This is a genomic window from Aquimarina sp. 2-A2 (genome assembly GCF_045505135.1).
Taxonomy (GTDB): Bacteria; Bacteroidota; Bacteroidia; order Flavobacteriales; family Flavobacteriaceae; genus Aquimarina; species Aquimarina intermedia.
This window is the reverse complement of sequence record NZ_JBJKFI010000002.1, coordinates 230685-288355: the sequence shown is the minus strand read 5'-3', so window position 1 is coordinate 288355 and position 57671 is coordinate 230685. Positions and strand designations below refer to the sequence as shown.

Below are 57671 nucleotides of genomic sequence, written 5' to 3'. Positions count from 1 at the left end.
AATCCTAGCTCTTTTGCTTTATCGGCACTCATTACTATTACCGCACCGGCCCCATCATTTATTGTCGAAGCATTGGCAGCAGTTACCGTACCATCTTTAGAAAAAGCCGGACGTAAAGATGGGATCTTATCCATTTTTACATTTTTAAATTCTTCATCTTGCGACACCATTACAGGCTCTCCTCTTCGTTGCGGAACCGCTACAGGAACTACTTCATTATCAAATTTACCTTCTTCCCAAGCCTTTGCAGAACGCTTATAAGATTCAATAGCAAAAGCATCCTGATCCTCTCTGGAAAACTCATATTCCTTAGCGCATAAATCTGCACAAACTCCCATTGCATTATGATCATATGCATCAACTAAACCGTCTTTTTGCATGCCATCTTCCAGTGTTTGAGGGCCGAATTTATGTCCATTTCTCAAGCGTACATAATGAGGAATCAAGCTCATGTTCTCCATACCACCTGCTACAATAATATCTGCATCACCCAGCGCAATAGATTGTGCAGCTTGCATCACCGCTTTCATACCACTTGCACAAACTTTGTTAATGGTAGTACAAGGAACCTCAAATCCAATACCGGCAGCAATGGCGGCTTGTCTTGCAGGAGCTTGACCATTACCAGCTTGTACAACGTTACCCATGATAACTTCCTGTACCATTTCAGGTTTAAGATTAATTTTGTCCAAAGCACCTTTGATTGCAGTAGCACCTAATTGAACAGCAGGTACCGTCGACAGGCTTCCCATAAAACTTCCAATCGGCGTACGTGCAGCCGATACTATTACAACTTCTTTACTCATTATATAGATTTTAAAATGTGTGTATTGTTATTTTGCGAATTTAAGGATTTTTGTAGGATTTGCATAAGGAAGTTACCAACAGTCTCATGCTATCAGTACTCTCATAATTTTTAGTACTTTTGATTAAATAAATGAATCCGCTCTAGTGAAAAATTTTTTGAATCAGCTTTATAAAAATCAGTCATATATTTATAAAGCGCTATTATTTATCTGTGCTTCTTTTTTAATTGTATACATATTTCCTAAAGGAGGCGTGTTTAAGTACGAATTCACCAAAGGAAAGCCGTGGCAATACGATAACTTATATGCACCTTTTGATTTTGCTATAGCAAAAACACCTGAAGAAGTAGAGGCTGATAAGGCAAAAATCGCGGAGAATAGCATTCCCTACTTTGAGTATGATACCGTAATTGCTAATAGAGCTAAACAGGCATTTTCAGAGACTTTTGCTTCCAACCTTAAGGTATTGGATTTAAGTAGTTCTGGGGATCAGGCTAGACTTTTTGGACGTATCCTACTAAATGATATTTATCGTTACGGTGTTTTAGAAGAACGTTATGCATACGATGAAAAAAGACAGATATATTTAAATAAAGGTAATCAGGCGGAGGCAGTTTCTTACGGACAACTACTTACATCGGACCAACTTACGAGTTTGATAAACTCTAGAATAGACAATAGTGAATACGCAAAATTCAAAAATGGATTTATAGCGTTGTTCTATGATTTAGTTAGCCCAAATGTTCGACTGAACAGAGAATTAACAGAAAGTAGCTTACAAAATGAGATAGATAAAGTACTTACTACCCGGGGTAGTGTATCCAAAAATAGTAGGATAATTGCCAAGGGCGAAGTGGTCGAGGGTATCAAACTACAAATGTTGATATCGCTCAAATCCGAATATGAATCTCAAGTCTGGAGTGATAAAAATTTCTACTGGATTGTTGTTGGCTATAGTGTCTTAGTTTCTCTTGCATTGTTGATGCTTCTATTATTTTTGAGAAAGTACAGAAAAGATATTTTTGATAATAATGCGCAAGTAACGTTTATTATATTTAATGTACTTATAATGGTTATTGTAACTACCTTGGTTGTAAAATATAAAGCTAATTACATTTATATTGTACCGCTAAGTATATTGCCATTAGTTTTAAAAGCCTTTTTTGATTCTAGAGTAGGTCTTTTTACGCATGTTATTACTGTTTTGATCCTGGGTTTTGTGGTTCCTAATAGTTATGAGTATACTTTTTTGCAGATTATTGCAGGTATTGTGACTATTCTGACGATCTCCGAATCTTTTAGACGAGCTAATTTATTTTTGTCAGTTGGACAAATTACGACGAACTATATCTTAGCGTATATTGCGTTTCATCTGATTCATGAAGGTAACGTAAACACAATCGATTGGACTACAGTTCTGTTCTTTGTTCTTGGTGGATTGGCAACGCTTATGGTACATCCTCTAATTTACGCTTATGAGAAAATATTCGGATTAGTTTCTGATGTTTCATTATTAGAGCTCAGTGATACCAATTCTAAATTACTAAAGGAACTTTCTGATAAGGCACCGGGTACTTTTCATCATTCCTTAAATGTGGCTAATATAGCGGAAGCTGCTGCTAATGAGATTGGTGCGAACTCTATGTTAGTTAGAGTAGGAGCTTTATATCATGATATTGGTAAAATGGCAAATCCGACATATTTTACGGAGAATCAATCGGCTTCCGGAAATGCACATGATGTATTATCTGCAAAAGAAAGTGCCAAAATTATTATAGACCATGTAATTAGAGGGGTAGAAATTGCAAAGCGAAATAAATTACCCGATCGAATCATTGATTTTATTCGAACGCACCATGGTACGAGTACGGTTTATTATTTCTATAGTAAAGAAAAAGAAGTAAACGACAATGTTCTGATTCAGGATTTTCAATATCCGGGACCTAAGCCTTTTTCTAAAGAAACTGCCATCTTAATGATGAGTGATAGTGTCGAAGCAGCTTCAAAGAGTTTAAAAAATCCTACCAGTAGTCTAATCGATACTTTTGTCGAAAAAATTATCAATAAGCAAATGGCCGAGGGTCAATTTTTAAATTCCAATATAACCTTTAAAGAAATACAACAGGTTAAAAAGGTTTTTAAACGAAAATTAACAAATATCTATCATTTGAGAATCGAGTATCCCGAATAAAAAGGAACGTGCGTCAAAAGTAAAAGGTACCACTAAAGCTTATAAATACTTTTTATCCATCCAAAAAGTTCCGAAGGGAATTAGCGAACAAATAAGAACAATTCCTAAAGTTTTACTATTCCAGTTTTTAGCGGATCTTACTAAAACTGCCAGAGCTACATAGGCTACAAATAGGATACCATGTGCCATACCCACAGTTTTGTTAGCTTCTGGCATGTCCATTAAATATTTAAGTGGCATGGTAATAAAAAGAATCAGTAGAAATGAAATTCCTTCCAGGTAACTAACAATTTTGAACGTGTTGATCATGTATTTGTAATTTTTTTAAAGGAGACTAAAAATTGCAATTGCGTAGAGATAAAATCGTACAAAACGAAGCAAACCAAAAAGTAAATACCCGATAAAGGAATATTTTATCATTCCAGCAGCGATACTTGTCATTGAAAAAGGGATAGGAAGTAAAGCACCAACTATAATTAAAAAACCACCCCATTTACGTGTGTTTTTAATATGTTTAGCCATCTTAATTTCTAAATAATCATGCATAGCCGGAATTTTGGTAATTGATTTACCAATGAAATAAGAAATGATACCACCAATGTAAGAGAGCAGTGCCAATATAGATAGATATACTATAGGGGTGGTTGCTTTGTCACTCCAGGCAATAAAAATTTCTGGAGGTACAAGTCCTAAAAAGGACTCTGAAGCAAAAAATACAGCGAAAACCACATAATCTGAATAATTCTCAGTTACATATAATAGTACATCGTTTACATTTATTACAAAGTAATTTACGAACAAAAGAGCAGCTATAAAAAGAAGGATAGGGGGTAAGGCCTTCTTCATACTCAATCCTAAAAACTTATAAAACCCTGTATAGCTATAGTATTGGTGAAGCAGCTGTAGTTTGCTCTTTTTTTCAGATCTGGTATTACTCTTCATATTCTTTTTCTGATCGTTTTTCAATGGTGCAAAAATAAGTTTTATACATGTTTTATGAGGTATAAATACAGCTATTTTTTAAGCAAAATCTAATAAATTAATCTAAAAAAAAGTTAATCTTTTCTTTTTGTATGAATAACGGTAAAAACTAAAATTAATTTGATTTTTTTATACAAAAAACCCTAACTAAAAGATAGCTAGGGTACATGTGTTTAAGATATTGAAGTCTTAAGCGTTCAGTGCGTCTCTATACTCTTTAAGATCAGCCACATTCATTTTATTTGTTAAGTCTTTAAATAAGGAGACCATATACGAAAGACTCTCAACAGGATCCAACGCTTCTTCTGAGCCTGTAGTATCTGTTTGCTCCTTATCCTCTCCATCTCCTTCTTCTTCGATAGGTTCATCTTCAGGAATTGGAATAAGGAAGCTATCATTCTCTTCTATATGCTCATAAGCATAACGCAAGACCTTTACTGCTAAAGGGATTTGTTCCTCAATTGCATAGGTACGCAATTCCTTTAAATCCTCAATTAATGTATTAGTAATGATACCTGAACGATTTAAATCTGCTAAGATTTTATCGATTAATTGCAATGCCTTTTTATTTTCCAAAGAAGTTGATTTATAATGATGGTTAAAAATTCTGCTGCAAATTTACTCCTAATTACCTTTTTTATAAAATGTTTTTAGGATTTATTTCGAAATAAGGATTTTGAAATAAATCCAATTTCTCTCAATTACCAAAATCCTGGTATTCGCTTACGGCTTATCTATCGCGGGAAGTGCCGGTATTCCTGCTAAAGTTTGAGGTTTAACCGTAGCGATTTATCTACTGAACTTAGTATCTTTGAGAAGTATTCCAATTACAATTTTTCCCTTACTTTTTTTGTTTTCCCCTTAAACTTACCTCCCTTGAATACAGGAGGTAAGTTCTTCATTTTTTATACTTTAATAACTGTTTTTTGAAGCATCCTACTCCTAATAAGTCTATACCACCAGTGATGATTTAGATTCATCATTGTTTTTTGGGAAGACAAATAAACTTTAACAATTGCCTGAACTACCTGTATTATAAATAGTTAAGAGATTTTTGCTTCTTTTTTTAATGGCAAATAATAATAAAAGGAATAGTTATTGATTATTTTGAATTGTAAAAAAAAATTGTACATTGTAATATTATCTAATGTTTACTAAATTTGCCCTTTAGCAAGCAAAATTAGATCCCAAATTTAAAATAAAATGAATTTAAACTGTAAAAACGGAATTTTACTACTACTTATCTTCACCTTTCAGTTTTCCTTTGCGCAATCTGAATATGAACTTAGAGAATCAGATATGATTAATGTTCAAAAGGATATTGTAGGTAAATTGACAGGACACTTACCTATAAAGGGTAAGAAGAAAATAGAAAGCAGATCCAAAACAAGTGAACGCAAAATCGTTGCGGATTATCTAGAGGATTTATTAAAAGAAATTGACTTAAAGCCTAAAAAGAATTCCTACAATGTGCAGGATAAAAAAGGAAAGCAATATTCTGGAACTAATGTATATGCCGTAATACCCTCAACAACACCCTCAGAGGAATATGTTGTCTTAGCTTCGCATTATGATACTGCAGAAGACTCCCCGGGTGCAATTCATAATGCTACTGGTTTAGCATTAACTCATTATGTGGCATCCCAGTTGGTAAAGTTACCAACACGCAGTAAGAATTTTATAATAGCCTATTTTGATCAACAAGAAACCAATATGATCGGATGCCGTATGTTTGCCAAAAAGATGAAGGATGATAAGGTCAATATTCATTCTATGCATCGTGTAGATTATATGGGTTGGGATCTTGATGAAGACAGAGCAATTGAATTGCTGTCTTCAAATATTAGTCTTGAATCTTTATACCGAATGGAATCACCGGTACCTGTTTTTAAAAGACTGGTATCCACCCCAGAAAGTCGTATTTTTTCGACATTGGGCTTCGAAACAATAACCGTAACATCAGAGCTTAAGAATGCTGATAACTCTCCATATGTTCATCAAGCGTCAGATACTTATACTACTGTGAATTTTAAATATTTAGCATCAACTACTGATATTGTTTTAAATGTTTTAAAAGTCCTTTCCAGATAATTAATACAAATTAAAGCTTATCAATACGTATTTTTAAAGCCTTTCTTATTTGCTGAGAAAGGCTTTTAAGTTTTTATAATCTTTGATCAAAATACTGTTTTTCTTTTTTTGCATTATATCTTTAATTTGATCGGGTAGTGGCAGTGTGATACCGAGTTCCTTTTCTACTGTTGATCTAAATTTGATAGGATGTGCTGTTTCTAAAAATACTCCAATTTCATTAGGTTGTAGGCCATGTTTTTTCAATCCCAAATACCCAACAGCTCCATGTGGATCTGCAATGTAGTTGGCAGTTTTGTACAATTCCTGAATTGCAGAATTTGTTTCTTTATCGTTAAAGCTATATGAACTGAATTCGGATTTTAATGCTGCATCATCATTTTTGAATAAGTGTTGAATCCTGATAAAGTTGCTGGGATTGCCTACATCCATGGCGTTCGATAGTGTTGCAACAGATGGTCTAGGGCTATAAATTCCTGTACTCAGATATCTTGGAATAATATCGTTGCTATTTGTTGAGGCTACAAAATGACTAATGGGCAAACCTAATTTTTTTGCTACAATTCCTGCACAAATATTTCCAAAGTTGCCACTTGGAACTGAAAATACCAGTTCCTTTTTGAGAGACTTTAACTGTTTATAAGCAATGAAATAATAAAAGGTTTGTGGTAACCAACGGGCTATGTTGATAGAATTAGCAGAGGTTAGATTACGTTTAGATTTTAGTTCTTCATCCAAAAATGCGGTTTTGACCATTTCTTGACAATCATCAAAAGTACCTTGTACTTCTAACGCAGTGATATTATGCTCTAGAGTAGTTAGTTGCTTCTCTTGTACATCACTCACTTTGTTTTGTGGGTATAAAATAATTACCTCTACGTTATCTGTCTTGAAAAAACCTTTAGCTACTGCACCACCCGTATCCCCTGAAGTTGCTACGAGCACCGTCGTTTTACGTCCGGTGTTTTTATTGAAATACTCCAAACATTTAGCCATAAATCTGGCGCCAACATCCTTGAATGCCATGGTAGGACCATGAAAGAGTTCGAGAGAGCTGATAGATTCATCAATAGGTACTACCGGGAAATCAAAGTCTAACACTTCGTCCAAAATTTGTAGTAAGTGATTTTTAGGAATACTAGTACCCATGAATTGCTCAATGACCATATACGCAATTTGGGTAGCGCTCATTTGTTCTATTTCGTTATAGAATGATGCTGGTAATTTTTCTATTTTTTCAGGAAAATAAAGTCCTCGGTCCGGAGCTATTCCTGAAACTACTGCTTCCTCAAATGAAACACGGTGTTTCTTATTATTCAAACTATAATAGTACATGTATTGTAATTTTTTAGTTGTGAGAATTATTTGTTTCTTAATCGATTCTTCGTATACCTGTACTATTGATATTTGAAATATAGATATCAAAATCAATTTCGGCATTTCTATACACTTCATGCATGGCCTTAGCAACCTCATTAGCAGTTTCTATACCTTGGCTTAGTGCGAAAATAGATGGACCAGAACCCGAAATCCCACATCCTAAAGCTCCTTGTGCTAAAGCTGCTTTTTTAACCTGCTCAAATTTCGGTATTAGAATTGAACGAAGTGGTTCTATGATTACGTCTTCTAGACTTCTACCAATTAATTGATAATCATTTAAACACAGCCCTGCTACCAAACCTCCTACATTTCCCCATTGTGTAATTGCGTCTGTAAGGGTCACGTTTTGTTTTAGCACAGCGCGAGCATCTGATGTTTTTACTTCGATTTGCGGATGCACCACAATAGCAATTAAATCTTCAGGATATGGTAGTTTAACGATATCAAGTGGAGTGTAGCTCCGTATCAATGTGAATCCCCCTAAAAGTGCAGGGGCTACATTATCAGCATGAGCATTACCACTAGCTAGTTTTTCTCCCTGCATAGCAAACCTAATTAAATCATGTGGCGCAAATGGCTTGTTCAGAAGTTCATTTACTGCCCAAACGGCTCCGGCGCTACTCGCCGCACTACTACCAATACCACTACCAGCTTTAATGTTTTTGAGAATTGTTATTGTCACTTGTATTTCCTGATCTAATTCGTCTAGAAGTGCTTGTACTGCCACTCCGGCAACATTGAGGTGTGCCTCTTTGGGTAAATCAGCACCTTCTATTTTTGTGATAAAAACACCAGTACCCGGTTCTATGGCAATGGTCATCTCATCACCGATAGTGTCTAGACAACATCCAATGACATCAAATCCACAAGATAAATTAGCAATGGTTCCAGGACTAAAAATTTTGATTTTTTTCATAACCGTCCAAATTAAATTCTACCAATTCTAATGATATCGGCAAAGATTCCTGATGCTGTCACTGCAGCACCTGCGCCGGCACCTTTGACAAGTAATGGATTCTCGGGATAGCGATCAGTATAGAACAAAACGATGTTGTCGCTACCTTCAAGATTGTAAAAATCATGGTTCACAGGAATTTCCTGTAATCCAACTTTTGCTTGTCCGTTATCCAATTGCGCAACATATTTTAATTTGCAATTAGCAGCCTTTGCATGGTCAAGCTTATTTTTGAAATGGTGTTCTTCTAGTTTTAGACATGAGTAAAATGCATCAACGGTTTCACTGTCTAAACAGTTTTGAGGTAAAAAAGAATCATTGATGATATCTTCTAACTCCAGCTCTAAACCACTTTCTCTGGCCAGAATCAATATTTTTCTCGCTACATCAATACCACTAAGATCGATTTTTGGATCCGGTTCAGTAAAACCTTCTTCCTGAGCACGTTTTACAATTGCGTGAAAGGGTGTTTCTCCATTGTAATTATTGAAGACAAAGTTGAGGCTCCCAGAGAGTACTGCTTGTATTTTGTGAACCCTGTCTCCTGAAGCAATCAAATTATTTAGCGTATCAATAATTGGTAAACCTGCTCCCACATTCGTCTCATATAAAAACGAAGCGTTATATTTTTTGGCGATATTTTTTAGGTGTTTATATTGCTGTAAAGAAGCGGAACAGGCTATTTTATTACAGGTAACCACCGATATACTTTGATTAAGATACTGGGGATACATGGATGCAATGTCTGGATCCGCTGTATTATCAATAAATATGGAGTTACGAAGATTAAGATGTTTGGCAGTTTCAAAGAAGTTATCCGGATTTGCCGGAACCCCTGCAGCTAAATGTTCTTTCCAAGTTTCTATTGAAATCCCATGCTCATCGAAACACATTGTCCTTGAGTTTGAAATTCCTACAATCTTTAACTTTAAATGGAGTTCTTTCTTGAGGTATTCTTTTTGTTTTTCTAACTGACCTAATAATTTAGCACCTACATTACCAACACCTGTAACGAAAAGGTTGAGCTGTTTGGTTTTTACCTCAAAGAAACGTTCGTGTAAGGTGTTCAAGGCTTTTTTGACATCATTTCTTTCAATGACCACCGATATGTTTTTTTCTGAGGCTCCTTGTGCGATGGCGCGTATGTTTACATTATTCTTGCCCAACGTACTAAACATCTTACCACTTAGTCCTTGATGTTTGTACATATTATCTCCGACCAATGCTACAATGGCCAGATCCTTTTCTACCAGAGTGGGTTTAAGAATTTTCTTTTCAATTTCGAATTCAAAAACTTCATCCAATGCTTTTTTTGCTTTTCCCGCATCATCTTCATGGATTGCTAAACAAATCGAATGCTCTGAGGAGGCTTGGGTGATCAAAACCACATTGACATTTTCTTGGTATAACTTTTCGAACAAGCGCTTAGAAAACCCCGGAATACCGACCATACCACTACCTTCTACCGAGACTATAGTAATGTGATCTATGTGCGTTATTCCCGTGACAGAATAGGTGTGCCCGTCTACGTTTTCAGTAATTAGGGTACCTTTTGCTTCCGGGTGGAAGGTGTTTTTTATTCTGATTGGAATTTTCTTTTCTAATACCGGCTGAATGGTAGGAGGGTAGATCACCTTGGCGCCAAAATGCGAAAGCTCCATTGCTTCTTGATACGTAATATGAGGAATGGCTTTTGCTTGCTTGACAATACGTGGATTGGCTGAAAACATACCACTAACATCAGTCCATATCAGAAGCTCATCCGCATTGAGAGCTGCTGCAAGTATAGCAGCCGTGTAATCAGAACCTCCACGACCCAGGGTGGTAGGGTGACCTGTTATCGTATTGGCAATAAATCCTGGAAAGAGAGCGATCTTTTCTTTTCGCTCTTGCTCATAATCCAGTAATTTTTTATAGGTAACCGGATAAATAACGGACACAGATTTTTCTGCATCACAAATGATAAAATCTCGTGAATTTTTCAGACTAACGCTTGCTCCGGCATTTTTGAGAACTTCATAAAGTATATGAGATGATAAAATTTCTCCATAACCCGTAACTAATGATAAGGTTCTTGGCGAAAGCTCGTTCAAGAGAAATACACCTTCACACAAGGATTCGATTGCATTAAAATGAATCTTTAACTGACTTATAATTCCGCTCTGATTCGTCACCGGAATCAGTTTTTTTACGATGTCAAAATGCAGCGTTTCAAGTTGGTTTATAATATTTTTATAGGCTGAGTCATTAGTCTCTGCCAGATAGCCAGCACGTACGAGAAGATCTGTTACGCCACCTAATGCAGAAATCACTACATAAATGTCTTGTTGCTCGGCATATTCTTTAATTATTTTAATAGTCTGAGTGATTGCCTCTGCGTTTTTTACAGAAGACCCTCCAAATTTGAGTACTTTCATACATCAATTTTTTTTTGTGAAATAAAATTATTTGATTTAGTTTTTAGAAAAAACTATAAAAGGTGCGGATACTATATAGAAACATAACCCCAAAGGGTAATTGTAGTAAAAATAAACATACCGCCAATATTGCCAATCACCGGAGAAGGTGATAACAAACTTTTGGAAAAGAAAACCGATAGGTTAGCGGTACTGAACATAGGATTATTATATCTTTATATTTCAAATGTATTCATTATAAATCAAAAAACTTAAAATCTAATAAAACTTATAGAATATTTGTCAATTAGATATATTTTATAAGCTTTTATTGTTAAATTCATATAAATTAGATGAAAATTCTTTCAGCAGAACAATTGCAAAAGGCAGATCAGGCTACTTTACGATCTCAAAATATAAACTCTTTAGAACTAATGGAGCGTGCGGCAACGCAAATTTTTAATAGCATTCATGCAAAATTGAAGGGGGCCGATGTTTTATTTCATATTTTTTGTGGTATAGGTAATAATGGTGGCGATGGTTTGGTACTTTCCAGATTATTACTGGAACACGGTTATAAAGTGAAGACTTATATAGTCAACTTTACTGATAAAAGGTCAGATGATTTTTTAAAGAATTATGATCGATTAATTGCATTAAACACCACATGGCCAACCCAACTGAAATCCGAGACTGATTTTCCGCAGTTATCTGAAAAAGATATAGTAGTTGATGCAATTTTTGGAATAGGGCTTAATCGTCCGTTGGTTTCATGGGTAGCAAAGTTAATCCAGCACATTAATGCAAGCGATGCTTTTGTGTTGTCCATAGATATTCCTTCAGGTTTGTATGCGGATAGAGCACCGGATACTTCTGACGGTGTAATAAAGGCTTCTACAACGTTTACCTTTCAAACACCAAAACTTGCTTTCTTTCTTCCGGAAACCGCGGTGTACAGTCGTGATTTTGAGGTATTGGATATCGGACTGGACCAACATTTTATAAATGAGAGCAATGGTGTAGCTGAGCTTATCAGCAAAAATATGATACGATCCATGTATCAACCACGAGAGAAATTTGCTCATAAAGGAACCTACGGACACTGTCTTTTGATTGGCGGCAGCTACGGTAAAATCGGAAGTATGATAATAGCAACAGAGGCTGCTATGCGAGTAGGTGCGGGATTAGCAACATCCTATATTCCAGATTGTGGTTATACAGCATTGCAAACCGCAGTACCTACGGCCATGGTAGTGACAGACGATAATGATAATTATATTGAAGCGATAGATTATGATGTAGAACCAAATGCGATTGGCATTGGAATGGGAATGGGGACAAATAAGAAAACTATACTGGCATTCGAAAATTTCTTAAAAAAGATAGAAATTCCAATTGTTTTGGATGCAGATGCATTGAATAGCATGGCTCAACATGGAGACTTATCCAAACATATCCCTTCGGGTTCCATCCTAACCCCACATCCAAAGGAGCTAGAACGACTCGTTGGCTCTTGGAAAGATGATTTTGAAAAAATCAAAAAAGCCAAGGAGTACTCCAAACGATATCAATGTATCTTAGTTATAAAAGGAGCCTATACTTTAATTGTGAACGACGATACGTTGTATATCAATACAACAGGAAATCCCGGAATGGCGACAGGTGGTACGGGAGATGCGCTTACCGGAATTATTACAGGTTTATTAGCTCAAGAATATAATCCGCTACACGCCACATTAATGGGGGTTTATTTGCATGGACTTTCCGGGGATTTGGCTATTCAAACTACAGGGTATCAAGGTCTATTAGCTACAGATGTAGTGCAGTATATAGGTAAATCATTTTTAAATTTATTTGAAATTAAAACACCTGCACAAACTGAGAATTCTTAAAAATTAAATTTGTTCATTTGTACAATGAAATTCGTTTTTCATAGTTATATTAGATTGAACAAAATAATTAAAGAAAGCAATATGATGATAAAGAGAAAAATGCTGGCCTGTATCCTTACAGGTGGGTTATTACTTACAGGATGTTCAAAAGATGATGGTCCTGCGACAGAAGTTTTAAGTATTCAAACTATTGGACTGGAACGCTTAACAGGTGGTACGTCCTATCAAGGATGGCTAGTAGTTAATGGTGAGGCAAAACCAACAGAACGTTTTACGGATCCAACGAATACGGTCAACTTATCTGTACTAGCTTCAGACCTAGATGATGCAACAGAGTTTTTATTGTCTATAGAACCGGTTAATGATAATGATCCTGAGCCTTCTGGAGCCTTTATATTAAAAGGAAAATTCAACGGAACTTCTGCTTCTTTAGATTTTAAACCGGTTGTAGAGGATGGTTTATCCAATACTTCAGGGCAGTTTGTATTGCATACACCCACGGATGAAGCTTCTGACAATGATGAATTTGGTGTTTGGTTTCGTAATGGAGGCAGTGCAAGTTTAACGTTGCCAGCATTGGGCAAAGGATGGAAATATGAAGGATGGGTTGATTTTGATGGTAAAAAAGTATCCACAGGAACATTTACCAAAGTTAATGCTATCGATGACGCTAATTTTTTCAAAGGATCAGGCGGTACCATTCCTCCGTACCCGGGCGAAGATTTTTTAATCATTCCAAGCCAAATTCCGTTAACAGGAGTTACTTTTCCTGCTGATGTAAGGGGTAAAGAAGTATTTATTACAATAGAACCTTTTGAAGATCGAGATCCGGCACCATTTTTTATAAAACCGTTAACTGCTACTGCAGGCATCACAACCGGGCTGAATAATCCTGTAGATATGATTTCGGATAATGCAATGCCTTCAGGTAGAGCAACACGTCCGAATTTTTAAAAATAAAATTCTAATAATTAAAACCTCAATCGTTAGCTCGATTGAGGTTTTTTATTTGTGAGGATTATCTTCTTGGATGATATGTATTCATAATATCGGTTAGCATACTGCGATCCATATGCATATAAATTTCTGTAGTGGTGATGCTCTCGTGTCCTAACATTAGTTGTATAGCACGTAGATCGGCTCCATTTTCTAAGAGGTGGGTTGCAAAAGAATGTCTAAAGGTGTGCGGACTCACATTTTTTTGTAGACCACTTAATTTTACCAATTGTTTTATTATGGTAAAGATCATCGCTCTAGTAAGTTGTTTTCCTCTTCGGTTAAGAAACAAAGTGTCTTCATATCCAGCTTGTATCGACATATGATTTCGTACCTGCGTACGATATATTTCAATATACTTTTCTGTAGTATGACTTATAGGAACAAAGCGTTGCTTGTCACCCTTACCGGTTACACTGATAAAACCTTCTTTAAAAAATAAATTAGAAAGACGTAGCTCTATAAGTTCACTAACACGTAACCCACAACCGTATAAAGTTTCTATAATAGCTCGATTGCGCTCTCCCAACTCCGTAGAAAGATCAATAGCTGCAATTAAGGTATCTATTTCATTAACAGAAAGTGTATCCGGTAATTTTCTTCCAATTTTAGGTGCTTCAAGTAATTCTGTTGGGTTGGTAGTTCGGTACTTTTCAAATACCAAATAGTTGAAAAAGGACTTGAGTCCCGAAATTACTCTTGATTGCGATCTTGGATTCAGTTCTTGCGCTATTTCATAAATAAATTGCTGTATGATTTCTTTTGAAATGGAAACAGGTGAAGCGCTAATATTATTAGCATTTAAAAATTTTATCAGCTTCTTTAGATCAAGCACATAACTGGACACAGAATTTTGCGAGAGTCCCCGCTCAATTTTGAGATAATGTGTATAATCGGTAATTGCATGATCCCAGTTCATAAATGGTTCATTTAGTACAAATTTAAGTAGAGAATATTAGGAAAAAGAGATTAAACATAGTATTTTGATATTTTAAGATAGTATTAACTTTTTATTTATTTTTACGTAGTTTATCGAATTAAATCATACATTTGACGAAACTTTTAAACTTTAAAATTTTTATTATGTTAAAAAAATCTCTCATGGTTGCATTTGCAACGGTAATGTTATCCAATTTAAGTGCTCAAGAAGAAGCTGTAAGATTTGGAGCTAAAGCAGGTCTTAATATTGCATCTATCACTGGTGATTTCACTGATGAGCTTAGTTCTAAGATAGGATTTACTTTAGGTGGGGTTGTAGAAATTCCTGTAAGTGATAAATTTGCTTTTCAACCAGAAGTTTTATTTTCTACACAAGGAGCTAAGTATGAGGATAGTGATGTAGGATTTAGTGATGAGTCAACTGTCAAACTTTCGTATATTAATATACCAATGATGGCAAAATTTTATGTAGCTGAAGGATTAAGTTTACAAGCTGGTCCTCAACTTGGAATTTTAGTTTCAGCAAAAGATGAGGGAGAGTATACAGAACAGAATGTTACTGTAGAATATGATACAGATATTAAAGATGATTTATCGACTGTTGATTTTGGTTTAAACTTTGGTTTAGGGTATCAATTAGAAGGAGGTCTTTTCTTTGATGGTCGTTATAACTTAGGTTTATCAAACATTAACGATTTCGAAGGTTCTGATGAGGTAAATCAAAAAAATTCTGTAATTCAGTTTGCTGTTGGATATAAATTCTAACAACTTTGAAGTAATATAGATTTATAAAGCACCCGTACGGGTGCTTTATTATTTTTAAGTTATACTTAAAAATTTAAATACCTTTGTGAGAGCTACAAAATAAAATAAACCATGAAAATATTGATCCTCAACGGTCCTAATCTTAACATGCTTGGCAAACGGGAGCCTACTATATATGGTCATCAAACGTTTGAAACATTTTTCACCAAATTACAGTTTGATTTTAAAGATGTCGAACTAGCATACCAACAATCCAATATAGAAGGAGAGCTTATTTCTCATATTCAAAATGCAGATGAAGTATTTGACGGGATCGTATTGAATGCCGGAGCCTATACACATACGTCTATTGGAATAGGAGATGCTATAAAATCGGTTTCTGTTCCAGTGGTAGAAGTGCATATTTCTAATACTTTTAGTAGAGAAAAATTTAGACATACTTCGTTTATCTCTCCCAACGCTAAAGGTGTCATTGTAGGGTTTGGTCTCAAAAGTTATGTGTTAGGAATTCATAGCTTGTTGGAGTAATGAGAAAAACGTATTTCAATTGGAGTAGTGGTAAGGATTCAAGCTTAGCACTGTACTATATGTTACAACAATCGGATGTTGAAATAACCCGATTGATAACTACAGTTAATAAGGACTATGAGCGTGTGTCAATGCATGGATTGAGAGAGACTTTACTTGATCAACAGGCACAAAGTTTAGGGATACCTCTAGAAAAGATATACCTGCCTGCCACAGTATCTATGGAAGCGTATACTCAAATTTTTAAGCATAAAGTGGAGAATTTAAAAGAAGCAGGATTCACGCATTGTGTTTTTGGCGATATTTTTTTGGAAGATCTCAGAAAATACCGCGAAAAACAACTTTCTACACTTAATATTCAAGCTTTATTCCCCTTATGGAAAAAAAACACAAAAGAACTTATTAAAAGTTTTATAGATCTTGGGTTTAAAGCCATAACGGTTTGTGTAAATGCAAAATTTTTGGATGCCTCGTTTTGTGGGAGGGTAATTGATCATGAATTTATCGATGATTTACCTCTAGAAGTAGATCCGTGTGGTGAAAACGGTGAATTTCACACCTTCGTTTTTGACGGTCCCATTTTTAATAATCCTATAGAGTTTACTATAGGTGACATAATCAAAAGAGACTATAAACCGACGACAAAAAAAGAGGATAATTGTTATAAAGATGAAGATGAGGTATCTTGGGATACTTCTTTTTGGTTTTGCGATTTACTACCTAAATAATACATTTTATAATTTATTGAAAAGCCCAAACCATAAATCTATGGAATTGTGTACCTTTAAGCTATGTTGTAAAATTAAAATCTATGATTCTTCCGCTCACATTATCTGAAAATGATCCAGACGAAGCTCAGCATGTTTTTATCGATTTTCTAAAAAACGAGCCGGTAACAGTTTTATTAGTCTTAGGAAGTAGTGATATCGCTATTAGAGCTGTTGAAAAATGTACGGTTTTAATTAATTCATCAGATATTTTTTATAAAGGAGTTCGTGTGGTGCATGCACCTAATATATCTTTAATAAAAGATATTCTTTTTAGTTTAAAAATAAATCCAAGACTTAAACCATTGGAATCAGAGGGGTTGAATGCTTTGGTCATGATCTCAATCACGAATGTTTTTGATAATGTTGCTGATTATGTTGCAGTGTCCAAATTGGATAATCGTTCGGTGTATTATATTGACCGACTCATATTTAGAGCAATGGCATACGATAAAGATTTAACAGCCTTATGACGCGTCGCTTCTTTTTTACATATAGCTCTTGTTTTTTGATCTTTGTTTCGACTACGCTTTATTCGCAACAAGTGGAGTCCGTTTTGCGAGTTATTGAGGTAGATCGTGACGGTAAGTATCGGACAGCTCAAAATGAAATTCGGGAATCATATGTCAACAACAAAGTATCTGATATTAACAGTACACTCCAAATTCAAATTGCTATAGATGACTTACTGGATAAAGTAAAAGGATTAACTTTCCAAGGACTGCCTTCTGATATAGTAAGTAAAATAAACAAGCTCTCTATAGCTTTGGAAGAGCGAAACAAAGTACTGTCTCAATTCAAAATTCTCCTGGAGGAATATGACTATAGAAAATTCAAAGAGAATAGCTTACTGAATAAAGAGTGGGTGAGTACTATGCAGCAGTTAGTTGCTCCGGTGGAGGCTTTAACACAAATTGATCCTTATATCGAAGAAGGTCCCGGTGGCTTTAGACCGGAGGACATTTATGCACGGACTTCTGTTGTTTTAAACCGAATGCGTGCTGAAGTACAAATTACAGCGCAAGAAGAGGGGGTGTATTTGCAGTTAGGAGCTTGGTTATATAGTAAAAGAGAACCATTGCCTTTACACTTGCCCGGATTTGATAATATCGAACCGCAAGAACGCTATGAGGTGGAGCGATGGCAGATTCTACCAACTAAAGAGCAAGTTGCTGCATTAAAACAGCTTAATGAAATTGCGGCTAAAAATCGCAACCAAGATTTATCTGTTATTAAAAAGTACATAGAAACTGAAGTTGATCGAATCAAAGAATTATTATTTTTAGATAGTAAGAATTTATTTGAAAATTTAGAAGCGGCACTTGAAAATATAGACCATTCCAGCTATCAGACAATTCAATCCCAAATCAAAGAATTAATAGTTGATTTCAAATTTTTCATCAAAACAATCGAGCAAAAATTGAAATTTTATCAAAACCTTTCATTGGATTCTAAAGAAGCGATAGTTTCGGTTGTTAATCAAATCGAAGAGGATCTTATATATATTACAGAACAAGAGGGCAAGCAACTTGTTTTAAAATTTGTTAATACTTACGAGAATTTAAAAAAGCTTGGTCAGGATACTGAAGAGATCGCTACACTTGGGGAAGAATTGACCAAAATCATAACAACGTATACCTCGTGGTTAGAAATTGTATCTCAGGATTCACTATTTAAAAATATCAAATCATTACTTCATGGAGTCGAGGTAGATTTTGAGGCCTTACAATTTTCAGATGAAGTTTTAAATCTGATGCTGTCAGAGGCGCCAAAAGATACTGAATTAGATCTGTATACCACCGGTATCAGGCAACAAGGAGATCGAATTTTATTTAAATTACTATTGAGAGCTCCTACAAAAGAAATATATCAAGAGACTCGAGAAGTTTATTTGTATAAAGTATTACCTCATATTGAAGGAACGGTCGGGGTTGTATTTGCCGATCCGCTCTCACGTACAGCTATTGAAACACAATTTCAAATGGCGCCGTATTATAATATGCTGCTTAAGGGAGTTTTTGACCAGAAGTTAAGAAGACAATCTGTGGCTTATAATCGGATATTTGATTGGGGAATCGGTTTGCATATTTCTGCACCGGATTTTGACGGCGATGATGTACCTGAGTTAGGTACAGGAATTGTAATTTCGGCACTTCATGATTACCTGCAAACGGGCTTAGCTATCAACGTATTTACAGGGGATCCTTATTGGTTTTTTGGATTGAGATTACCGGTACCTTCTTTTAGTATTTCAGGCTTATCAAATTAATAAAAAAAAGTCCGGTAAGATTTTTTACCGGACTTTTTCAATATTTTAATGATCTACAATTAGTAGTATTATAGGTGAATAACTTCACCATATGCATCGGCAGTAGCTTCCATAACAGCTTCACTCATTGTAGGGTGAGGATGCACTGCTTTCAAAACTTCATGACCTGTTGTTTCCAATTTTCTACCTAACACTGCTTCGGCAATCATATCGGTAACACCTGCGCCAATCATATGACAACCTAACCATTCACCGTATTTTGCGTCGTAGATTACCTTCACAAAACCATCTTTTGTACCGGCTGCACTTGCTTTACCAGATGCCGAAAAAGGAAATTTACCTACCTTAATTTCGTGGCCAGCTTCTTTAGCTTGCTTTTCAGTTAAACCTACACTTGCAATTTCAGGCGTAGCGTATGTACATCCTGGAATGTTACCGTAATCTAATGCTTCCACATGCATTCCTGCAATTTTTTCAACACAGATAATACCTTCAGCTGAAGCAACGTGGGCTAAGGCTGGTCCCGGCACAACATCTCCAATAGCATAGACGCCAGGGATATTAGTTTGATACCAATCATTCACAACAATCTTATCTCTATCGGTAGCAATGCCCAAATCTTCCAGGCCGATACCTTCTATATTTGTTTTGATACCAACAGCAGATAAAACAACATCTGCTTCAAGGATTTCCTCGCCTTTTTTCGTCTTAACCGTTGCCTTTACACCATCACCGGAAGTATCAACACTTTCAACTGAAGAATTTGTCATTACCTTAATCCCGGCTTTCTTAAAACTACGTTCAAACTGTTTTGAAACTTCTTCGTCCTCTAACGGAACTAAATTAGGTAAGAATTCAACGATCGTTACTTCAGTACCCATGGAGTTATAAAAATGAGCGAACTCAACACCAATTGCACCAGAACCTACTACGATCATTTTTTTAGGTTGTTGTTTTAGACTCATCGCTTTGCGATATCCAATAACTTTTTCGCCATCCTGAGGTAAATTCGGTAGTTCACGAGATCTTGCACCAGTTGCTATAATGATGTGCTTAGCTTCATAATCGGTTGCTTTGCCATTACTATCTGTTACTGTAACTTGTGAATTGGATTTTAGTTTACCAAAACCATCAAGAACATCAATTTTATTTTTTTTCATCAAGAACTGAACACCTTTGCTCATTCCGTCAGCAACACCGCGACTTCTGTTTACCACAGCGTCAAAATCCTTATCAAACTTTTCAACAGTTAATCCGTAATCTGATGCATGTTTTAAATAGTCAAATACTTGTGCACTTTTAAGCAATGCTTTTGTTGGAATACATCCCCAATTTAAACAAACACCACCCAGGTTTTCTTTTTCGATTACAGCTGTTTTAAATCCTAATTGCGAAGCTCGAATAGCAGTCACATATCCTCCCGGACCGCTTCCTAGCACGATAATATCATATGCGCTCATAAATGTCAATTTTTTGAAGTGACGAATTTACGCATTATTGTTTGAACGTAAAAGCATATTACTCAAGCATTGCACGAATCTTGCTTTGCAGGAATGGAATAATATCATCTTCAAACCACGGATTTTTTTGCATCCAAAATCGATTTATTGGTGATGGGTGGGGGAGCGGAAGATAATTAGGTAAATATCGACCGATATTTTTTACTCGTTCAGTTAGGGTACTCGCATCTTGCAGATAGTAATCCTGAGCATATTTTCCTATAAGAATCTTTAAAGGGGTTGTTCTCAATTTTGATAGTACTTGTTGATGCCATAAAGGAGCACATTCGGGGCGTGGTGGTAAGTCCCCGACCTTTGCTTTGCCCGGATAACAAAACGCCATCGGAAAGATGGCGAAATTCTCTGTATTGTAAAACTCTTCTTCAGAAACGTTTAACCATTGTTTTAATCGTTTTCCGCCAGCATCATCCCAAGCTAAACTCTTGAAATGTGCTACACGACCTGGCGCTTGACTGATTAGCAAAATTTTAGATGTGCTACTTACTTCGAGTATTGGATTGGCACCGTGAGGTAAATATTTTTCACACACCGTGCAATCTTTTATGGTCGAAAGTAACGCTTCCATTTAATCCAAGGTAGTAGGTGTGGTATTTTGAAGGTTGAATTGTGTCAATACGCTATTAATATCACTGGTATCATTGTTTTTTGCAAATTCTCCGGGAACAATTACAATTCTGAAAATTTGATCGTCTGTAACCACGGGGTCCAAAGAACCAAAATTAACATCACTATCCAAAAATACAGCAACATCATCGATTGTAAAATTAAAGTTGTATTCAACAAAACCTCCGGTATCAAAATAAAAAGTTCGCGGTAGGGGAGTCCATACTTCTAATCCGTTGTTTACTTCTTCTCTCAAATAGACTAAAGCCACATCAGATTCAAAAACATCGATGTTACCAGGGTAGTCAAAGATTAAAGTATAGTTATTTGCGCTGTTAAAAGTCCCGATCCCTTCAAAGACTTGTGCCAGAATGGATATACCCGGTTCTCCTTGTGGTCCCTGATCACCTTCACATGATGTAAAAAGAATTGTTGTAAGACTCAATAAAAAAATGACTTTTTTCATAAATATAATTTAGGTTAATTTGAAACTTACTTTTCGTCAAAGTTAATGCTTACCGAATTCACACAATAGCGTTCGCCGGTTTTTGTAGGTCCGTCATTAAAAACATGACCTAAGTGACTCCCACAATTCGAACATACTATTTCGGTACGAATCATTCCATGCGACTTGTCTTGTATGTATTCTACAGCGCCCTCTATAGGAGCGTCAAAACTAGGCCAACCACAACCGGATTCAAATTTTGAAGCACTCTCAAACAACGGAGATTCGCACCCCATACATCTATAGAGCCCGTCTTCAAAATGCATATTATATGTCCCGGTAAAAGGACGTTCGGTGCCTTTTTCACGCAAGACCCGATATTGCTCTTCTGTGAGCTCTCTTTTCCATTCAGCCTCTGATTTATTTATAGCATATGTACTCATAATTATTATTTTGTTGGTTCAAAAGTTAATGCATCTCCGTTGATACAATGACGTTTGCCTGTAGTTTCGCTAGGTCCGTCATTAAACATATGACCTAAATGTCCGCCACAGGTTCCACATACTAACTCTGTTCTCACATAGCCCAATTTTCGATCACTATCATAAGCTATATTACCATCAATACCTCGGTCAAAACTCGGCCAACCAGTACCGCTGTCAAACTTATGTTTGGTTTCATAAAGCGGAGTATTACATGCTGCACAATGAAAAGTTCCGGCTTGTGTAACTTTGTTTAACGGACTAGAGAAAGGTCGTTCTGTTCCTTCCTGACGTAGTACATAATATTGATCCTTTGTCAAAAGCTCTTTCCATTCTTTATCAGACTTCACGACTTTAAAAGTTTCTTTTTCTTTTGTATTGGTCTCAGTACCTTTTTGTGCTGTACTATTACAGCTGAAAAGCAACGCGATCAAACCTACTAACAACAAATTTTTCATATCAATTCTTTTCTTTTATAGTCTCTTTAATGTCATAAACATTACATATGATTATCAAGAATTATTCCATGATGAAGCTTGTAATATCTTTTATCACATTTTCATCACCAAGTATTTTGCGATGCCCCAAGTTTTCGGTTAATAGTAAGGTGCCTTTCTTCAGCTTATCTGCGATTTCATAGGCACAGCTATGATGTACATCAACATCGTGCTTGTCATGAACGACCAAGGTAGGTATTGTGACACCCTCGGCAGAAACGGCACCAGAATAGGCGTCCAAATCTTCTCCGAATTTTTTGTCAAAGTACTGTTTTAAAAGTACACTTACCTCTTTACTTAATTGCATGTTCTTAGCAAAATTCTGAGTAATAGCCGTAACACTGTTAGCGGTACCAATAATTACCAGTTTGTTAATCGGCAAGCCATCACTCGTAGCTTTTAATAATGACATACCACCAAGTGAATGTCCAACAGCGGCTTCAAAAGGGCCGTGAGAATTGTATAAATGATGTATGGTTTCAATAAAATGCGGCATCATGGTTCTTTTACCCGGAGAATGACCATGTGCAGGGGCATCAAAGCTAACGGTGCTATAGCCATGCTCTAATAATTTTGCAGCAAGCATAGATAACTGTGTGCCTGTACCGGACCAACCGTGAGCTAATAAAATTTTCTTATCCGAGTTTCCGTACGTATAAATCATTACCTCTCTGCGAATAGCGGGGATTTTAATTAATTCACGTTTGCTGTTATCAAACATTATTTTTTCGCGTTCTGGCATTTTGTACGAAAAAGGTGTTAGAAAAAGGCGAGCAGCAAAACGCGATGCTAAAAAAGGAGATAGACGATTTAGGGTACTACCTATTTTTAGAATGTGTTTAGGTACCAGTAATGCTTGTACTGGAACATTTTTTTTATTTTGTTTTTCGGTCATTGAAAATGATTAGAGATGTTAAAATTACATTTTCAAATGGTTTTGTATGATGTGTTTAGTAGAATTAACACTTATCTATTTTATTTTTTTTAGAAAAAGAAAGGGAAATCTTTTCTATAACCTCTGAAAGTGCTTAGTTTTGTACCTTATTTTTAAAATTGAGCAAATGCGGGGAAAACCCATGGAAATAGAAAGAAAAGAGCAAAAGGTTTTATATGATTATCAAGATAGAGATATTGATAAAATATTTTCCAGACTTGATGAATTTCCAGAAAAATATAATTTGTTATATCAATTACCTACCGGTGGTGGAAAGACAGTTATTTTTTCTGAAATTGTAAGAAGATACATTAAAACTACGCAAAAAAAGGTAGTTATCTTAACCCATAGAATTGAACTATGCGCGCAGACTTCTAATATGTTATCAGAGTTTGGTGTGCGTAACAAGATCATTAATAGTGACGTTAAAGAACTATATGATCAGGGGGACTATATGTGTTTTGTGGCCATGGTTGAGACCCTTAATAACCGTCTTAACGATGATAAATTAGAGATTGGTGATATAGGAATGGTCATCATTGATGAAGCACATTATAATTCTTTCAGAAAATTATTTAAATACTTTGAGAATTGTTTTATTCTCGGAGTAACCGCTACACCGTTGAGCTCGAATATGAAGCTCCCCATGAAGGATAATTATCAAGAATTGATAGTAGGAGATACAATCAGCGGGTTGATTGGTAAGGGGTTTTTGGCGGAACCTGTAACCTATACGCATAATGTAGGATTAGGCTCCTTAAAAATTGGTATGAACGGTGACTATACAGTAAAATCTTCAGAAGATTTGTATAGTAATGCAATGATGCAGGATAAATTGTTGAGTGCATATGAAGAAAAAGCCAAAGGGAAAAAGACGCTGATCTTTAATAACGGTATTAACACCTCTATTCATGTATATGATACCTTTGCCAGAAAAGGATATCCTATCAGGCATTTGGACAATACCAATAGCAAACAGGAAAGAACCGATATCTTGGAATGGTTTAAGAATACTGATGATGCAATTTTGACTTCTGTAAGTATTCTAACCACAGGGTTTGATGAACCTACCGTTGAGTGTGTTATTCTCAACAGAGCTACAAAATCACTTACACTGTATTTCCAAATGATTGGGCGTGGATCTCGAATTTTACCAGAGAAGAAAGAATTCACCATCATTGACATGGGTAATAATACGACTCGTTTTGGATTATGGAATGCGGAAATTGATTGGCAAACTATATTTAGATCTCCCGATTTTTACTATGATAACTTGGTTAGTGATGAGGACATAGAGAGAAATTTTAAATATGTAATGCCAAGTGAAATTAGAGAAGAATTTGCTAATTCCACAGATATTGAATTTGATATTGAAGAAGAATATTCTAAAACTAAAAAGTATAATTTACGTAGTAAGAGTGTTCTTGAAAATTCAATTGAACAACATGCCAAAATGTGTGTAGAAAATAGTGAAGATGTTTTTGATGCTAGAATTTTAAGCAGATTGCTTAATGATGATATCGAGTATCGGGTGCGTCGCTATTCTTATTGTATTAGTAAAAGTACCAAAAACTATCGCGATTGGTTACAGGAAGACTATAAGAGAAAACTCCGGACCCGAATTAATCAATTGTTTGTTTAAAAAATTATACCTCTACAATGAGTTTACCGGTATTTTTACCGTAAAATAACATGTTTAGTGCTTTTGGAAGATTTTCGAATCCGTTGACAATAGTTTCTTTATAGTGAAGTAAACCTTGTTGAACCCACGGCGTCATTTCTTCCAAAAGTTCTGGCATTCGATTATTGTAATCTCGTGCTAGGACTCCTTGAATTTTTGCGCGTTTATATAGCATTTTATGTAAAAAACGTGGACCAAGGTTAGGGGAGTCCAGTCCGTCAGAATATTGAGATATTTGTCCGCAAATAATAATTCTTGCATACGTATTTATCGAGTCTATTACGGCGTCAGTAATATAGCCTCCAACGTTATCATAATAAATATCTACACCCTGGGGAGCTAATCGCTTTAATTCCAAATGTATTTCCTTTTGAGTAGTAAATTTTTTGTAATTAATAACACCATCCAGTTGAAGTGTTTCTTTTAAATATTTCGTTTTTTCATCAGATCCCGCAATACCAATTACGTGACATCCTTTTATCTTAGCTATCTGAGTTACTATTTGGCCGACTGCTCCCGATGCACCTGACACCACAACCGTTTCTCCTGGTTTTGGTTGCCCTACATCTTGTAATCCAAAATAAGCAACTCTTGCTGGCATGCCCAAAATACCTAAGGCCGTTGTCAAAGGTACTTCATCCCGATTTAACTTGCGTAAGCCGGAAATATCTGCGATCGCATACTCTTGCCATCCCGCATATGACAATACCCAATCGCCCACTTTAAATTCTCTACAAGATGGATGTATGTCCTGTATTTGACCAACTACAGCACCTCCTTGAACGGTATCCAAAGGATGGGGCCGTTCCCAAGTTTCTAAGGCCGACTGCTGAATTCTCATATAAGGATCTAAACTAAAATATTTAGATTTTAATACTACTTGATTTTCTTTCAGTTCTGTAGTTGATAGTGAGGTTGTTTGTAATGAATAATGACGTTCATCAACTACATTTTCAGGACGTTTACGATAGATCCATTGTCTGTTTGTGTAGGTGTTCATATAATATTTGGTAAATTAATTTCTCCAGTTAAAAAGGGTACAGCAAATCCGGTTATATAAACTCTGTTATTACTAAGCTGACAATATAGATTACCGGTACGCTGTGATAATTGCTTAGCTTTAAACTTGTTTTTTTTGAGTTGTGAAGCCCAAAACGGAACCAACGAACTATGGGCGGAGCCTGTTACAGGATCCTCTTGAATGGAGGTCGCATTTGCGTCAAATACACGAGAAACAAAGTCAACCGTTGTCCCTCGGGCAGTAATGACAATGCACAAATACGGGAGGTCTTTTAATAAGGCTAAAGCGGGATCTTCTTTTAGAATCTCTTCTTCAGAATTGTATACAAGAATTAAATCTCTGCTCGCATGAGCGGATACAGGTTTAAATTTCAGGGCTCCATATATTTCGTCAGGTATTGCGATTAATTTTGGGGGTCGTGAGGGGAAATCCAATGTTATAGCATTATTCTGATTACGTATGGCCTTTAGATTACCACTTCGTGATAAAAAAGTAATTTCTTTTAAATTCTCCTCCATATAATTGAATATGACAAACGCTGATGCAAGCGTAGCATGGCCACATAAATCAATCTCAGCATGGGGCATAAACCATCTAATTCGATAATCATCTCCTTCTTTTACGATAAAAGCTGTTTCAGCCAGGTTATTCTCTGCAGCAATTTGCTGCATTGTACGCTCTTCAATCCAATGAGGAAGAATACACACTGCTGCTGGATTACCTTTAAAAACTTCAGAAGTAAAGGCATCAATTTGATATATAGGAAATTTCATTTAATATAATTTTAGAATTTGCCCAGTAATAGGCTGTTCTACTGCCTTTCTATACAGTGCTACCGTATCATCGATAGCTACAGGAAGATGGCCTGCAAATAATTTGTCCTTTGGATAGGCCCCGGCTATAGCTCCGGGAGCAACAACGTTTAACCGAATACCTCTGGGAAGTTCTTGTGAAGAAGTCAGCACCAAGCTATTAAGTGCTCCATTTACCATGGATAATGCTGTAGTTTCCGGTTCATAATGTTCTGATAAGATTCCCGTTGTCAAGGTAATAGAACCTTTGTCTTTGAGATAATCCTTGGCTACTTGCATACTAAGTACTTGCCCCATTAATTTACTGCGAATTCCAATATAATAATCAGCCTCAGTCAATTGATCTAATGGTTTACTAATAGCAGTACCTGCGGCGATTACAACGGCGTCTAGCTTCGGAAGTTTTTGAAATAGCGCAATGATGGATTGCTTATCTTCTATATCTACCGAATATTTTTTACTAGTACGGTGGGCACCAAACACCTCATGGTCTTTGGAGAAATGATTGTAAATTGCTTTTCCGATAGTGCCTGAAGCACCAATGATTAGAATTTTCATACAGATGTAATGTATAATTAGAGAGTTGTGTTCAATGCTTGGACGTACTCATTGATTTTTTTTTCATTTCTTTTAAAGTAGGTCCATTTACCATGGCGAGTAGGTATTAGTAATCCGGCTTTTTGTAAGGTAGCAAGATAACTGGAGATCGTGGGCTGTGATAAGTTAGTTTTATCTTTAATAAACTGTCCGCAAACCCCATCATTGAAATGACCTAAATCAGGATGGGGAGGAAAATGTTTTTCGGGTGTTTTCAACCAATTAATGATGTGCATCCGTGTAACATTTGATAAGGCCTTATTAATAATTAAAATTTCTTCCAGATTCATAATACAAATATACATATTTAATTTTATGAATATGTTAATTTATTGTTAGGTATTTTATAGTTCTTACTCACAAAGTGTACGGGTATTCTGTATCCATAATTATTGGTTTATCTGTATCTTAGAATCATCTAATAATTTAAATAAACGTATATGAAAAGTATTTTAAATTTGACAGGAGTAAAAAATCTAAGTAAGAAAGAGCAATCCCAAGTTTTTGGTGCAGCACGTTCGCAATGCTGGCAAAATGGTAGTCAATGTTGTGTGGGTACCGCACATGGCGAGTTTTGCGATGCTGGTCATTGTAATAGCAATGGATACTGCCTTTATTACTAAAAGATTGCAATCATAAAATTCTTTAAAACGAAACAACTCTGTTTCTTTTTTTTTTGCGATAAGCTATGAAGATTATTAAAAATAGTATAATCTTGCGCTTATGAACACAATACCTTCTTTGCCTATCAATCGAATTGCTGTAAAATTGAAGCCATCTGCTGAGAGGATGGTAAAAAAGCAGCATCCCTGGGTGTTTCAAAATAGCATTAGTAAACAAAGTATGGAAGGGAAAGCTGGGGATTTAGCAATTATCTATGACGCTAAGAAGAATAAATTTTTAGCATGTGGTTTGTTAGATCCGGATTCTCCTATACGCATAAAACTCCTTCAGTTTACCACTCCAAAGACGATTGATGCTGAATGGTTTGCTGATACGATCAAATCAGCGATGCATAAAAGAAAATCGTTGCTTACCACCGATACCAATAGTTATAGAATATTGTTTGGTGAAAATGATCATATGCCTGGATTTATAGCCGATGTGTATGCAGATGTATTGGTTATCAAATTATACTCTCACATCTGGTTTCCTTACTTAGATACGATCGTATCCAATTTAATTGAAATTACCAAGGCTAAAAGTGTTGTGCTAAGAATGAGTCGTTTGTTACAAAGCAAAGGAGAAACGTTTGGTCTTCAAGATGGACAACTACTGTATGGTACCTTAAAAAATGAAGTGATTCTTTTTAGAGAGCATGGTGTTGTATTTTCAGCCAACGTAATTCATGGGCACAAAACCGGTTATTTTTTGGATCATCGACATAATCGTAAACGAGTAGGGGAGATGTCCAAAAATAAAACCGTGCTCGATATATTTTCTTATGCGGGCGGTTTCTCTGTGCATGCTTTGGCCGGTGGTGCCAAAACTGTTACAAGCTTGGATATTAGTCAGCAGGCCTTGGCTTCTGCTCAGGATAATGCTAAATTAAATACGCACTCAGGTACACATCATATAATGGTAGCAGATGCTTTTGAAGGGTTGGCCCGGTTAATTTCGGAAAAGAAAAAATTCGATATTGTAGTTATAGATCCACCATCATTTGCAAAAAGAGAAAGTGAAATTTTGCGTGCTAAACAAAGTTATGCCCGTTTGGCAAAATTAGGCGTACAGCTGGTTGCACCCTCGGGAATTTTAGTTTTAGCTTCTTGCTCATCAAGAGTAACAGCCGAAGAGTTCTTCGAAATTTCAGAAAGTGAACTTTATCGATCAGGACGTAGTTTCAATAATATTGATAAAACCTATCACGACAGCGATCACCCTATTGCTTTTCCCGAAGGAGCGTATTTAAAATGTGGGTATTACCAGATGGATACAGAGTAGGTTGGTTGATATTTATAATATGATTTTTTATTACATGGTAGCGATGAATTAAATTCAAAAAATTGAACAAAAAAAAGCTAATCCATTAAAGAATTAGCTCTCATCGTATACTTTACTTATGATCATCTAGCTTAGTTAGAGGATATCATAGAGAAGAATTTATCTAGATTAGGAAGTAAAATAATTCGGGTTCTACGATTTTTAGCCATATTTTCTTTGGTGTCATTTGAAACAACTGGTTTATAGCTACTTCTACCAGATGCTATTAATTTGGCTGGATCAACATCGTACTTATTCTGTAACAAGCGAGTTATGGAAGTAGCACGTTTTACGCTAAGATCCCAATTATCCTCAATTGCAGGCGTACGAATCGTTCTTGGGTCAGTATGACCTTCTATCATTACTTCAAGGCTTGGTTCAGAGTTAATAACAGCAGCCAACTTTGTTAATAACTCATCTGCTCGCTTACTTACTCGGTAGCTACCAGTATTAAACAACATTTTATCAGATACAGAAATCATAACTACAGTATTTTCAATATCTATAGAGATGTCCTCATCTTCTTTTACGCTTTGATCCAAAGAATTTTTTAGATTGTGAGAAACCGCCAAATTCATGGAGTCTTTTAAAGTTTTTGCTTCATTTAATTTCTGAGAATCAACATTTTCTAATGTTTTTCTCATATTTTGTTTGGTGTTGTTTGAGATAACAGCTAAATCGTCTACCATAACCATTTGTTCGTTATTATCTTCGGTTAGTGAGTTGATTTTAGCATTGTAGTCTTCTACACGGGCTTCAATCTGAGCAAATTTAGTTTCTAAGGCTTCTTTCTCAACAGTCGTTTTTTGTAAAGAACTTCTGGTGTTTTGTAAGTCCTGTTCTACCGCAAGATATTTCTTTTTTGACACACATGATGTGGTTATTATTCCAGTTAAAATGATTAGTGTGAAAACTTTCTTCATAGTTTTTTTTATTTAATTTATACTATCGTAATAGAACAGTAAGATATTTCAAATATTGCCAGTGAGATACTAAATAGTTGCTATCATTTTCCCAAACTATTGTTAATGGAGACAACTTATAAATTCGTAAAAAATTTATGATATTTACAAGTATTATTATTGATTATGGTAAAACCGTTTCAAAAATATGGTAAAATGATAATAGTTAACAGTGCTACTATAAATTAATACTATGATAAAATGCATATTTTATCGGCAAAATGCATTAGTTTTGCACAGTTATACTCAAATATTCTTATATGATAGCCCCAAGTTTATCTCCAAATGAATATGAGCGTCAAAAAGCAGTTGATAAGTACAAGATGCTAGATAGCATCCCAAATTCAAATTTTGATGCATACACTTCATTACTAAGTTACATTTGTAATACTCCTATTGCTTTAATAACCTTATTAGGTAATCAACGTAATTACTTAAAGTCTCATCACGGTGTTAGTTTTGATCAGGTACCTCAAGAAACCTCTTTTTGTGGTCATGCGATTATTAATGAGGCTCCAGTGATGATTGTTGAAGACGCACGATTGGATGCTAGATTTTTTGATAATCCACTTGTAACAGAGCAAAACATTGTTTTTTATGCCGGTGTTCCCTTGATTGATCAAGAAGGTTGTAAGTTAGGTACATTGTGTGTCTTTGATTATGAACCAAGAACATTGGATGATAGTCAGATACGAGCGATGCTTACCATGGCAAATCAGGTAATGGAATTATTTGAACAAAAATTAAAAAATACACAATTGCAAAAATTCCAAGAACAATTGGAATTGCGTAATCAGAACTTAGAAAAATTCGCGCGTGTTGTTTCTCACGACCTCAAATCACCTTTAGCTAACATCACTTCGCTGACTGAGCTCTTAGAGATCGACAATGGTGATATTTTAAGCGAAGATTCCTTATTGTATATCAAATACTTAAAAGCTTCGTCATCGGCGTTGCGTGAATATATTGATGGATTGTTAGCATTTTATAAAAGCGATAACATTTTAAAGCATAAACGAGAAGCTGTTCCGGTAGCTATCTTTTTTGACAGAATTGCCGAGCTATCCGGATTATCTGATGAAGTAACCTTTTCTTTTCCTAATGAACAAACGGAAATTGTGATTAATAAACCTGCCATGCAGCAAGTTTTTTTGAATCTGGTTACAAATTCTTATAAGTATAATACTAAGGAGGAAGTTAGAATTACAATAGGTTTTGAAAAACGTAAGGATGCTTATCGATTTATTCTTGAAGATAACGGCAACGGTATATCTAATGAAGATCAGGAGAAAATCTTTGAATTGTTTACTACCTTAAATACACAAGACCGTCACGGTAACTCGGGAAGCGGTATAGGATTGGCAACAGTAAAAAAAATTATCACGAATTTACAGGGAACAATAACTATTGAATCAAAACTGGATGCTGGTAGCCGATTTATTATAGAAATACCGGTAACGTAATAGCACCAGGTTTAATACGTTGCTAATGATCTAACTCTTCGTGTTTTCTATGTTTTTGTTTATCAATTCTAACAAATGATTTTTATCGTAAGGTTTTAAAATGTAATCATTTAGTCCCGCCTGTATAATTTGCCTGTTGAGCTGGGTAACGTCTACTGCAGTTAGTGCTATGATTGGTGTGGCTTGATCAAATTCACGGATTCTTTTCGTAGTACCAATTCCGTTTAATTTGGGCATATTGATATCCATCAGTATAATGTCATACGAATTTTCACGAACAAGGTCAATAGCGTCATACCCATTATCAATAGTGGTACAATCAAAGTTTTCACTGGATAAAATTTTATCAGCAACAAGCAAATTAAGCTTATTATCATCAACAACCAGCGCTCTTAATTTATTTGATGTTACTGTTTTTTCTGCAATGGATTGTTCTGTATGTTGACTGGCTTTTTTGAAAGTCACGGCAAAGGCATATTCGGATCCCGAAAAGCTACTGTCTTGTTTAATAATTTCACTATCCAAAGCAGTGGCTAAACTTTTAACGATAGTCGAATTAAGTCCGGTTCCCAAGTATGAACGTTTTTCGGTTTCAATATTGGTGAACTCTTCATAAATGGAATCCTCATCTTCTTTAGAAACCTCGCTTCCATCAAAGCGAATATTAAAAGAAATGGTACAACTAGTCGCATCATCTTTTATCGTGTCAACTGTGAATAACACGATCCCATTTTTACTGAATCTTAAAGCGTTACTGATCAAGTTCATTAAAATTTGAGTTAATATCGCAGGATCACTTTCTAGTTGCTCGGGAATCGATTCATCAAATTTAAAATCTAAAGTATTATCGCTGTTCTCTGTTGCATAACTGAAAGAATTAACAAGGTTACTTACCGTATCCTTTAAATTAAAAGAGGTTTTAGCAAGAATTAATTCTTCATAATTAATATAATTAACCTGTAGGATATTGTTGATAAGCGATAATAAATAATCGCCAGAAAATTTAAGTGATCTAAGATTTCTATTCGACTTCAGTTCAGGGTGTTCTTCTACAATAAGTCGCGTTAATCCCATCATCCCATATAACGGTGTTCGCAATTCGTGACTTAAGGTGGATATAAACTCTTGCTTTAGCTTTGCTTGTTGCTCAGCTCTTTGTTGCGAAATTTTAAGTTCCTTGTTTTTGCGTCGTAAATCTAGAATTATTTTACCAGTGTAAAATAGCACTAGAGCGAGAATAATTAGTAAAGCACCACAAATAATAGGATATGTCATAAAATTGGTTTCAAGTTAGCAAAATAACATATATGAATTGACTCTCAAAAATTTATTTCTATATTTTTTAGCTTCATCATTTAAATAAATGTTATGTTACCTTTACTGTATGATGAAAAGATTACTTTAATAATTCAATATTGATTATCTTTGATAGTATGAAGGAGGGTAGAAATTATACAAAAGTTTGGGTCATGGGATGTTTCATCTTGTGTTCTCTTTTAGGATATTCACAAATGGATCGAGGAACAATGGGTGGTACTGTAAGCCCCTTAGGTACATCTACCAATGCTTCCAACGGATTAAACATCACATCTTCTTCATTATTGAATAGTAATAGCTCGAACTTGAACTCTGATAAATTTCAATCTTACAGCAGACAAAATGAACCGAAGAAATTGATGGGAGATGATCAATTCCATAAAGATACCCATACGTTTACTCCCAATTATTTAAAACGTGAAAAGGAGGAAAATGCTGAAGGGGTCACCGATCAATATTTTGGAGATTACAGTAACAGTGGTGAATATATTCAACTTGTCTATAGAGATTTTGGAAGTGTAGATGGTGATTTGATACGGGTGTATCTGGATGATGATGTGATTAGAGGGAATGTCTATCTTACGGGTGAATATACCGGCTTGATTATAGATTTAATTCCAGGATTTAATAAAATCGTAATAGAAGCTTTGAATCAAGGGACCTCTGGCCCTAATACAGCACAATTTCAGGTATATGATGATAAAGGGAAATTAATTACGACAAATCAATGGAATTTACTCACAGGAGGAAAAGCTACGATGATAATTGTCAAAAATTAATCACCGCAACTTGTATACTTATAATGCACTAGAAATTAGTCCGATTATCCTATCCCAGGTAATTTTTTAATATTCTATTTTTAGAACGATTGCGCAGGCGACGAATGGCCTTTTCACGAATTTGTCTGACACGTTCTCTGCTAATATCAAATGTTTGACCTATTTCTTCAAGTGTCATAGCAGCTTGATTGTTAAGGCCAAAATTCAACATAACTACATCCTTTTCACGGGGTGTTAATGTATCCAATGCACGTTCTATTTCAATTTTAAGAGATTCATGCATCAATTCATTATCAGGTTTCGGAGTATCACCGGATTGTAGAACATTGTACATGTTGAAGTCATCTTCACCTTCCTGAAAAGGAGCATCCATTGATAAACTTCGACTAGAATTTTTTAAAGATAATTTTACCTTACTAATCGATATTTGTAATTCGCTCGCTATTTCTTCGGCGGTAGGTTTACGCTGATATTTTTGTTGTAAATGTCCCATTACCTTATTTATCTTGGTAATCTCACCTATTTTGTTCAATGGAAGGCGTACAATTCTAGCTTGTTCAGCAATTGCTTGTAGAATTGCCTGGCGTATCCACCAAACTGCATACGATATAAATTTAAATCCTCGGGTCTCATCGAAACGTTTAGCTGCTTTTACCAAGCCTACGTTCCCTTCATTAATTAAATCAGGTAAGCTCAACCCTTGATTTTGATATTGTTTTGCAACTGAAATCACAAAACGCAAATTTGCACGAGTAAGTTTGTTTAAAGCGTTTTCATCCCCTTTTTGAATACGCTTCGCCAACTCTACCTCTTCATCGGCAGTAATCATATCGATTTTACTCACATCCTGTAAGTAACTGTTTAACGACTTAGATTCTCTATTCGTAACTTGCTTTGTAATCTTTAGTTGTCTCATATATATCCTTATTATTTACTTGTCAAACACATATGATAATCATTAGAATACTAAGAACCAAAACAATAACATAGTTTTATGAGTTTATACCGTTGTTAACATGTTATTTCTTAAAGGATTAACACAATATAAGAATATGCCAAAGACCAACTAATGAAAACTCGTATAATTGGATGGTGGATAAAAAAAGTAGTCTTATTTATATTTTATGTTTCCTCACAAGGATTTTACCCTATATTTGGCACTTATTTTTTTAGAAATAATGTGCTAAATTGAATGTGTAAACTAGAACGACATCAAAACTTTGTAAAAAAATATGTGCTGGAATTTTGTACACTTTACTTTTTTACTTCTTTTGTTGTGGTCGAAGTACATGAAGGGGTTCATTTCAATTATGATAAAGCAACCTATATAGGAGAATTAACCGCTATACATTTTGCAGAAAGACCCTTTGGTTACATTTCACATCGCATTCACAGCTATGCATTGGAACCGATGGACTATAATCGGATTTATGAAATTTTTCCTAACCTGGCGATTCTGGCAGTTGTTTTATTTAATTCTCATCAGGAAACAAGTCTGAGAGTAGAAGAGATTTTCTTTCAGAATAATATTATGAGTTTTGATCAATTGGATATCGCTATTGATTGGGTTGAAGAATATATGAAATCCCTGTCAAAGCTAAACAATGACAAGGATTTAGCTTAATCTAAGGTCTATTTAATCTTTGGATACCAGTCCAGTTGGATGACTTCTATAGCTGGGTTATTTGAATTTACTATGGATTTGAATTCTGCCACATCGCTTAGACCATCTGTCCCACGATAGTGATATGGATATACTTTTTTTGGCTTAAAATCCAGCACAGCATCGGCAGCACTTTTTACGGTCATAGTGTACGGTAGGTTCATACACACAAAAGCATGATCTATATTATCTAAATTACGCATTTCCGGTATATCTTCGGTGTCTCCCGAAAAATAAACACGTTCATCGCCCAAGGTTAAAACATAGCCGTTACCTCTTCCCTTTTCATGAAACTTTAAAGCTTCTTTTCTCAAGTTGTACATAGGTATCGCCTCAATTTTAATGCTCATAAGGTTCTTGACCTCTCCGTTAGCTAGTAAGATCAATTTATCGGTATAATCAGCCGGTAATTTTTCGGCTACCGCTTGAGGAACTACTAATTTTGTCTTACTTAAGTCCAAACTATTTAATGTCTCGATATCCATATGATCTCCGTGTATATCGGTAATCAATACTAAATCGGGGGAAGGGAATTTTTCAAATGCTTTGTTACCCCCTGTGGGATCAAGGTAAATTGTTTTGCCCTCAAATTGCAATACTGCTGTAGCATGTGAAATAGGAGTAAGTTCAAAAGAAGCCTCTTTCTTGTCGGACTTGCTAGTATTTTCTGAAGCCATTTCAGATTGTGATACATTTTCAGATGCTTCGGTAGATGACTTTTTTGGATTTTCTTTGCAGGCCATAGTGGCAGCTGCTAATAAAACCAAATAATATTTATAGTTAATTTTCATAATGAAATATATTTTGGTTTAAGATAAGATATATGAGGAAGTGATAAAAAACATTAAAAGAATATTAACTATCCCAAAGTAGTTTTATGGCCATCGCAATAACCATCACTACCAGAAAAAACTTAACCATTCCATCACCTTTTTTAACTGACCATCTACTTGCAAACCATCCTCCGGTAGCATTACCCGCAGCAAGCACAATTCCATATAGAAAATTAATTTGATCATTAAGAATAAAAACTATTAATGCTGCTACAGTGTAAATAGCAACTACGAGACTCTTAATAGCATTAGACTTAACCAGACTCATGTGATTGATAGAAGAAAGTGCCAATAAGATAAATATGCCAATTCCTGCCTGAATGAATCCGCCGTAGATTCCGATAAAAAAGAATGCAATAACTGACCACCAAAAATAGTTCCCTGTAATTCTCTCAAAAGTTTCCAATCCGTTTCTTTTAGGTTGAAAAACCATAAACAGAACCACTAAAATCATAACGACAGCCAAAATTTGATTAAAAGTTTCTCCTTTGATATCAACCGCTATTTTTGCTCCTATCAGCGATCCTATCAATGCAGAAAGTCCCAGATAGACTCCAAATTTTGAGGTATGTACTCCTTTACTACGAAAACCTGCAACTGTTGTAATCCCTTGAATCAAAATACCAATACGATTGGTACCGTTTGCGATCGCTGGTGGCAAACCCATAAAGATTAACATAGGCAATGTAAGTAACGAGCCACCTCCAGCCAGTGTATTAATAATTCCTGCGATAAATCCCACAAGTACTAACAGCGCCAACATGTAATATTCATTCATATAAAAGGGTTATTTGCTTCAAAAGTATAGAAAACTTTCAGGTAAATATTAATTTGTTTAAAAAACACTTGGGTTATCAACACAATCTGTTGTAGTTTTAAGGTAATTTAAAATTTATAGCACATTAAAAGATTACCTCAATTTTTCCCGATTTTAAACACCCTAAAGACGTACAGTTTTGGGATTTTTAAAGCAGATCTCATTGCGGGGACAACTGTAGGTGTGGTTTTGATTCCGCAAGCTATTGCCTATGCATTGTTGATGGGTGTACCTCCCATATATGGACTGTATGCATGTTTAATTCCGTTAATAATTTACGCACTTTTAGGTACTTCAACACAATTAAGTATTGGTCCGGTGGCAGTAACTGCCATTTTGATTATGAGCGGTATAAGTCAGTTAGCCATCCCATTCTCTGATACTTTTGTGCATCTGGTAATTTATACCGGATTGTTAATCGGTATTGTACAGGTATTAATGAGCATATTTAAAATGGGATTTTTAACCAACTTGATATCACAACCTGTAATTTCAGGGTTTATCTCAGCCGCGGCGATCATTATTATTATTTCACAAATCAAAGCAGCTTTTGGTATTTCTATGCCTAGGTATGATCAGAGCTATGAGATTTTGATGCACCTGGCACAAAATTTTTCAGAAATTAATGTTTATACTTTTCTATTATTTGTAACAGCAATAATTTTAATATTGTTATTTAAACGATGGAAAAAGACGTTTCCCGGGGCATTGATAGTACTTATTTTAGGAGCTTTGGCAACCTATCAATTTGGATTAAATGATCTGGGAGTGGCTATTATTGGCGAAGTACCAAAGGGCTTGCCCTCATTTGTAATTCCATATGCCGATTATCAAACACTACTAAATTTATTACCCACTGTTTTTACCGTAACACTAATAGGATTTATTGGAAGTATAGGAATTGCTAAGTCCTTTGAGATGAAAAATCGGGATCACACCGTACGGGCAAATCAGGAATTACTGGCGTTGGGAATTTCAAAAATTCTGGGTGCATTTTTTCTTGCTGTTCCGTCATCAGGTAGTTATAGTCGATCGGCTATAAACGATCAGCAAGGAGCCAAAACTACCATAGCTTCTCTTGTAACAGCTGTCTTAATTATTGCGTCGCTATTGTTCTTTACCAAGTTCTTTTATTATATCCCCAAAAGCGTTTTGGCGGCAATTATTGTATTATCCGTGCTGGGTTTACTTGATTTTAAAGGGGCCAAAATGTTATTGAAATTGAGAAGACGCGAATTCTTGATTATGGTAATAACATTTCTATGTACGCTTTTTTTGAGTATTGAAATAGGTATATTGATCGGGGTATTGTTATCATTTATTTTTATGTTGTATTATAGTTCCAGACCGCATGTGGCTGAATTAGTCAATATTCCCGGAACCGAATATTATCGAAATTACGAACGTTTTCCTGAAGCTTCCAAAGCAGCGAAATATTTAATTTTGAGATTTGATAATCAACTCTTTTTTGGTAACACAAACTATTTTAGAGAAACTATTATGGCGGCTTTACAAAAGCGTGAAACGCAACCTGAATTTTTTATTTTGGACATGACCAATATGCACGATATCGATAGCACAGGTTTACACACCTTATATAATGTAAATGCGTATTTATCAAGTAATAATGTACAGTTATTAATTTCTGGAGCAATAGGTCCTGTACGTGACTTTTTAAAACGCTCCGGATTTACTGAACAACTGGGAGCCGCCCATTATTTTATGACCATCACCGAAGCGGTATATTTTACAGCGCATCCGGATCAACATCCATCAGAAAAACAGATAGCGTTACAGCACAATACGCAACGTTCTATTATGGATTAACTATTTGGTGTCTTCATAGATGTGAAATTTGACTCCCATACCATAATTAGTGAATCCACGCTGAATTAATGAATTTCCTTTAGTATAATTATTGTCAAAACGTTGCCAGGTACGATTTTTATAGAAAATCCTTCTCGTAAATGTAGTAAAGCTGTCTATCTTATCTGTAAAGGGTAACAGCGGTCTGAAGGTGGTAGAAATCTTTACAAAACCTTTGGGTGTTTCCACTTCATGGTATTTACGAGTATCTTGTAAATTCCCTTCGCTATCCGTGTAACCAAGCACTTGAATTGAGATATAAATACCATCAGAAGGTACGTATATTTTATATTCGGAAATATCGAGTTCAAAATTTGCTTTATCCTTTTCTGTCACGCGAAAAATTATGTCCTCATATGGCAGCCGTTTTGAAGGTTTACCATCGACATTGCTATAGAATTGCATTTTAAACAATGTTGAAAAGGCTTGTGGTTTGCCAGAAGCGCTACGCGATGCTTCCATTTTAACAGGTAAGTAAACCGAAGCTATTTTTACCGGTGTACTTGAAGGTTTAGGAAAAAACACACCTATTTCAGATTCTACTGTAGGGAGCCAACATTTAAAGTAATCGGCGTGTACTTTTGATGCAATCTTTTTGACCTTGTATTTTCTTCTTTTTTCTCCGGTTAAATATACTTCCTGCAACTGTGCTATATCCTGTTCCATAATCAAGGTCGAAGGCATAGTGCGTGTATCGACCACCTTGTCTTTGTATCCAACTGCTGTAATATATAGTGTGTCAATATCAGCATATCGCTTTGGAGAAAAATAAAATACTCCATTGGCATCGGCGAACATGCCATTGCCGTTACCAAATGATATGGTGGCATATGAAACGGGTTCTTTTAATATGGGATCGTGTAGCTCATAGCGTTGACCATAACCAAAAGCGGAGATACATAGAAGTAGGTAAAGTAAGATTTTCATCGCAGATATAGGGGCATTTATCGTGCCGTGAATATATTAAAACGAAATTATATAGAAGAATAGTATGTTGAGTAAATCGTAAAATTTAGTATTTCTATAGCGTATTCGTAACATTTACCAGTGTTTTTTATTAATCTACTATTTAAAGAGGTTATTTTTTTTCGATACTCAGAGAATGATTAGCATGAAGTAGTGGGGGTAAAAGGTATCTTTGAACCAATGAGGCAAGCAATATATTTTATGGTAATAAGCGCATTATCGTTTACGATGATGAATCTTTTTGTTAAATATCTGGTACATTTTAGCGCAGCACAATTAATTATGTTTCGTTCGGTGGGCTCTTTAGTATTCACAATGAGCTTCTTACACTATAAAAAAATTCCTATGCTGGGGAGTAAACGCACATTATTAATAGCAAGAGGGTTGGCTGGTGTAACTTCTATGGGGCTATTTTTCCTAGCAGTGCCTTATCTTCCAATTGGAACCGCAGTTTCTTTGCGATACACATCGCCCATATTTGCAGCTTTATTAGCAGTTGTTTTTTTAAGAGAACGCATCGCCTCTGTACAATGGTCGTTCTTCTTACTTGCTTTTGCCGGAGTTTTGGTGATCAAAGGATTTGACCCGGATATTCATCTAGTTGGACTACTATTGGTTTTGTGCTCTGCATTGGCGAGTGGTTTTGTTTATATACTTATCAATAAAATCGGACACAATGACCATCCTGTTGTTATTGTAAATTATTTTATGTGGATTTCCTTTATTGTAGGTGGAACCTTCAGTATATTCTATTGGACGACTCCAAGAGGGATTGAGTGGTTACTGTTATTAAGTCTTGGTGTTTTTGGTTATTTTGGACAATTGTTTATGACCAAAGCCTTTCAATCTCAAGTAACTAATAAAGTAGTGTCTTTAAAATATATTGAAGTTATTAGTACTATGCTCGCTGGGATTGTTTGGTTTGGAGACCGTTATCCGGTATTGAGCATTATGGGAACAGCTATGGTGATACTGGGATTACTATTGAATATTCTATATAAAACTAAAAAACACACTTAAGATTGAGATATATTAAAAGATACTTCAATATTACAATCTCCGACTTACGCTGTTACGAATTCTTATAATCCCACCTGGATTTGGGTCAATGCGTCTCAAATGAGCAACAATGGTACGTTCGTTGACTTTACGCTGAACTATTAAGTAACAGTAGGGGATAAGGTTATTTAAAAATAAAGCCGCGAAGCGATACATGGGGCGGTAGCAGTAGTGCAGAATTTTGAACAGTATGCAAAACTAGCTAGTGTACCGCAAACGCAAGCTGAGACAATGTAAGGGTATTTCGCTTACAATTGGGACTAAGGGCAAAAAAAGGCGTTAGGAAAAATCAGTGTCTAGATAGAACTGTAATTTCTTTTTATCGCTAAAGCTGTTAATTGTTAAAATATTTCCATCTAGTTTGTTGTAAATGACTTCAGCAAATAAACCTTTGATATAAAAGATACTATATTGAAAGTCTCTGTTATAATCATTAACGGTAAATAAATGCTGGCCATCATTCCAGATGTTAAAATACTTTTCGGCTAAGTTTTGCGAATTAAAATTTTCAATGAGAGTAGTTTTCTGCATAAGCACGAGTTTTATTGATTTGGAGTAACTAAACTACGGTTTTTCCGTAATACTTCCAAATTTATTTTATTCTAACATGCTAGTTTATAGTTGTAAAGGGGTGTATAATATAAAGAATCTTCGGTTGTATTGAAGTGCAAATTCCCTGATTTCATAAGGGTTAAGGGATGATGATAGGAACCTTTGTAAGATAGTAAATTATTTAGGAAAATTTTTTGGATGAAGATATAGTCGTGGTATTTATCGTTTGTTATGTTTTTCCAATTTGAATGGCACGCTGCCAGAATTAATAACTTTGTGTATGCTGCAATTGTAAGCTGACTATAGTCATATGAATAGTAGATCGTTGCCTTTATTTTTGTAGATATCTTAAAAATGGAAATAATGGATATATCTATTTTTTTAGCAAAATTCTGGGGCTGGTATTTACTCATATTTTTTGTAATACTTAGTTTTAATCCAAGTCGTATAAAACAAATTTTCGATGATTTAAATGACCAGAAGTTTTTGATAATCACTTCATTCCTAGCTATAGTATTTGGGCTTATGACAGTGCTTCTTCATAATATATGGGAACCTAATTACAAATTAATTATAACAGGCATTGGTTGGGTTTCTCTTGATATAGGTTTATTACTTTTTATTTTTCCATTTATCACGCTGAAATGGTTAGAGTTTATAAATATCAAACTAATACAAACAATATATGTATTACTATTTCTAACCGGAATCTTTTTATTAAATGTAGCCTATGACATCGTTCCTTATTAACAACAGATAAAATAGAATTTAATGAAAACGTATTGTATAAAGTTTGACGGAATTACGATCAACGATATTTCACGGGTAGGAGGTAAAAACGCATCTTTAGGTGAAATGTATACTAAGTTAACTTCCAACGGAATTAAAATTCCTGATGGGTTTGCTACTACTGCAGATGCATTTTGGGAATTTCTTGAAGAAAATAATATAGAAACATCTCTCAAAAGTCTATTAACCAGTCTGGATCGACAAGACTTTGCTAACCTTGCCCAAATTGGGGTGATGGCTCGTTCACTCATTTTAAAAGGTACATTTTCTAAAAATTTTATAACTGAAATTACCACATTTTATAGAGAACTTAGTAAGGGAGGATCGGGAGTAGTGGCAGTGCGCAGTAGCGCTACTGCAGAGGATTTACCGGAAGCTAGTTTTGCAGGGCAACATGATAGTTTTTTAAATATACGAAATGAAAAGTCGTTACTGCAGGCTGTAAAGAAATGCTTTGCCTCCTTATACACAGATCGCGCAATTAAATATAGAGAGGATAAAGAGTTTGAACATGATAAAATAGCGCTTTCAGTTGGCGTACAACGAATGGTTCGCTCAGATAAAGGTTGCTCGGGCGTGGGCTTTACTATAGAGCCTGAGTCTGGGTTCCAAAACATTATACATCTTTCCGGCGTTTGGGGTTTGGGAGAAAATATTGTTCAGGGGACTATCAATCCGGATGAGTTTTATGTATTCAAGCCAACTCTGGAATTGGGTAAAAATGCAATTGTCCAAAAAATACTAGGGGATAAGGAAAAGACAATGGTGTATTCTGAGCTCGATAAGGACAGACCAACTGTTAATCAAATTACCAAACTCTACAAGCGAAAACAATTTGTATTATCTGATCAGGAAGTAACGACATTGGCAAAATGGGCATTAATTATAGAGCAACATTATGGCAAAGCTATGGATATTGAATGGGCAAAAGACGGGCTAACCAAGGAACTTTTTATAACTCAGGCAAGGCCGGAAACTGTGCATCATTCAAAAAGGCTTACGACTCTTTTAAAATATACCTTAGAGAATAGGAGTGAGATATTAGCAGTAGGTAACGCTATTGGTTCCAAAATAAGTGTGGGTGTAGCTAGAGTATTAAGAACCCCCAAAGATTCTCACAAGTTACAAGAAGGTGATATTATAGTTACTGATATCACCAGCCCTGACTGGGATCCTTTACTTAAAAAAGCAGGTGGTATTGTAACCAATCGTGGAGGAAGAACAAGTCATGCAGCTATTGTTGCGAGAGAATTAGGAGTTCCGGCTGTAGTTGGAACCAATAGTGCTACAAGAGGAATAAAAGATGGTGAATTGATTACGTTGTCTTGTGCAGAGGGTAAAACAGGATATGTTTATAAGGGCAAGCTATCTTTTAAACGTGAAACAGTAGACATAAGTTTGATAAAGTTACCTAAAACTGAAGCTAAATTAATCTTATCAGATCCCGAAAGAGCTTTTCAATTATCGTTCTATCCAAATGATGGTGTAGGATTACTTAGGATGGAGTTTATAATAACACATATGATCAAAGTGCATCCTATGGCTTTGGTAAAGTATGATAAGTTATCTGAAAATAAAATAAAAAAGCAAATCACACAATTAACGGAAAACTATCCTCAAAAAAAGGATTATTTTATTGACTTGCTCTCTCAGGGAATTGCAACTATTGCTGCCGCTTTTTACCCTAAAGAAGTGATTGTACGAATGAGTGATTTTAAAACTAATGAATATGCTAATTTGATTGGAGGTATTCAATTTGAACCAAAAGAGGAGAACCCAATGTTAGGTTTTAGGGGTGCGTCACGGTATTACAGTACCCTGTATAAGGAAGGTTTTGAACTTGAATGTGCTGCAATTGAAAAAGTTAGAAATGAAATGGGCTTGACTAATGTAAAAGTCATGATACCATTTTGTCGAACGGTTGAAGAAGGAAAAAAAGTCATAGATATTATGAAGGGCTATGGATTGCAAAAGGGAGAGAATGGTCTCGAGGTATATGTAATGTCCGAAATTCCAAGTAATATTCTTCTAGCTGAAGAATTTGCTGAAGTTTTTGATGGATTCTCTATAGGATCTAATGATTTGACACAGCTGACGATGGGAATTGATAGGGATTCTGTACTCATGGCTTCTATCTTTGATGAAAATAATGCTGCTGTTAAAAAAATGATTAGAATGGCCATTCAAAAAGCCAACAAAACTGGAAAAAAGATAGGATTATGTGGTCAGGCCCCCAGCGACTTTGCCGATTATGCTTCATTTCTTGTAGCGGAAGGAATTCATAGCATTTCTTTTAATCCTGACGCCTTATTAAAAGGGATAGAAAATATAAATCTTGCAGAAAGTCAAACATCTGTTATAACTAACCAAGTGTAGGGTTTACATACCATAAGAACGTTGACTAGCCCAATTTTGTAGTAGTGGCAGGGAATACTTACTAGGTATTCCTCGCAGGACAAAAATCAATCACTTAATGTAGAGGAACTAATGGGATATGATATAGATTTATCAAAAATTAGTATAGATAACTATAAGGATATTATACGGTCAACGCATCTTATTTCCAGTTGGATCATATTAAAAGATACTATACACAATCTGGATATTATTAAAAGTAAGGGTGTTGAGAATCTAAGGGAACTACAACAAATTCTGAATCGTAAGGATCGGCTTCTTGAGTTTTCCAAACGAAGTGGAATACCAGAATCATATCTCAGCGTAGTGAGAAGAATGATCAATGGATATATCAGAAAACCAAATAGACTTAAAGATTTTCCTGAAACACCTGCATATATAGTAGAAAAATTAGAAAACATTGGAATTAAACATACCCGTCATTTTTTTGATAAAATTCTAACAGAAAAAGACAGGAGGTGCCTTTCTGAGGAAACCGAGATACATTATAAAGAAATACTAAGACTAACTAAATTAACAGACCTATCCCGAATTCGATGGGTGAACCATACTTTTGCTTTTGTATTGTATGAAGCCGGTTATGACAGCCTTGAAAAGGTTGCAAATAGTGATCCGAATCAGCTCTACACTACTATAAAGAAAATGAATACTGAGCGAAAAATATACCAGGCCCACATCGGATTAAATGATATAAAAATGCTTAAAGAATCCGCACAACTACTCCCTTTGGATATAACTTATTGAGAGTGAAAATAAGATATACAAGATTACTATAAACTATCCCTGCTTTTGGTTCGTGAGCGATTACTTTTACTTCTTGTCTGTGTACTTCTATTATTAATAATGCTTCTGCTTCTTTCATAGCTACTTCTGCTATTACGGATATTTCGGTTTACTCGATCAGAATTGTAATACCTGTTAGAACGATGATAACTTTCGATAATATTTCCATGATAGTCCCGGATTCTTACATAACGAGCATTATTTAGATCGATATACGCATACCTTGATGGTAAAACTTTTACCGTAATCCAAACATTATTTTCAAGATACATATAATGTCGTAGAGAAATATCATAATAGATATTGAAATCTGGAAAATATATATAGCGCACAACTTCCAGCCGATTTGGATAAAACCAAGTCGGCGGAGGGTTATTTGGAGTAGTAGAAATAACAACAGGGCCGCAACTTTTTATTAAAAAAGCACATCCGAGGATAGCTAGTATACCAAATTTTTTGTGGAGTTTCATAATAAATATAGTTTAGATAAATGAACATGTAATTACTTACACTTGAAATGACATTCATCAGTTCGTTTAATTACTATTTGACTATCATATATCATTTCTAAATCTCATTTTGGTTTAAATAGATTGTTATACAAACTTGACCATAATCATATATTTTTAATTGTTAATAATTTACTTTAACCATGTGAAGACTGATCATTGCCTACCTCTATCCAAAAGGAATGCAAAATATAGTTCTTGTTATAAATAGTTAGGAAGTAGGATTGCTAGCTTAAAAAAATAGTGGATAAAAAGGTAAAAAAATAAATTAGATAGAATAAGAATTGGAATTAATATCAATATTGAGTTGATGGGTCAGGTGGTAAATAACAGAAAATTGATATTTATAGATGAAATTTCCAGGTTTGTGCTATGGGCTTGGAGAGAATTTGATTTTGCTAAAAAAGATATTGTAAGTGAGCTTGCTTCATATGATTAATATTGATTTGAATAACGTTGAATAAGTACAATAGATGACACGTAAACCTCATACCTTGACCGTAAAAGAGACCCTAGCTCACCTGAATGTTAATCCTAACCATGGTCTAAGTACAATCGAAGTTAATGAACGATCAAAATTACATGGTAAGAATAGACTAAGAAGTCAAAAAGCAAAAAAATGGTGGATACTCTTATTACATCAATTTCTTGACCCTATTATTTATATACTGGCTACTGCTACATTATTGGCATTTTTATTTGCCGAATGGATGGAAGGATTTACGGTCTTGGTGGTTATTTTGATAACTGTACTTATAGGTTTTATCATGGAATTCCAAGCAATTAGGTCGGTAGAACAACTCCAAAAAATAGTTCAAACTCAGATAACCGTTATTCGTAACGGTAAGCAAACACGTTTGGGTATTCAACATTTAGTTCCGGGAGATATTATAAAATTAACTTCAGGAGATGTGGTGCCTGCGGATGCACGTTTACTTTGGCATCAAAGCTTGGCAGTTAAAGAATCCGTGCTCACCGGAGAAAGTGATCAGGTAGAAAAAGATATCATCGTTTTATCAGAAAAGACATCTTTAGCAGAACGGACTAACATGGTTTACAAGGGGACTACAGTTAGCAGAGGTAATGCAAAGGCTGTTGTCACTACAATCGGTGATAACACACAATTAGGGGAGATAAGTCAATTGACGCAGGAGGCTACTCAGCAAAAAACTCCTCTGGAAAAGAAACTTAATAGCTTAAGTCATAAGCTCATTTTGTTAACACTACTATTAGCTTTATTAATAGTAATTAGTGGTTTTTTTCAAGGAAAAGATATTGTTTTAATGATCAAAACCGGTATAGCCTTGGCTGTAGCTGCTATTCCCGAAGGATTACCTATAGTTGCAACTATAGCCTTAGCTAAAGGAATGGTTAAGTTGTCCAGACAGAACGTAATTATTAAAAAGTTGGAATCTGTGCAAACTTTAGGAGAAACTACGATTGTTTGTACAGACAAAACAGGAACACTAACAGAGGATAAGATGGCTGTCCGTTCCTTACTACTTCACGATGCTGTAGTTGATGTACATGAGTTTTATTTATCAAACGATCTTAAGAATTTAATCAAAACACTAGCTTATGACAAAATAATTGAAGTTGGTCTGTTATGTAATAACGCAATTATATATGAGGATCATGGACAGGGCGACGCGATGGAAATAGCATTACTGGAGTTTGGGATACAATTGGGTTATGATTTTATCAAAATTAGAACACAAAATATTGAGATAGCTGAGATTCCTTTTGATGCAATAGAAAAAATGATGTCTACCTTGACCAAAAAGAAGGAACAATATCAGGTAAATGTAAAAGGTGCCCCTGAGAAAGTGTTAGCTGCATGTGAGACCGTTTTAACAGATCATGGTGTACAGACCTTGCTAAATAATCAAGAATGGCTCACTAAAGCAAACATGCTTGCCGCTAGAGGGCTTAGAGTTTTGGCTTTTGCCTATAAAGAATCAGGATCCCAGCCTACCACTGATGAATTGATTACCGGACTAACTTTTTTGGGACTTATAGGTTTTATTGATCCTCCACGCTCAGATGTAAAGCAAGCTATACAAACGTATAAAAATGCGGGAATTAAAATTGTTATGCTTACCGGAGATCATCCGGCTACCGCCGCAAAGGTTGCAGAGGAGATCGGCTTGTTATCCAAGGATGAAGTTTCCTCATCTGTTATTCATGGTAAGGATATATCGACTTTGCATAATCTTAAAAGTGCCACAGAACACAAAATTTTGAATGCAAAGATTTTTGCCAGAATGATTCCCAAACAAAAACTGGAATTAATTAATTTCTATCAAAAGCATAATGCCGTGGTAGGTATGATTGGAGATGGCGTAAATGATGCACCTGCCTTAAAAAAAGCCGATATTGGAATTGCAATGGGGATTCGAGGCTCTGAAGCTGCTAAAGAAGTTGCAGATGTGATTTTGATGAACGATCAGTTTACCTCAATTAAATTAGCCATTCAGCAAGGTCGAACGATTTTTGGTAATATCAGATACTTCGTAGTATATCTTTTGTCATGCAATTTAGCTGAAATAATCTCGGTTGCAATTGCCTCATTGACTAATTTACCATTACCATTATTACCCTTACAAATTTTGTTTCTAAACCTGATCACTGATATTTTTCCTGCACTAGCTTTGGGTATGGGAAAAGGAGATCCTAAAATAATGAGGTTGCCTCCCCGTAATCCTGAAGAACCAATTCTAACTAAAAAACATTGGAGATCCATTGTTACTTATGGTATAGCTATTACGACAAGCGTTATCGGAATTACGATATATGCGTACTTTGTGCTTAACTTAAATGCCATCATCGTTAATAATATGGCGTTTCATACTCTTGTTGTAGCACAGTTATTAAATGTCTTTAACATTCCGCATAGTGGCAAACCTTTTTTTAAGAATGAAGTGATAACCAATTCATGGATATGGGCTGCTATATTTTTATCTTCGCTTCTTATTGGTGTTGCGTACGTTGTTCCTATTTTTAAACAAGTTTTTTCACTTGTCTTTCTTACTCCAGAGCAGTTTATGATCGTTGGATTATTTGGCGCAGGGTCACTTATTCTCATCCAGCTTTTTAAACGATTAGAACGCTAGTAAACATTTAATTCTACGCTATGCTATAATTTTTATAAACATGATGAAAATCATAGAGTTAATCATTGGATTTCATTTAATTTATAAAAATTCAAAGAATGATTTTAATCCTCATTTTGATATTAATCTTCATTTTGGTTATGTACTTGTTATTATGGATACCTGTGTCTTTATATATTAATACACACAAGAATGAATACAAATTGACTATTCAAAATATTGCAACAGCTAGCTTACAAAACGATATCGAACATTTGATACGTATTAAGCTGAGTGTATTGTTCTGGAAATTTTATTTCTATCCATTTAAAGAAAACATAAGTTATAAATACAAGGCAAGAGGTAAAGTAGTCACATCTAAAAGTACGAGTATCATCAGATTTGATAAGGTCTTAAAGATGCTGAGGTCCTTTAAATTAAAAAAACTTTTATTAGACATAGACACAGGTGATTGTATAACAAATGTAAAGTTATTTGTGTTTTTCAGAAGTATTAAGAGCTTTATAAAAGGAACTTTTGAAATAAATTTTGAAGGAAACAATCAGTTTGAATTACATATGGAAAATAGAGGGATATTTCTTTTGACCTCATTAATTAGTTAATTTTTTAAAATAGCAGAAAATGGAATTACATTTAAATGAATTATTAGCAAAAGTCACCGACTTCATTAAATCTGAGGCAACTACTGAAACGGTAATCGGAGAGCAATTTGAACTTGGTGAATTTAAGTGTGTACCTGTTATCAAGGTTGGTATGGGCTTTGGTTCGGGTACCGGTGGAGCAACAGCATCTAAAAAAACAACTGGTCAGGGTGGCGGTGCGGGAGCAGCTGTCGGGGTTCAGCCTATTGGTTTCTTGGTCACCAGAGGTAAGGATATATCCTTTCTTGGAACCGATAAAACTCACGGGTTAGCAGCCGTATTTGAAAAAGTGCCTGATCTGATCGAAAAAATAGCACAAAGTCGAAATAAAGAAAAAGAGCCTGCTTAAAAGCAGTATGACATTTTAAAATAAGTGGTTTAAAAGTGGAAAAATAAGCCAGATGCATAGTTAGATGATTCAATTAACAAATAATGCGCGTCAGATTTTGAAAGAAAGATATCTTTTAAAAGATGACCATTGTCAGGTAATAGAAGATCCCCAAGAATTATTTTGGAGGGTAGCCAAAGCTATTGCTGCTGCAGAAGAGGTCATTGATAGAGTAACCTGGGAGGCACGTTTTTATAAAATGTTATCCAACTTCGAATTTTTACCCAATTCGCCTACTTTGATGAATGCGGGCACAAACAAAGGACAGTTAAGTGCGTGCTTTGTCTTACCTGTCAGAGATAGTTTAGAAGCCATTTTTACTACCCTTAAAAATGCTGCTTTAATTCATCAAAGTGGAGGAGGTACAGGATTTAATTTTTCAGAACTTAGACAAAAAAATGATATAGTAAGCTCTTCAGGAGGAACTTCATCAGGACCCGTAGCGTTTATCAAAATTTTTGATGCAGCTACAGAGCAAGTGAAACAAGGTGGTAAAAGGAGAGGTGCGAATATGGGTATTTTAAATATCGACCATCCCGACATCCTAGAGTTTATTAATTCAAAGTCTCATGATAGCTCCATTAGAAATTTCAACCTATCCGTTGGAGTAACAGACAATTTTATGAAGGCTCTGGATAAGGGCGATGATTGGGAATTAATCAATCCCCGTACTCAACATAGAATAAAAAAGATGAAAGCATCGTATGTATGGGATAAAATTATATACCAAGCCTGGAAGACCGGAGATCCTGGATTAATTTTCTTAGACACGATAAATAAATATAATCCAGTGCCTAACTCTGGCAAATTACAGAGTACAAATCCTTGCGGTGAAGTTCCTTTATTAAATTATGAGAGTTGTAATTTGGGATCAATAAATCTTTCTAAAATGATAGATACTACTTCTCACGTTAATCAAGTTGATTGGAAGAAGTTGCAAAAAACGATTCAATTTAGTATTCGATTTTTGGATAATGTAATTAGTTCTAACTACTATATTCTACCAGAAACAGAAAAAATTACAAAAGCACACCGTAAGATTGGTTTGGGTATAATGGGATGGGCAGAATTGTTAATTGAGCTAGAGATTCCGTATGCTTCACAAGAGGCTGTAGAATTAGCGGAAAAAGTGATGCGATTCATTAAACAGCATAGTTACACAGCATCTTCAGAATTAGGGAAAGAGAGAGGCGTGTTTCCTGCTTGGGAGAATAGTATACACTATAATAACATAGAACTCCGTAATGCCACTTGCAACAGTATAGCCCCGACAGGAACAATCTCAGTAATTGCAAATACCTCTTATTCTATTGAGCCGTTATTTGCTTTAGCCTATAATCGCACAGGAATTCTAGAAGGAAAAACCCAGACAGAAATTAATTCTTTATTTATTTCTAAAATGAAAGCCTTAGGTTTATGGAATTCCAAACTAAGGGCTAAAGTATTACAGGAAGGAAGCATAAGAGATGTAGAGGATATTCCTGATCGGATCAAAAAGATTTTTGAAACAAGTTTAGAAATTCCGTGGCAGTATCATGTATTGCACCAACAAGCTTTTCAAAAATATACCGATAACGCAGTTTCTAAAACCATTAATTTACCAGAAAAAGTTACAGTAGATGAAATCTCAGAAATCTATCGAACTGCCTGGAAATATAAGTTAAAAGGAATTACAGTGTATCGTTATGGTAGCAAAAAGCATCAAGTGCTTCAGAAATGCCACATTAATACGGATAACGCTTGTTAAGCAATACACATACCTCCATCTATAACCTGTGTAGTTCCCGTAATATAAGCACTCTGATCTGAAGCTAGGAATAAGACTGTTTCCGCTATTTCATTAGCTTCTGCATATCGCCCAAACGGTATTGCTGCTTCAAAGCCTTTTTGCGCTTCTTTTGGATTATCGGGTGCGATCTGCTTTTCAATAGCACGCATCATACGGGTATGTACAGGTCCGGGATGTATGGTGTTTACTCTAATATTACGATGCGCATTTTCCAGAGCGGCAACACGCATAATACCTACAACGGCATGTTTGCTTGCCACATAGGCTCCTAAACCTTTAAAACCTTTGATACCTGCTACAGAAGACGTGATGATCACACTTCCTCCATCAGAAATTTTAGGAAGTACAAATTGACAACCCAACCAAACTCCTTTTAAATTTACTTCAATTACCCGATCAAACATTTTCTCTGAATAGGCTTCAATGGGCTTAGATTCTCCCTCTATACCGGCATTGTTAAAAAAGATATCAATTTTACCAAACCTTGATAAGGTATCTGAGACATATCGCTTGGTGTCTTCTGATCTTGAAACGTCTGCTACGCTATAACTGATATTGGGAAAATCAAGTTCTTCAATAGTTTGTTTGAGTTTACTTTCTGTACTGCCCACTAACATCACTTGCGCTCCGTTGGCTGCAAAGAGTTTTGCTGTTGCTTTTCCAATACCTCCTGATCCACCTGTTATTAGGACTACTTTATTCTTTAATAGATTCATTTTTTAATTTTTATGTAGAGAGTAATTATTGTTCACCGTGTGCATTATTTTAATTATTTCTATTACACTTATCAAGCTAAAAGTACTACAAGATTGAAAAGTATAACATGATGATTATCATTTCTATATAATAGAGTATTTCATAGTTTTAATAAAATAATATAAAATGAAACGCTTCTTAAAAGCAGGTTTAATTATTTTATCCATTGTCATCGTACTTTTTCTTCTGGCAACATGGTATAAATATGAATTCTCTATGGAGATTGCAGATGCGTATCAGGTTAATTCTCCTTATTTGGAATCAAAGTTACTCATCGCCACCCAAGGGAGCGATTTTAAAAACGCTATCGTTGATGGTGTTGTAAATCACTTCAAAGGTGATACCATTTTTATTGATATTATGGACATTTCAGGTCTTAATAAAGTAAAGCCCGAAGATTACGATGCCATTTTAATCTTGCATACATGGGAGAACTGGAAACCACCTTTTGTAGTTAAAAGATTTGTAGAGAATACAACAGACCAACATGATAAGATGCTAGTGCTTACTACATCAGGACAGGGGTCTTATACTATTAAACAAGTGAATACTTTATATAATCTAGAGGAAATTGATGCTTTGGTAGGAGAATCTAATGTAAAGAATGTGAAGTCATTTGTAAAAGCGATCAATGTCCGCTTGCAAGAATTATTAACTGGTGAAAATTAGCTTTGAAATTTAAAATTATAGAAATTATGAAAATTGGTGTTATCATCATCATAGGCAGCTTTTTATTTATGTCCTGTTCATCTGTAAAAATTGTTGATAGTTGGAAAAATGAAGAAGTATTGTTTTTTAAGCCGAATAAATTAATGGTGTTGGGCATTACACCAAATCTAACGGCACGGAAAATTTTTGAAGAAGAGTTAAAAAATGAATTTATGAAACGTAACATCAATGCCTACGTTAGTGGAGAAGCACTGGATACTTCATTTACGGATTCTCAAAAAACTGAAGAAGAAATCGATACTTTGGTTCAAAAGCTTTCCCAAAAAGGATTCGATGCCGTTGTAATAAGCGCAGTGAAAGGTATTGATGAAAAACGTACTTATGATAGGGGGTATTATACCGTAGGGTATAGCTGGAGACGTTTTGGCAGGTACTACTATACGTACCAAGATATCTTTTACAATCCGCGATATTACAATGAATATAAAATATATCACGTAGAAACCTCAATTTATAATATAAACGAAGGGGAAAATAAGTCCTTGGTATGGGTCGGATCATTGGATATAATAGATCCTACAACCATAACAACGACCGTAAGGGATTATGTCAACGCCATCATTGCCAAATTAATAAAAGATAACATAATTACTGAATTATAAAAGAGCAATTTTGAGATATAGATAACCCAGAGTTTAATAAAGTGAACGTTTACAAAGGATACTATATTGTGTTTTTTGGTTGATGATGAATGAAAATAGCACAAATCAGATTATTTTCTCCCCGTTAATTGACAATTATCATTGTGAAAATTTGAATAAAAACACATTTTTAGATATTCAAATTTATTGTAATGAAATCAATTGTTACCAAACATGGAATTCTCTTAAGAAAGACTAAAAATAGCTTTGAAAACGAAGGTGTTTTCAATCCTGCGGTTATACAAGAAGGCCCTGTAGTCCATATGTTTTATCGTGCTGTTAGAGAAGGTAATTTTTCGACTTTGGGTTATTGTAAACTTGATGGACCATTAACAGTGACGGAAAGAAGTGAAATACCTGTGTTTTCACCCCAAGAGAGTTATGAATTTAAAGGTACAGAGGATCCAAGAATTGTAAAGATTAGTGATACCTATTACTTGACATATTCAGCCTTTGATGGGATTAATGTTTTTGGGGCCTATGCAACTTCAAAAAATTTGAAACAGTTTAAGAGACAAGGAATTATTACACCCAAATTCACTTTTGAAGAATACTCCGAACTTATCAAACATAATTTTGAAAAAATAAGCAATAAACATTTACTCTTTTATGACCTTTTTGTAAGGTATAGACTTGCAGAAATGATGAAAGGTAAAATATATGTTTGGGATAAAAATCTAATGTTTTTTCCGAGAAAGATTAATGGGAAATTTGCTGTTTTGCATAGATTATTTCCATCAATCCAGCTGGTAACTTTCAATGATTCAAAAGAGCTTACCCCAGAATTTTGGAAAGAATATATAACAAATTTAAGACAACATATAGTGCTTCTTCCCAGATATCACTACGAATGTAGTCATATAGGAGGTGGGTGCCCGCCAATAGAAACTGATTCGGGATGGTTGCTTATTTACCACGCGGCAGAAATGACACCAACTGGCTTAATTTATCAAGCTTCGGCAGCATTATTAGATAAAAATGATCCTACTAAGTTGCTTGCGCGATTAAAAGAACCGCTATTTTCTCCCACAGAGCCTTGGGAAAAGAAAGGAGTGGTGGATAATGTAGTTTTCCCCACGGGTACTGCTTTATTTGATGATGATCTTTACATTTATTATGGTGCAGCAGATCAATATGTTGCAGTAGCATCAGTTAGCTTACAAAAATTATTAGAACAACTTAGTTATTAAAATATAAATCATGAACCCAACTCCTAAAATACTCTTTATTGCTACGTTTCCACCCACAGAATGTGGTATCGCTACGTATACAGCAGATCTTATGGATGCAATAACAAATAAATTTAGAAAAACATTTAATCCTATACGCTGCGAATTGCTTCAGAATGGTAAAACATTTTCTAATAAGAAGTATAGTTTTAATCCGAATCAGAAAGAGGAATATAGTAAAATCGCCAAGCGTATTAATGAAGATGAAAGTATACATTTGATTCATATACAGCACGAGTTTGGTTTGTTCGGAGGAATGTATGGAAACTATCTTCTTGATTTCTTAGAGAACATTCGTAAACCCGTAGTTATAACTTTTCACACCGTACTTCCTAATCCAAATGATGAATTAAAAGGTGTGGTTAAAAAATTGGTGTCTTATGCAAGTTCAATCTTTGTGATGACCAAATTGTCTAAAATACTTCTTGAATCAACATATCAAATTACTCCTTCGCTTATTGAAACTATTCCACACGGAACTCACTTGATAAAATGGAACGATCAGAAAATATTAAAAGAAAAGTATGGTTTTTCAAATAGATTAATTCTTTCAACTTTTGGCTTGATGGGACCAGGTAAAAGCATAGAGACTGCGCTGCATGCACTCCCAAAAATTATCGAATATGAATCCAATGTATTGTATCTAATTATCGGGAAAACTCATCCTAATGAAATTATTAATAGTACCGATGGATATCGCAAATATCTCGAATGGATAGTCGAAGATCTCAAATTATATGATAATGTAAAGTTTATAAATCGATATGTGGATCTACCAGAACTTTTAGAGTTATTACAGGCAACAGATATCTATTTGTTTACATCTAAAGATCCTAACCAAGCAGTTAGTGGAACATTTTCGTATGCTATGAGTTGCGGGTGTCCTATCATTGCTACTACCATTCCGCATACCAAAGAAATTTTAAATAGAGATCTTGGTTTTTTAATTGACATTGGAGACTCAAATGCACTGGCCAATGCAACCATAGAATTATTAACAGATACTAAGTTGAGACACCATCTTAGCATCAACACTTTTCAGAAAACAAGATCAACTGCCTGGGAGAATGTTGCCATACGACATATGGGTGTTTACCATCAGCTTGTAAAAAGTCCGAAGGGGGTTAAATACGAATATCCGGATATAAAACTGAATCATCTTAAAAACATGACTACGGCAAGAGGAATCATACAGTTTGCTCAAATTTGTATTCCAGATCATAGTTCCGGATATACGTTAGATGATAATGCCCGGGCATTGATAGCCATGTGTATGCATTATGAACTATTTCCAATTTATGATAATTTGAAGTACGTAGAAATTTACTTAGATTTTATAATAAGATGTCAAAAGGAACAAGGTACATTTATAAATTATATTGATGAATATGATCAAGTTCATATTAAGAATGATTATGTAAATCTTGAAGATTCAAATGCAAGAGCCGTATGGGCTTTAGGAAGTGTAGTTTCTATGCAAAATATACTGCCGGATCATATTGTAAGGCGTGCACGAAATTCTTTTGAGAAATGCCAACAATGGATCACAGGAGTTTTGTCTCCAAGAGCTATCGGTTTTATAATCAAAGGGATCTATCAGTACAATCAGACAGTGCAAAACAATAATTGTACGAAGAGCATTCAACTCTTGGCACAAAACCTAATCACCAACTATGATGCACATGCTACAAAAGATTGGAAGTGGTTTGAATCCTACATGACGTATGCTAACAGTGTACTCCCCGAAGCCATGTTATATAGTTATTTATCTACTGGTAACGACGACTATAAGAGAACTGCATTAGATTCTTTAGCGTTCTTAATCTCAAAAACACTTAGTGAGGAGCAATTCAAAGTTATTTCTAATCAAGGCTGGCATCATAAAAATGAACCTCTTTATCCATATGGTGAACAGCCGATCGATGTAGCGTATACTATACAAACACTTAATATTTTTTATCACACGTTGAAGATTCCTGAATACAAGCCTATGATGGAAAAAGTGTTTAGTTGGTTCTTGGGAAATAATCATTTAAAAGAAATTGTATACAATCCTGTAACCGGCGGTTGTAATGATGGAC

At 35.2% G+C, this 57671-nt stretch carries 54 protein-coding genes (2 of these 54 cut by a window edge); 28 read left to right on the top strand and 26 right to left on the bottom strand.

The window, feature by feature from the left end:
• A protein-coding gene (locus ACJRPK_RS06735; protein WP_407139170.1) for an acetyl-CoA C-acyltransferase crosses the window boundary here: on the bottom strand, positions 1–806 show its 5' portion. It extends 373 nt beyond the left edge of the window; only the first 806 of its 1179 coding nucleotides appear in the window; its start codon is at positions 804–806; its stop codon lies beyond the left edge, outside the window.
• A gap of 145 nt (positions 807–951) precedes the next feature.
• On the opposite strand from ACJRPK_RS06735, the gene ACJRPK_RS06730 reads away from it, so the two are divergent.
• Positions 952–2997: an HD family phosphohydrolase gene (locus ACJRPK_RS06730; protein ID WP_407139169.1), complete on the top strand. Its 2046-nt coding sequence runs from the start codon at positions 952–954 to the stop codon at positions 2995–2997.
• A gap of 39 nt (positions 2998–3036) precedes the next feature.
• On the opposite strand, the gene ACJRPK_RS06725 is transcribed toward ACJRPK_RS06730, so the two are convergent.
• From ACJRPK_RS06725 to ACJRPK_RS06715, 3 genes are all read right to left on the bottom strand, one after another.
• Positions 3037–3306: a DUF3817 domain-containing protein gene (locus ACJRPK_RS06725; RefSeq protein ID WP_407139168.1), complete on the bottom strand. Its 270-nt coding sequence runs from the start codon at positions 3304–3306 to the stop codon at positions 3037–3039.
• A 15-nt stretch (positions 3307–3321) separates the two neighbouring features.
• Positions 3322–3939, bottom strand: a complete 618-nt coding sequence (locus ACJRPK_RS06720; RefSeq protein WP_407139167.1) for a YqaA family protein — start codon at positions 3937–3939, stop codon at positions 3322–3324.
• Positions 3940–4167: 228 nt separating this feature from the next.
• A complete protein-coding gene (locus ACJRPK_RS06715) occupies positions 4168–4554 on the bottom strand; it encodes a hypothetical protein (protein ID WP_407139166.1) in 387 nt (128 codons plus the stop codon).
• 627 nt (positions 4555–5181) lie between these two features.
• On the opposite strand from ACJRPK_RS06715, the gene ACJRPK_RS06710 reads away from it, so the two are divergent.
• A complete protein-coding gene (locus ACJRPK_RS06710) occupies positions 5182–6069 on the top strand; it encodes a M28 family peptidase (protein ID WP_407139165.1) in 888 nt (295 codons plus the stop codon).
• 45 nt (positions 6070–6114) lie between these two features.
• On the opposite strand, the gene thrC is transcribed toward ACJRPK_RS06710, so the two are convergent.
• Genes thrC through thrA form a run of 3 tightly spaced genes read right to left on the bottom strand, consistent with a single transcriptional unit; the run spans position 6115 to position 10821 of the window.
• The gene (thrC, locus tag ACJRPK_RS06705) at positions 6115–7404 is read right to left on the bottom strand and encodes a threonine synthase (RefSeq protein WP_407139164.1); all 1290 of its coding nucleotides are present in this window, start codon (positions 7402–7404) and stop codon (positions 6115–6117) included.
• Between the two features lie 37 nt (positions 7405–7441).
• On the bottom strand, positions 7442–8365 hold the full coding sequence (locus ACJRPK_RS06700; RefSeq protein ID WP_407139162.1) for a homoserine kinase: 924 nt from the start codon (positions 8363–8365) through the stop codon (positions 7442–7444).
• Positions 8366–8376: 11 nt separating this feature from the next.
• Positions 8377–10821 (bottom strand): bifunctional aspartate kinase/homoserine dehydrogenase I, encoded by a 2445-nt coding sequence (thrA, locus tag ACJRPK_RS06695; RefSeq protein WP_407139160.1) that lies wholly within the window; start codon positions 10819–10821, stop codon positions 8377–8379.
• Positions 10822–11153: 332 nt separating this feature from the next.
• Between thrA and ACJRPK_RS06690 the strand changes: the two genes are divergently transcribed.
• Complete coding sequence (locus ACJRPK_RS06690; RefSeq protein ID WP_407139158.1) at positions 11154–12692, top strand: NAD(P)H-hydrate dehydratase; 1539 nt, start codon at positions 11154–11156, stop codon at positions 12690–12692.
• An 81-nt stretch (positions 12693–12773) separates the two neighbouring features.
• Complete coding sequence (locus ACJRPK_RS06685; RefSeq protein WP_407139156.1) at positions 12774–13646, top strand: anti-sigma factor; 873 nt, start codon at positions 12774–12776, stop codon at positions 13644–13646.
• A 64-nt stretch (positions 13647–13710) separates the two neighbouring features.
• Here the strand turns inward: ACJRPK_RS06685 and xerD are convergent, their stop codons facing one another.
• Positions 13711–14607, bottom strand: coding sequence for a site-specific tyrosine recombinase XerD (gene xerD / locus ACJRPK_RS06680; protein WP_407139154.1), 897 nt, complete (start codon positions 14605–14607; stop codon positions 13711–13713).
• Between the two features lie 182 nt (positions 14608–14789).
• On the opposite strand from xerD, the gene ACJRPK_RS06675 reads away from it, so the two are divergent.
• The 5 genes from ACJRPK_RS06675 (at position 14790) to ACJRPK_RS06655 (ending at position 18956) form a co-directional block, all read left to right on the top strand.
• Positions 14790–15392, top strand: coding sequence for a porin family protein (locus tag ACJRPK_RS06675; protein WP_407139152.1), 603 nt, complete (start codon positions 14790–14792; stop codon positions 15390–15392).
• A 111-nt stretch (positions 15393–15503) separates the two neighbouring features.
• Positions 15504–15920 carry a type II 3-dehydroquinate dehydratase gene (gene aroQ / locus ACJRPK_RS06670; protein WP_407139151.1) on the top strand — a complete coding sequence of 139 codons (417 nt, stop codon included), beginning with the start codon at positions 15504–15506 and terminating at the stop codon, positions 15918–15920.
• Positions 15920–16648 (top strand): diphthine--ammonia ligase, encoded by a 729-nt coding sequence (locus tag ACJRPK_RS06665; RefSeq protein ID WP_407139149.1) that lies wholly within the window; start codon positions 15920–15922, stop codon positions 16646–16648. Before aroQ ends, ACJRPK_RS06665 begins: the two co-directional genes overlap by 1 nt.
• Positions 16649–16731: 83 nt before the next feature.
• Entirely contained in the window at positions 16732–17160 is a 429-nt protein-coding gene (locus ACJRPK_RS06660; protein ID WP_407139148.1) for a hypothetical protein, read from the top strand.
• A gap of 35 nt (positions 17161–17195) precedes the next feature.
• On the top strand, positions 17196–18956 hold the full coding sequence (locus tag ACJRPK_RS06655; protein WP_407139147.1) for a hypothetical protein: 1761 nt from the start codon (positions 17196–17198) through the stop codon (positions 18954–18956).
• A 68-nt stretch (positions 18957–19024) separates the two neighbouring features.
• Here the strand turns inward: ACJRPK_RS06655 and lpdA are convergent, their stop codons facing one another.
• The 6 genes from lpdA to ACJRPK_RS06625 form a co-directional block, all read right to left on the bottom strand.
• Entirely contained in the window at positions 19025–20416 is a 1392-nt protein-coding gene (lpdA, locus tag ACJRPK_RS06650) for a dihydrolipoyl dehydrogenase (RefSeq protein WP_407139145.1), read from the bottom strand.
• Positions 20417–20474: 58 nt separating this feature from the next.
• Complete coding sequence (locus ACJRPK_RS06645; RefSeq protein ID WP_407139143.1) at positions 20475–21041, bottom strand: uracil-DNA glycosylase family protein; 567 nt, start codon at positions 21039–21041, stop codon at positions 20475–20477.
• Positions 21042–21545, bottom strand: coding sequence for a hypothetical protein (locus ACJRPK_RS06640; protein ID WP_407139141.1), 504 nt, complete (start codon positions 21543–21545; stop codon positions 21042–21044).
• 26 nt (positions 21546–21571) lie between these two features.
• Complete coding sequence (gene msrB, locus ACJRPK_RS06635) at positions 21572–21967, bottom strand: peptide-methionine (R)-S-oxide reductase MsrB (protein WP_407139140.1); 396 nt, start codon at positions 21965–21967, stop codon at positions 21572–21574.
• A 5-nt stretch (positions 21968–21972) separates the two neighbouring features.
• Complete coding sequence (gene msrB, locus ACJRPK_RS06630; RefSeq protein ID WP_407139138.1) at positions 21973–22464, bottom strand: peptide-methionine (R)-S-oxide reductase MsrB; 492 nt, start codon at positions 22462–22464, stop codon at positions 21973–21975.
• A gap of 61 nt (positions 22465–22525) precedes the next feature.
• Positions 22526–23398: an alpha/beta hydrolase gene (locus tag ACJRPK_RS06625; RefSeq protein ID WP_407139137.1), complete on the bottom strand. Its 873-nt coding sequence runs from the start codon at positions 23396–23398 to the stop codon at positions 22526–22528.
• A 181-nt stretch (positions 23399–23579) separates the two neighbouring features.
• Here ACJRPK_RS06625 and ACJRPK_RS06620 point away from each other — a divergent pair, with 181 nt between their 5' ends.
• A complete protein-coding gene (locus ACJRPK_RS06620; protein WP_148782307.1) occupies positions 23580–25079 on the top strand; it encodes a DEAD/DEAH box helicase family protein in 1500 nt (499 codons plus the stop codon).
• A 4-nt stretch (positions 25080–25083) separates the two neighbouring features.
• Here ACJRPK_RS06620 and ACJRPK_RS06615 read toward each other — a convergent pair whose 3' ends face one another.
• Genes ACJRPK_RS06615 through ACJRPK_RS06600 form a run of 4 tightly spaced genes read right to left on the bottom strand, consistent with a single transcriptional unit; the run spans position 25084 to position 27838 of the window.
• A complete protein-coding gene (locus tag ACJRPK_RS06615) occupies positions 25084–26118 on the bottom strand; it encodes an NADP-dependent oxidoreductase (RefSeq protein WP_407139135.1) in 1035 nt (344 codons plus the stop codon).
• Entirely contained in the window at positions 26115–26912 is a 798-nt protein-coding gene (locus tag ACJRPK_RS06610; protein WP_407139133.1) for a PhzF family phenazine biosynthesis protein, read from the bottom strand. The genes ACJRPK_RS06615 and ACJRPK_RS06610 overlap by 4 nt, the downstream gene beginning before the upstream one ends.
• Positions 26913–27509 carry a short chain dehydrogenase gene (locus tag ACJRPK_RS06605; RefSeq protein WP_407139131.1) on the bottom strand — a complete coding sequence of 199 codons (597 nt, stop codon included), beginning with the start codon at positions 27507–27509 and terminating at the stop codon, positions 26913–26915.
• A 17-nt stretch (positions 27510–27526) separates the two neighbouring features.
• A complete protein-coding gene (locus ACJRPK_RS06600) occupies positions 27527–27838 on the bottom strand; it encodes an ArsR/SmtB family transcription factor (protein WP_407139129.1) in 312 nt (103 codons plus the stop codon).
• A 150-nt stretch (positions 27839–27988) separates the two neighbouring features.
• Between ACJRPK_RS06600 and ACJRPK_RS06595 the strand changes: the two genes are divergently transcribed.
• Both ACJRPK_RS06595 and ACJRPK_RS06590 read left to right on the top strand, forming a co-directional pair.
• Positions 27989–28171 carry a hypothetical protein gene (locus ACJRPK_RS06595; RefSeq protein WP_407139128.1) on the top strand — a complete coding sequence of 61 codons (183 nt, stop codon included), beginning with the start codon at positions 27989–27991 and terminating at the stop codon, positions 28169–28171.
• Between the two features lie 100 nt (positions 28172–28271).
• Positions 28272–29492, top strand: coding sequence for a class I SAM-dependent rRNA methyltransferase (locus ACJRPK_RS06590; protein WP_407139126.1), 1221 nt, complete (start codon positions 28272–28274; stop codon positions 29490–29492).
• A 131-nt stretch (positions 29493–29623) separates the two neighbouring features.
• Here the strand turns inward: ACJRPK_RS06590 and ACJRPK_RS06585 are convergent, their stop codons facing one another.
• Positions 29624–30454, bottom strand: a complete 831-nt coding sequence (locus tag ACJRPK_RS06585) for a flagellar motor protein MotB (protein ID WP_407139124.1) — start codon at positions 30452–30454, stop codon at positions 29624–29626.
• Between the two features lie 299 nt (positions 30455–30753).
• Between ACJRPK_RS06585 and ACJRPK_RS06580 the strand changes: the two genes are divergently transcribed.
• On the top strand, positions 30754–31956 hold the full coding sequence (locus tag ACJRPK_RS06580; protein ID WP_407139122.1) for a sensor histidine kinase: 1203 nt from the start codon (positions 30754–30756) through the stop codon (positions 31954–31956).
• Between the two features lie 30 nt (positions 31957–31986).
• On the opposite strand, the gene ACJRPK_RS06575 is transcribed toward ACJRPK_RS06580, so the two are convergent.
• Positions 31987–33231, bottom strand: coding sequence for a response regulator (locus ACJRPK_RS06575; RefSeq protein WP_407139120.1), 1245 nt, complete (start codon positions 33229–33231; stop codon positions 31987–31989).
• Positions 33232–33425: 194 nt separating this feature from the next.
• On the opposite strand from ACJRPK_RS06575, the gene ACJRPK_RS06570 reads away from it, so the two are divergent.
• Complete coding sequence (locus ACJRPK_RS06570; protein ID WP_407139118.1) at positions 33426–34052, top strand: hypothetical protein; 627 nt, start codon at positions 33426–33428, stop codon at positions 34050–34052.
• 49 nt (positions 34053–34101) lie between these two features.
• On the opposite strand, the gene ACJRPK_RS06565 is transcribed toward ACJRPK_RS06570, so the two are convergent.
• On the bottom strand, positions 34102–34968 hold the full coding sequence (locus tag ACJRPK_RS06565; RefSeq protein ID WP_407139116.1) for an RNA polymerase sigma factor RpoD/SigA: 867 nt from the start codon (positions 34966–34968) through the stop codon (positions 34102–34104).
• 276 nt (positions 34969–35244) lie between these two features.
• Here ACJRPK_RS06565 and ACJRPK_RS06560 point away from each other — a divergent pair, with 276 nt between their 5' ends.
• Positions 35245–35676: a hypothetical protein gene (locus ACJRPK_RS06560; RefSeq protein WP_407139114.1), complete on the top strand. Its 432-nt coding sequence runs from the start codon at positions 35245–35247 to the stop codon at positions 35674–35676.
• Positions 35677–35684: 8 nt separating this feature from the next.
• On the opposite strand, the gene ACJRPK_RS06555 is transcribed toward ACJRPK_RS06560, so the two are convergent.
• Together ACJRPK_RS06555 and ACJRPK_RS06550 are read right to left on the bottom strand one after the other, a co-directional pair.
• Positions 35685–36506 carry an MBL fold metallo-hydrolase gene (locus tag ACJRPK_RS06555; protein ID WP_407139112.1) on the bottom strand — a complete coding sequence of 274 codons (822 nt, stop codon included), beginning with the start codon at positions 36504–36506 and terminating at the stop codon, positions 35685–35687.
• A gap of 64 nt (positions 36507–36570) precedes the next feature.
• A complete protein-coding gene (locus tag ACJRPK_RS06550) occupies positions 36571–37326 on the bottom strand; it encodes a sulfite exporter TauE/SafE family protein (RefSeq protein WP_407139110.1) in 756 nt (251 codons plus the stop codon).
• A gap of 123 nt (positions 37327–37449) precedes the next feature.
• Between ACJRPK_RS06550 and ACJRPK_RS06545 the strand changes: the two genes are divergently transcribed.
• On the top strand, positions 37450–39192 hold the full coding sequence (locus ACJRPK_RS06545; protein WP_407139464.1) for a SulP family inorganic anion transporter: 1743 nt from the start codon (positions 37450–37452) through the stop codon (positions 39190–39192).
• On the opposite strand, the gene ACJRPK_RS06540 is transcribed toward ACJRPK_RS06545, so the two are convergent.
• Positions 39193–40158 carry a hypothetical protein gene (locus tag ACJRPK_RS06540; RefSeq protein WP_407139108.1) on the bottom strand — a complete coding sequence of 322 codons (966 nt, stop codon included), beginning with the start codon at positions 40156–40158 and terminating at the stop codon, positions 39193–39195.
• A gap of 219 nt (positions 40159–40377) precedes the next feature.
• Between ACJRPK_RS06540 and ACJRPK_RS06535 the strand changes: the two genes are divergently transcribed.
• Positions 40378–41217, top strand: coding sequence for a DMT family transporter (locus ACJRPK_RS06535; protein WP_407139106.1), 840 nt, complete (start codon positions 40378–40380; stop codon positions 41215–41217).
• Positions 41218–41535: 318 nt separating this feature from the next.
• On the opposite strand, the gene ACJRPK_RS06530 is transcribed toward ACJRPK_RS06535, so the two are convergent.
• Positions 41536–41787 (bottom strand): hypothetical protein, encoded by a 252-nt coding sequence (locus tag ACJRPK_RS06530; RefSeq protein ID WP_407139104.1) that lies wholly within the window; start codon positions 41785–41787, stop codon positions 41536–41538.
• A 384-nt stretch (positions 41788–42171) separates the two neighbouring features.
• Here ACJRPK_RS06530 and ACJRPK_RS06525 point away from each other — a divergent pair, with 384 nt between their 5' ends.
• The 7 genes from ACJRPK_RS06525 (at position 42172) to ACJRPK_RS06495 (ending at position 52193) form a co-directional block, all read left to right on the top strand.
• Positions 42172–42558 (top strand): hypothetical protein, encoded by a 387-nt coding sequence (locus tag ACJRPK_RS06525; RefSeq protein WP_407139103.1) that lies wholly within the window; start codon positions 42172–42174, stop codon positions 42556–42558.
• Between the two features lie 21 nt (positions 42559–42579).
• The gene (gene ppsA / locus ACJRPK_RS06520) at positions 42580–44973 is read left to right on the top strand and encodes a phosphoenolpyruvate synthase (protein ID WP_407139101.1); all 2394 of its coding nucleotides are present in this window, start codon (positions 42580–42582) and stop codon (positions 44971–44973) included.
• Between the two features lie 111 nt (positions 44974–45084).
• On the top strand, positions 45085–45756 hold the full coding sequence (locus tag ACJRPK_RS06515; protein WP_407139099.1) for a DUF4332 domain-containing protein: 672 nt from the start codon (positions 45085–45087) through the stop codon (positions 45754–45756).
• Positions 45757–46777: 1021 nt separating this feature from the next.
• The gene (locus ACJRPK_RS06510; RefSeq protein WP_407139097.1) at positions 46778–49417 is read left to right on the top strand and encodes a cation-translocating P-type ATPase; all 2640 of its coding nucleotides are present in this window, start codon (positions 46778–46780) and stop codon (positions 49415–49417) included.
• Positions 49418–49557: 140 nt separating this feature from the next.
• Positions 49558–50019: a hypothetical protein gene (locus ACJRPK_RS06505; protein WP_407139095.1), complete on the top strand. Its 462-nt coding sequence runs from the start codon at positions 49558–49560 to the stop codon at positions 50017–50019.
• Positions 50020–50038: 19 nt separating this feature from the next.
• Positions 50039–50407 carry a GerW family sporulation protein gene (locus ACJRPK_RS06500; protein ID WP_407139093.1) on the top strand — a complete coding sequence of 123 codons (369 nt, stop codon included), beginning with the start codon at positions 50039–50041 and terminating at the stop codon, positions 50405–50407.
• A gap of 64 nt (positions 50408–50471) precedes the next feature.
• On the top strand, positions 50472–52193 hold the full coding sequence (locus ACJRPK_RS06495) for an adenosylcobalamin-dependent ribonucleoside-diphosphate reductase (RefSeq protein WP_407139092.1): 1722 nt from the start codon (positions 50472–50474) through the stop codon (positions 52191–52193).
• On the opposite strand, the gene ACJRPK_RS06490 is transcribed toward ACJRPK_RS06495, so the two are convergent.
• Complete coding sequence (locus ACJRPK_RS06490) at positions 52190–52951, bottom strand: SDR family NAD(P)-dependent oxidoreductase (RefSeq protein WP_407139090.1); 762 nt, start codon at positions 52949–52951, stop codon at positions 52190–52192. The genes ACJRPK_RS06495 and ACJRPK_RS06490 overlap by 4 nt on opposite strands.
• Positions 52952–53117: 166 nt before the next feature.
• On the opposite strand from ACJRPK_RS06490, the gene ACJRPK_RS06485 reads away from it, so the two are divergent.
• From ACJRPK_RS06485 to ACJRPK_RS06470, 4 genes are all read left to right on the top strand, one after another.
• The gene (locus ACJRPK_RS06485) at positions 53118–53660 is read left to right on the top strand and encodes a hypothetical protein (RefSeq protein ID WP_407139089.1); all 543 of its coding nucleotides are present in this window, start codon (positions 53118–53120) and stop codon (positions 53658–53660) included.
• A 26-nt stretch (positions 53661–53686) separates the two neighbouring features.
• Positions 53687–54322, top strand: a complete 636-nt coding sequence (locus ACJRPK_RS06480) for a hypothetical protein (RefSeq protein ID WP_407139088.1) — start codon at positions 53687–53689, stop codon at positions 54320–54322.
• Between the two features lie 191 nt (positions 54323–54513).
• Positions 54514–55551 (top strand): pesticidal protein Cry7Aa, encoded by a 1038-nt coding sequence (locus ACJRPK_RS06475; protein ID WP_407139086.1) that lies wholly within the window; start codon positions 54514–54516, stop codon positions 55549–55551.
• Positions 55552–55561: 10 nt separating this feature from the next.
• On the top strand, positions 55562–57671 hold the 5' portion of the coding sequence (locus tag ACJRPK_RS06470; protein WP_407139085.1) for a glycosyltransferase. Its footprint extends 191 nt past the window's final position; the window shows 2110 of its 2301 coding nt (coding positions 1–2110); its start codon is at positions 55562–55564; the stop codon falls past the right edge of the window.

Bases quoted from the DNA above. Each gene is read 5' to 3' on its own strand.
- ACJRPK_RS06570 (WP_407139118.1), top strand. From the start codon at position 33,426: ATGGGATGTTTCATCTTGTGTTCTCTTTTAGGATATTCACAAATGGAT.
- ACJRPK_RS06515 (WP_407139099.1), top strand. From the start codon at position 45,085: ATGGGATATGATATAGATTTATCAAAAATTAGTATAGATAACTATAAG.
- msrB (WP_407139138.1), bottom strand. From the start codon at position 22,464: ATGAAAAATTTGTTGTTAGTAGGTTTGATCGCGTTGCTTTTCAGCTGT.
- thrC (WP_407139164.1), bottom strand. From the start codon at position 7,404: ATGTACTATTATAGTTTGAATAATAAGAAACACCGTGTTTCATTTGAG.
- ACJRPK_RS06700 (WP_407139162.1), bottom strand. From the start codon at position 8,365: ATGAAAAAAATCAAAATTTTTAGTCCTGGAACCATTGCTAATTTATCT.
- ACJRPK_RS06595 (WP_407139128.1), top strand. From the start codon at position 27,989: ATGAAAAGTATTTTAAATTTGACAGGAGTAAAAAATCTAAGTAAGAAA.
- ACJRPK_RS06665 (WP_407139149.1), top strand. From the start codon at position 15,920: ATGAGAAAAACGTATTTCAATTGGAGTAGTGGTAAGGATTCAAGCTTA.
- ACJRPK_RS06640 (WP_407139141.1), bottom strand. From the start codon at position 21,545: ATGAAAAAAGTCATTTTTTTATTGAGTCTTACAACAATTCTTTTTACA.
- ACJRPK_RS06500 (WP_407139093.1), top strand. From the start codon at position 50,039: ATGGAATTACATTTAAATGAATTATTAGCAAAAGTCACCGACTTCATT.
- ACJRPK_RS06495 (WP_407139092.1), top strand. From the start codon at position 50,472: ATGATTCAATTAACAAATAATGCGCGTCAGATTTTGAAAGAAAGATAT.
- ACJRPK_RS06505 (WP_407139095.1), top strand. From the start codon at position 49,558: ATGTACTTGTTATTATGGATACCTGTGTCTTTATATATTAATACACAC.
- ACJRPK_RS06620 (WP_148782307.1), top strand. From the start codon at position 23,580: ATGGAAATAGAAAGAAAAGAGCAAAAGGTTTTATATGATTATCAAGAT.
- ACJRPK_RS06625 (WP_407139137.1), bottom strand. From the start codon at position 23,398: ATGACCGAAAAACAAAATAAAAAAAATGTTCCAGTACAAGCATTACTG.
- ACJRPK_RS06600 (WP_407139129.1), bottom strand. From the start codon at position 27,838: ATGAATCTGGAAGAAATTTTAATTATTAATAAGGCCTTATCAAATGTT.
- ppsA (WP_407139101.1), top strand. From the start codon at position 42,580: ATGAAAACGTATTGTATAAAGTTTGACGGAATTACGATCAACGATATT.
- ACJRPK_RS06480 (WP_407139088.1), top strand. From the start codon at position 53,687: ATGAAAATTGGTGTTATCATCATCATAGGCAGCTTTTTATTTATGTCC.
- ACJRPK_RS06585 (WP_407139124.1), bottom strand. From the start codon at position 30,454: ATGAAGAAAGTTTTCACACTAATCATTTTAACTGGAATAATAACCACA.
- ACJRPK_RS06675 (WP_407139152.1), top strand. From the start codon at position 14,790: ATGGTTGCATTTGCAACGGTAATGTTATCCAATTTAAGTGCTCAAGAA.
- ACJRPK_RS06510 (WP_407139097.1), top strand. From the start codon at position 46,778: ATGACACGTAAACCTCATACCTTGACCGTAAAAGAGACCCTAGCTCAC.
- ACJRPK_RS06610 (WP_407139133.1), bottom strand. From the start codon at position 26,912: ATGAAATTTCCTATATATCAAATTGATGCCTTTACTTCTGAAGTTTTT.
- ACJRPK_RS06490 (WP_407139090.1), bottom strand. From the start codon at position 52,951: ATGAATCTATTAAAGAATAAAGTAGTCCTAATAACAGGTGGATCAGGA.
- ACJRPK_RS06725 (WP_407139168.1), bottom strand. From the start codon at position 3,306: ATGATCAACACGTTCAAAATTGTTAGTTACCTGGAAGGAATTTCATTT.
- ACJRPK_RS06560 (WP_407139114.1), top strand. From the start codon at position 35,245: ATGTGTAAACTAGAACGACATCAAAACTTTGTAAAAAAATATGTGCTG.
- ACJRPK_RS06550 (WP_407139110.1), bottom strand. From the start codon at position 37,326: ATGAATGAATATTACATGTTGGCGCTGTTAGTACTTGTGGGATTTATC.
- ACJRPK_RS06685 (WP_407139156.1), top strand. From the start codon at position 12,774: ATGATGATAAAGAGAAAAATGCTGGCCTGTATCCTTACAGGTGGGTTA.
- ACJRPK_RS06540 (WP_407139108.1), bottom strand. From the start codon at position 40,158: ATGAAAATCTTACTTTACCTACTTCTATGTATCTCCGCTTTTGGTTAT.
- ACJRPK_RS06590 (WP_407139126.1), top strand. From the start codon at position 28,272: ATGAACACAATACCTTCTTTGCCTATCAATCGAATTGCTGTAAAATTG.
- ACJRPK_RS06720 (WP_407139167.1), bottom strand. From the start codon at position 3,939: ATGAAGAGTAATACCAGATCTGAAAAAAAGAGCAAACTACAGCTGCTT.
- thrA (WP_407139160.1), bottom strand. From the start codon at position 10,821: ATGAAAGTACTCAAATTTGGAGGGTCTTCTGTAAAAAACGCAGAGGCA.
- ACJRPK_RS06525 (WP_407139103.1), top strand. From the start codon at position 42,172: ATGGATATATCTATTTTTTTAGCAAAATTCTGGGGCTGGTATTTACTC.
- ACJRPK_RS06535 (WP_407139106.1), top strand. From the start codon at position 40,378: ATGAGGCAAGCAATATATTTTATGGTAATAAGCGCATTATCGTTTACG.
- ACJRPK_RS06575 (WP_407139120.1), bottom strand. From the start codon at position 33,231: ATGACATATCCTATTATTTGTGGTGCTTTACTAATTATTCTCGCTCTA.
- ACJRPK_RS06475 (WP_407139086.1), top strand. From the start codon at position 54,514: ATGAAATCAATTGTTACCAAACATGGAATTCTCTTAAGAAAGACTAAA.
- ACJRPK_RS06580 (WP_407139122.1), top strand. From the start codon at position 30,754: ATGATAGCCCCAAGTTTATCTCCAAATGAATATGAGCGTCAAAAAGCA.
- ACJRPK_RS06605 (WP_407139131.1), bottom strand. From the start codon at position 27,509: ATGAAAATTCTAATCATTGGTGCTTCAGGCACTATCGGAAAAGCAATT.
- ACJRPK_RS06565 (WP_407139116.1), bottom strand. From the start codon at position 34,968: ATGAGACAACTAAAGATTACAAAGCAAGTTACGAATAGAGAATCTAAG.
- ACJRPK_RS06485 (WP_407139089.1), top strand. From the start codon at position 53,118: ATGAAACGCTTCTTAAAAGCAGGTTTAATTATTTTATCCATTGTCATC.
- ACJRPK_RS06645 (WP_407139143.1), bottom strand. From the start codon at position 21,041: ATGGAAGCGTTACTTTCGACCATAAAAGATTGCACGGTGTGTGAAAAA.
- aroQ (WP_407139151.1), top strand. From the start codon at position 15,504: ATGAAAATATTGATCCTCAACGGTCCTAATCTTAACATGCTTGGCAAA.
- ACJRPK_RS06615 (WP_407139135.1), bottom strand. From the start codon at position 26,118: ATGAACACCTACACAAACAGACAATGGATCTATCGTAAACGTCCTGAA.
- msrB (WP_407139140.1), bottom strand. From the start codon at position 21,967: ATGAGTACATATGCTATAAATAAATCAGAGGCTGAATGGAAAAGAGAG.
- ACJRPK_RS06660 (WP_407139148.1), top strand. From the start codon at position 16,732: ATGATTCTTCCGCTCACATTATCTGAAAATGATCCAGACGAAGCTCAG.
- ACJRPK_RS06690 (WP_407139158.1), top strand. From the start codon at position 11,154: ATGAAAATTCTTTCAGCAGAACAATTGCAAAAGGCAGATCAGGCTACT.
- ACJRPK_RS06710 (WP_407139165.1), top strand. From the start codon at position 5,182: ATGAATTTAAACTGTAAAAACGGAATTTTACTACTACTTATCTTCACC.
- ACJRPK_RS06555 (WP_407139112.1), bottom strand. From the start codon at position 36,506: ATGAAAATTAACTATAAATATTATTTGGTTTTATTAGCAGCTGCCACT.
- xerD (WP_407139154.1), bottom strand. From the start codon at position 14,607: ATGAACTGGGATCATGCAATTACCGATTATACACATTATCTCAAAATT.
- lpdA (WP_407139145.1), bottom strand. From the start codon at position 20,416: ATGAGCGCATATGATATTATCGTGCTAGGAAGCGGTCCGGGAGGATAT.
- ACJRPK_RS06530 (WP_407139104.1), bottom strand. From the start codon at position 41,787: ATGCAGAAAACTACTCTCATTGAAAATTTTAATTCGCAAAACTTAGCC.